The organism is Secundilactobacillus sp. MJ173, assembly GCF_059704265.1.
On the sequence record NZ_BAAKGN010000059.1, the window covers coordinates 1 to 49,243 of the forward strand.

The 49,243-nt window shown below is 45.0% G+C and carries 45 protein-coding genes and 1 riboswitch; of the genes, 40 read left to right on the plus strand and 5 right to left on the minus strand.

Going from position 1 to position 49,243, the window contains the following annotated elements:
• The 6 genes from AC6H04_RS08795 to clpB all read left to right on the plus strand — a co-directional run.
• Nucleotides 1-1,182, plus strand: a 1,182-nt coding sequence (locus AC6H04_RS08795; protein WP_497571309.1) for a mucin-binding protein, incomplete at its 5' end; no start/stop codon positions are given.
• Between the two features lie 361 nt (nucleotides 1,183-1,543).
• The gene (locus tag AC6H04_RS08800; protein WP_497571310.1) at nucleotides 1,544-2,248 is read left to right on the plus strand and encodes a tRNA (adenine(22)-N(1))-methyltransferase; all 705 of its coding nucleotides are present in this window, start codon (nucleotides 1,544-1,546) and stop codon (nucleotides 2,246-2,248) included.
• Nucleotides 2,238-3,350 carry a Nif3-like dinuclear metal center hexameric protein gene (locus AC6H04_RS08805; protein WP_497571311.1) on the plus strand — a complete coding sequence of 371 codons (1,113 nt, stop codon included), beginning with the start codon at nucleotides 2,238-2,240 and terminating at the stop codon, nucleotides 3,348-3,350. The genes AC6H04_RS08800 and AC6H04_RS08805 overlap by 11 nt, the downstream gene beginning before the upstream one ends.
• A gap of 13 nt (nucleotides 3,351-3,363) precedes the next feature.
• The gene (pepT, locus tag AC6H04_RS08810) at nucleotides 3,364-4,602 is read left to right on the plus strand and encodes a peptidase T (RefSeq protein WP_497571312.1); all 1,239 of its coding nucleotides are present in this window, start codon (nucleotides 3,364-3,366) and stop codon (nucleotides 4,600-4,602) included.
• Nucleotides 4,603-4,681: 79 nt separating this feature from the next.
• Entirely contained in the window at nucleotides 4,682-6,802 is a 2,121-nt protein-coding gene (locus tag AC6H04_RS08815; protein WP_497571313.1) for a DNA topoisomerase, read from the plus strand.
• A gap of 111 nt (nucleotides 6,803-6,913) precedes the next feature.
• Nucleotides 6,914-9,547 carry an ATP-dependent chaperone ClpB gene (gene clpB, locus AC6H04_RS08820; RefSeq protein WP_497571314.1) on the plus strand — a complete coding sequence of 878 codons (2,634 nt, stop codon included), beginning with the start codon at nucleotides 6,914-6,916 and terminating at the stop codon, nucleotides 9,545-9,547.
• Between the two features lie 56 nt (nucleotides 9,548-9,603).
• Here the strand turns inward: clpB and AC6H04_RS08825 are convergent, their stop codons facing one another.
• The gene (locus tag AC6H04_RS08825) at nucleotides 9,604-9,801 is read right to left on the minus strand and encodes a YjzD family protein (protein ID WP_497571315.1); all 198 of its coding nucleotides are present in this window, start codon (nucleotides 9,799-9,801) and stop codon (nucleotides 9,604-9,606) included.
• A gap of 121 nt (nucleotides 9,802-9,922) precedes the next feature.
• Between AC6H04_RS08825 and dnaE the strand changes: the two genes are divergently transcribed.
• The 17 genes from dnaE (at nucleotide 9,923) to AC6H04_RS08910 (ending at nucleotide 29,389) form a co-directional block, all read left to right on the plus strand.
• Entirely contained in the window at nucleotides 9,923-13,300 is a 3,378-nt protein-coding gene (gene dnaE / locus AC6H04_RS08830) for a DNA polymerase III subunit alpha (protein ID WP_497571316.1), read from the plus strand.
• Nucleotides 13,301-13,508: 208 nt separating this feature from the next.
• Nucleotides 13,509-15,266, plus strand: a complete 1,758-nt coding sequence (pyk, locus tag AC6H04_RS08835) for a pyruvate kinase (RefSeq protein ID WP_497571317.1) — start codon at nucleotides 13,509-13,511, stop codon at nucleotides 15,264-15,266.
• 157 nt (nucleotides 15,267-15,423) lie between these two features.
• Entirely contained in the window at nucleotides 15,424-16,332 is a 909-nt protein-coding gene (locus AC6H04_RS08840) for a CvfB family protein (protein ID WP_497571318.1), read from the plus strand.
• Complete coding sequence (gene xerD / locus AC6H04_RS08845) at nucleotides 16,316-17,203, plus strand: site-specific tyrosine recombinase XerD (protein ID WP_497571319.1); 888 nt, start codon at nucleotides 16,316-16,318, stop codon at nucleotides 17,201-17,203. The genes AC6H04_RS08840 and xerD overlap by 17 nt, the downstream gene beginning before the upstream one ends.
• Before the next feature lie 18 nt (nucleotides 17,204-17,221).
• A complete protein-coding gene (locus AC6H04_RS08850; protein WP_497571320.1) occupies nucleotides 17,222-17,578 on the plus strand; it encodes an N-acetyltransferase in 357 nt (118 codons plus the stop codon).
• Complete coding sequence (locus AC6H04_RS08855) at nucleotides 17,571-18,323, plus strand: segregation and condensation protein A (RefSeq protein WP_497571321.1); 753 nt, start codon at nucleotides 17,571-17,573, stop codon at nucleotides 18,321-18,323. Before AC6H04_RS08850 ends, AC6H04_RS08855 begins: the two co-directional genes overlap by 8 nt.
• Nucleotides 18,323-18,910, plus strand: coding sequence for an SMC-Scp complex subunit ScpB (scpB, locus tag AC6H04_RS08860; protein WP_497571322.1), 588 nt, complete (start codon nucleotides 18,323-18,325; stop codon nucleotides 18,908-18,910). The genes AC6H04_RS08855 and scpB overlap by 1 nt, the downstream gene beginning before the upstream one ends.
• A 4-nt stretch (nucleotides 18,911-18,914) precedes the next feature.
• On the plus strand, nucleotides 18,915-19,643 hold the full coding sequence (locus tag AC6H04_RS08865; RefSeq protein WP_497571323.1) for a pseudouridine synthase: 729 nt from the start codon (nucleotides 18,915-18,917) through the stop codon (nucleotides 19,641-19,643).
• 54 nt (nucleotides 19,644-19,697) lie between these two features.
• Nucleotides 19,698-19,820, plus strand: a riboswitch (FMN riboswitch).
• Between the two features lie 108 nt (nucleotides 19,821-19,928).
• Complete coding sequence (locus AC6H04_RS08870; RefSeq protein ID WP_497571324.1) at nucleotides 19,929-20,516, plus strand: ECF transporter S component; 588 nt, start codon at nucleotides 19,929-19,931, stop codon at nucleotides 20,514-20,516.
• A 130-nt stretch (nucleotides 20,517-20,646) separates the two neighbouring features.
• Nucleotides 20,647-21,687, plus strand: a complete 1,041-nt coding sequence (locus tag AC6H04_RS08875; protein ID WP_497571325.1) for a helix-turn-helix domain-containing protein — start codon at nucleotides 20,647-20,649, stop codon at nucleotides 21,685-21,687.
• Nucleotides 21,674-23,155, plus strand: coding sequence for a RecQ family ATP-dependent DNA helicase (locus AC6H04_RS08880; RefSeq protein ID WP_497571326.1), 1,482 nt, complete (start codon nucleotides 21,674-21,676; stop codon nucleotides 23,153-23,155). Before AC6H04_RS08875 ends, AC6H04_RS08880 begins: the two co-directional genes overlap by 14 nt.
• Nucleotides 23,156-23,222: 67 nt before the next feature.
• Nucleotides 23,223-23,882, plus strand: coding sequence for a LysM peptidoglycan-binding domain-containing protein (locus AC6H04_RS08885; protein ID WP_497571327.1), 660 nt, complete (start codon nucleotides 23,223-23,225; stop codon nucleotides 23,880-23,882).
• 19 nt (nucleotides 23,883-23,901) lie between these two features.
• A complete protein-coding gene (gene cmk, locus AC6H04_RS08890; RefSeq protein ID WP_497571328.1) occupies nucleotides 23,902-24,588 on the plus strand; it encodes a (d)CMP kinase in 687 nt (228 codons plus the stop codon).
• A gap of 79 nt (nucleotides 24,589-24,667) precedes the next feature.
• The gene (rpsA, locus tag AC6H04_RS08895; protein WP_497571329.1) at nucleotides 24,668-25,930 is read left to right on the plus strand and encodes a 30S ribosomal protein S1; all 1,263 of its coding nucleotides are present in this window, start codon (nucleotides 24,668-24,670) and stop codon (nucleotides 25,928-25,930) included.
• 132 nt (nucleotides 25,931-26,062) lie between these two features.
• Nucleotides 26,063-27,370, plus strand: coding sequence for a ribosome biogenesis GTPase Der (gene der, locus AC6H04_RS08900; protein ID WP_497571330.1), 1,308 nt, complete (start codon nucleotides 26,063-26,065; stop codon nucleotides 27,368-27,370).
• A 245-nt stretch (nucleotides 27,371-27,615) separates the two neighbouring features.
• Nucleotides 27,616-27,891 carry an HU family DNA-binding protein gene (locus AC6H04_RS08905; RefSeq protein ID WP_054655222.1) on the plus strand — a complete coding sequence of 92 codons (276 nt, stop codon included), beginning with the start codon at nucleotides 27,616-27,618 and terminating at the stop codon, nucleotides 27,889-27,891.
• Between the two features lie 226 nt (nucleotides 27,892-28,117).
• Nucleotides 28,118-29,389: a tetratricopeptide repeat protein gene (locus AC6H04_RS08910; protein ID WP_497571331.1), complete on the plus strand. Its 1,272-nt coding sequence runs from the start codon at nucleotides 28,118-28,120 to the stop codon at nucleotides 29,387-29,389.
• A 93-nt stretch (nucleotides 29,390-29,482) separates the two neighbouring features.
• On the opposite strand, the gene AC6H04_RS08915 is transcribed toward AC6H04_RS08910, so the two are convergent.
• Nucleotides 29,483-30,373: a YitT family protein gene (locus tag AC6H04_RS08915; RefSeq protein WP_497571332.1), complete on the minus strand. Its 891-nt coding sequence runs from the start codon at nucleotides 30,371-30,373 to the stop codon at nucleotides 29,483-29,485.
• A gap of 150 nt (nucleotides 30,374-30,523) precedes the next feature.
• On the opposite strand from AC6H04_RS08915, the gene AC6H04_RS08920 reads away from it, so the two are divergent.
• The 10 genes from AC6H04_RS08920 to AC6H04_RS08965 all read left to right on the plus strand — a co-directional run bounded on the left by AC6H04_RS08920 (nucleotide 30,524) and on the right by AC6H04_RS08965 (nucleotide 41,174).
• Complete coding sequence (locus tag AC6H04_RS08920; RefSeq protein WP_497571333.1) at nucleotides 30,524-31,738, plus strand: CCA tRNA nucleotidyltransferase; 1,215 nt, start codon at nucleotides 30,524-30,526, stop codon at nucleotides 31,736-31,738.
• A 4-nt stretch (nucleotides 31,739-31,742) separates the two neighbouring features.
• Nucleotides 31,743-33,626 (plus strand): ABC-F family ATP-binding cassette domain-containing protein, encoded by a 1,884-nt coding sequence (locus AC6H04_RS08925; protein ID WP_497571334.1) that lies wholly within the window; start codon nucleotides 31,743-31,745, stop codon nucleotides 33,624-33,626.
• 20 nt (nucleotides 33,627-33,646) lie between these two features.
• Nucleotides 33,647-34,597: a thymidylate synthase gene (locus AC6H04_RS08930; RefSeq protein WP_497571335.1), complete on the plus strand. Its 951-nt coding sequence runs from the start codon at nucleotides 33,647-33,649 to the stop codon at nucleotides 34,595-34,597.
• A 10-nt stretch (nucleotides 34,598-34,607) separates the two neighbouring features.
• Nucleotides 34,608-35,096 carry a dihydrofolate reductase gene (locus tag AC6H04_RS08935; protein WP_497571336.1) on the plus strand — a complete coding sequence of 163 codons (489 nt, stop codon included), beginning with the start codon at nucleotides 34,608-34,610 and terminating at the stop codon, nucleotides 35,094-35,096.
• A gap of 788 nt (nucleotides 35,097-35,884) precedes the next feature.
• Nucleotides 35,885-37,081: an ABC transporter substrate-binding protein gene (locus tag AC6H04_RS08940; protein ID WP_497571337.1), complete on the plus strand. Its 1,197-nt coding sequence runs from the start codon at nucleotides 35,885-35,887 to the stop codon at nucleotides 37,079-37,081.
• Nucleotides 37,082-37,186: 105 nt separating this feature from the next.
• On the plus strand, nucleotides 37,187-38,065 hold the full coding sequence (locus tag AC6H04_RS08945) for a branched-chain amino acid ABC transporter permease (protein WP_497571338.1): 879 nt from the start codon (nucleotides 37,187-37,189) through the stop codon (nucleotides 38,063-38,065).
• 9 nt (nucleotides 38,066-38,074) lie between these two features.
• A complete protein-coding gene (locus tag AC6H04_RS08950) occupies nucleotides 38,075-39,034 on the plus strand; it encodes a branched-chain amino acid ABC transporter permease (RefSeq protein WP_497571351.1) in 960 nt (319 codons plus the stop codon).
• Nucleotides 39,031-39,810 (plus strand): ABC transporter ATP-binding protein, encoded by a 780-nt coding sequence (locus tag AC6H04_RS08955; protein WP_497571339.1) that lies wholly within the window; start codon nucleotides 39,031-39,033, stop codon nucleotides 39,808-39,810. Before AC6H04_RS08950 ends, AC6H04_RS08955 begins: the two co-directional genes overlap by 4 nt.
• Before the next feature lie 2 nt (nucleotides 39,811-39,812).
• On the plus strand, nucleotides 39,813-40,523 hold the full coding sequence (locus tag AC6H04_RS08960) for an ABC transporter ATP-binding protein (protein ID WP_497571340.1): 711 nt from the start codon (nucleotides 39,813-39,815) through the stop codon (nucleotides 40,521-40,523).
• A gap of 3 nt (nucleotides 40,524-40,526) precedes the next feature.
• Nucleotides 40,527-41,174, plus strand: a complete 648-nt coding sequence (locus tag AC6H04_RS08965) for a CBS and ACT domain-containing protein (RefSeq protein ID WP_497571341.1) — start codon at nucleotides 40,527-40,529, stop codon at nucleotides 41,172-41,174.
• Between the two features lie 63 nt (nucleotides 41,175-41,237).
• Here the strand turns inward: AC6H04_RS08965 and trhA are convergent, their stop codons facing one another.
• Nucleotides 41,238-41,903: a PAQR family membrane homeostasis protein TrhA gene (gene trhA / locus AC6H04_RS08970; RefSeq protein WP_497571342.1), complete on the minus strand. Its 666-nt coding sequence runs from the start codon at nucleotides 41,901-41,903 to the stop codon at nucleotides 41,238-41,240.
• A gap of 205 nt (nucleotides 41,904-42,108) precedes the next feature.
• On the opposite strand from trhA, the gene AC6H04_RS08975 reads away from it, so the two are divergent.
• The 4 genes from AC6H04_RS08975 to AC6H04_RS08990 all read left to right on the plus strand — a co-directional run bounded on the left by AC6H04_RS08975 (nucleotide 42,109) and on the right by AC6H04_RS08990 (nucleotide 44,896).
• Entirely contained in the window at nucleotides 42,109-42,954 is an 846-nt protein-coding gene (locus tag AC6H04_RS08975; protein ID WP_497571343.1) for a DegV family protein, read from the plus strand.
• Between the two features lie 155 nt (nucleotides 42,955-43,109).
• Complete coding sequence (locus tag AC6H04_RS08980; RefSeq protein WP_497571344.1) at nucleotides 43,110-44,021, plus strand: DUF459 domain-containing protein; 912 nt, start codon at nucleotides 43,110-43,112, stop codon at nucleotides 44,019-44,021.
• Between the two features lie 16 nt (nucleotides 44,022-44,037).
• A complete protein-coding gene (locus AC6H04_RS08985; RefSeq protein WP_497571345.1) occupies nucleotides 44,038-44,664 on the plus strand; it encodes a YpmS family protein in 627 nt (208 codons plus the stop codon).
• Between the two features lie 13 nt (nucleotides 44,665-44,677).
• Complete coding sequence (locus AC6H04_RS08990) at nucleotides 44,678-44,896, plus strand: YozE family protein (protein WP_168924421.1); 219 nt, start codon at nucleotides 44,678-44,680, stop codon at nucleotides 44,894-44,896.
• A 394-nt stretch (nucleotides 44,897-45,290) separates the two neighbouring features.
• Here AC6H04_RS08990 and AC6H04_RS08995 read toward each other — a convergent pair whose 3' ends face one another.
• Nucleotides 45,291-45,623, minus strand: a complete 333-nt coding sequence (locus AC6H04_RS08995) for an AzlD domain-containing protein (protein WP_497571346.1) — start codon at nucleotides 45,621-45,623, stop codon at nucleotides 45,291-45,293.
• The gene (locus AC6H04_RS09000; protein WP_497571347.1) at nucleotides 45,610-46,317 is read right to left on the minus strand and encodes an AzlC family ABC transporter permease; all 708 of its coding nucleotides are present in this window, start codon (nucleotides 46,315-46,317) and stop codon (nucleotides 45,610-45,612) included. Before AC6H04_RS09000 ends, AC6H04_RS08995 begins: the two co-directional genes overlap by 14 nt.
• A gap of 168 nt (nucleotides 46,318-46,485) precedes the next feature.
• On the opposite strand from AC6H04_RS09000, the gene AC6H04_RS09005 reads away from it, so the two are divergent.
• The 3 genes from AC6H04_RS09005 to AC6H04_RS09015 all read left to right on the plus strand — a co-directional run bounded on the left by AC6H04_RS09005 (nucleotide 46,486) and on the right by AC6H04_RS09015 (nucleotide 49,025).
• The gene (locus AC6H04_RS09005) at nucleotides 46,486-47,052 is read left to right on the plus strand and encodes a helix-turn-helix domain-containing protein (RefSeq protein ID WP_497571348.1); all 567 of its coding nucleotides are present in this window, start codon (nucleotides 46,486-46,488) and stop codon (nucleotides 47,050-47,052) included.
• Nucleotides 47,053-47,226: 174 nt separating this feature from the next.
• Nucleotides 47,227-47,646, plus strand: coding sequence for a MarR family winged helix-turn-helix transcriptional regulator (locus AC6H04_RS09010; protein WP_497571349.1), 420 nt, complete (start codon nucleotides 47,227-47,229; stop codon nucleotides 47,644-47,646).
• Nucleotides 47,643-49,025 (plus strand): DHA2 family efflux MFS transporter permease subunit, encoded by a 1,383-nt coding sequence (locus tag AC6H04_RS09015; RefSeq protein ID WP_497571350.1) that lies wholly within the window; start codon nucleotides 47,643-47,645, stop codon nucleotides 49,023-49,025. Before AC6H04_RS09010 ends, AC6H04_RS09015 begins: the two co-directional genes overlap by 4 nt.
• The last annotated feature ends 218 nt before the right edge of the window (nucleotides 49,026-49,243 follow it).

A 49,243-nucleotide genomic window follows, 5' to 3' on the forward strand; every position in this document is an offset into this window, starting at 1 on the left:
TCAGTTAAAGTTCAGCCAATTACTTGGACGACAAATACCGATGAAGTGACTGGTGACACGACGTACACGCCATCCGGTAACTATTACGAAGTTGATACGCCACGGGTAGCTGGCTATACTCCAGATAAGACTACGGTTCCAGCTGGTGTCAATGCAGTTACTACTATAAAGCCTGCAGATGCCAACGTTACTGTCACCTTTAAGGCTGACCCGCAAAGCACCACGGTGGAATACGTGGATGATGCTAACAACGGTGCTGTTGTCGGCACACCAACCAAGCTTGAAGGTGTTACTGATGGTACAGCAAGTTGGAACACCGATAATAAGCCAGCTAAATACACGTTGGCTACCGGTCAAGCGGCCAACGGAACGTATACGTTCAAGGCTGGCGATAACGCACCCGTTCAGATTCATTTGACGCACACGATCGCTTATACTACAACCACTTCAACGCGGACAATTCACTACGTTGTGAATGATCCAAACTATACTGGTGAAGTTCCAGCACCAACGGTTCAAAAGGTAACTTGGAATGTTGTGACGGATGAAGTCACTGGTACGAGTGTTGCTACGCCAACGGCAGCTTATTTCGAGAAAACTGCGCCTAATTTGACAGGTTATACTGCAAAACCAGGTAAAGTTGCTCAGCAGGCTTTAGGCAGTGTCGTTGCGCAAGATGTGCCAATGTATAACGAAGACGTTGTGGTTACTTACACGCCTACGTCACAACCAACAAAACCGGGTCTACCAACAACGGAGCCATCCGTTCCATCTGATGGTACTGGTGTTCCTGAAAACCAGCTAGGTGGTAATCCGACAGGTACACCAACGGAGCCCACCACGCCTGGGACGCCCGCTCCAGGAACAGCGACATCCGGAAAAACGACGAAGGGTCATGATTCACAGTCATCAACCGAAAATGGTAGTAGCGCAGGAACTGCAGAAGAATTGAAGACTTCTACAGCAGCTGGTGCAGGTTCAACCACGGTAACAACATCGAAGACTGAGAGTCAGCCTGGTTCAGTTTCAGCAACACAAAGTAACGCTTCGGTCGCTAACCAGCAAAAGTTGCCTCAAACCAATGAGCAAGATCATTCCGAAGTTGGTTTAGGTTTGCTTGGCTTGCTGACTAGTATGCTAGGCTTATCTGGGTTGAAACGTCGTAAACGAGATGGTGAGTAATTCAGTCATTACAAAATAATTTGTCATTAAACAGTGTGTGACAAAACTCGGTAGATTCCAGAATTTAACGTAAATAATGCCTATTCCGCGATTTGTGCGGAGTAGGCATTATTTGCGTTAAGTGGCGGGAATCTGAGTTTTGGCGCATGATTAGGCTATATTGACGCATTGAACCAAAGGACAGGCATCACTAATTTTTGCTGAAAAATTGATTGGAATGCTTGCCAATATAGACTTATGGCACAATCTTTTTTGTACAGAGAGATTCACATCAACAGCCCACAAAAACAGTATCTAATGTTGTGCTAGGTTCGGGCTCTAGCCTATAATGGAATTACGAGATTGAAGTGGAGGAAATTGTATGAACGGGACACATTTATCCAACCGGCTGCAAACTGTTGCCGATTTTGTTTCACCAGGGGCGCGGTTAGCTGACATTGGGTCAGATCATGCTTATCTGCCAGTACATTTAGCCAAACAGGGCGTCATTACTGCAGCGATTGCTGGCGAAGTGGTGAAGGGACCCTATCATAATGCGTTAACTGAGATTGAAAATGAGCAGCTGACGGATACGATTACGGCACGGTTGGCGGACGGACTTGCGGCGATTCAGCCAGCCGATAAGATTGATACGGTAACCATTGCTGGCATGGGCGGTACGCTGATCACGACTATTTTAGAAAATGGCAAGTCACATTTAACCCACCATGAACGGTTGATTTTACAGCCTAACGTGGGTGAAGATAACGTGCGGCGCTGGCTGCAGGATAACCGCTATCAAATCGTGGCAGAAAGGATCCTAGCCGAAGACGGTCACATCTACGAAATCATTGTGGCTGATCCGGTGGAAAAGCCAGTGACGTATACGGCGACTGAACTTAAATTTGGCCCCTATTTATTACGGGAAAAGAGCCTGGTCCTTCAACAGAAGTGGCGTCAAGAACAAGCCCGGCTCGATGAAGTGATTGCCACCATGAAGCAGGCCAAAAACGCGCCGCAAGCAAAAATTACGGCTTTTAAACAAGAACGCAATCAAATTCAGGAGGTCGTTTTAGATGAAGGTTAAAACGTTAATTAAACGGTTCGAACAGTTTGCGCCAAAGACGATTGCTGAACCGAAAGATCCCATCGGGCTACAGTTGGGGTCGCTGGAAGCTGATTTTCACAAAGTACTTGTGACTCTTGATGTGCGGCCAGAAGTGGTGGACGAAGCCATTGCGGTGGGAGCAGATTTAATCTTTGCCCACCATCCGGTAATGTTTCATCCAGCACGTAATTTAGACTTAGATGACCCGCAAAACCAGATGTATGCTACCTTGTTACAGCACCACATCACGGTGTATGCAGCTCACACTAATCTTGACAGTGCTGAAGGCGGGATGAACGACTGGTTGGCAGAAGCATTAGGCTTAACCAACACGGTTGGCTTGGTGGACGGTGTGACGGAAACTAATTATCTCCTGACCGTTCATGTGCAACCCGTCTATGCGGATGCGGTGCGGTTAGCCATGGTGGGCGCCGGTGCCGGTGATATGGCCCGGTATGCTGGTGCCAGCTATGAGTGGAACGGTACCACTTGGTTTACGCCGATGCAGGGCGCTGACCCCGAGTTAGGTCCCGTTGGCGAACGGAACAGTACCGATGAACTGGCGATTCAGATGCGAGTGCCGAATGCGAAATTGCAGGCGGTGGTAGCTGCTGTCAACGAGGTTTACCCAGGTGGTCATCCAGCTTTAGAGCTGACTAAATTAGACCACGAAGGGCATCAATTCAGCATGGGTCGCATCGGCGATTTATCTGAGGCAATGACGGTACGGGCGTTTGCTGAACACTGTAAGCAGGTTTTCAACGTTGACGGTTTACGGGTCATTGCTGAAGATTTGGACAAGCCGGTGCAACGGATTGCGGTACTTGGTGGCGATGGTGGGAAATTCTTTAAAATCGCTCAACGAAAGGGCGCCGATGCCTATGTGACCGGAGACGTTTATTACCATACTGGCCACGATATGATTGCGGCACATTTCCCAGTGATTGATCCTGGTCACCACATTGAAAGTATTTGCAAGCCCCACTTAACGGCACTATTCAAACAGTGGGCACAGCAAAACCAGTGGCAAATTGAAATTGTCCCATCAACATTAAATACTGATCCATTTACGTTTATTTGAAAGGGTGACGACTATGCAATATGACGATCTTATTCCCCGCTTTTTGAGATATGTAAAAGTTGAAACGCGCTCGAACGAAGACAGTGATACCGTTCCGTCAACTCAAAGCCAAGTTGACTTTTTGAAAACTTTGGCTGAAGAACTGACGGAGATTGGCTTGACGGATGTGCACGTGAGCCCTTCTAGTGGTTATGTTTTCGCCACTTTGTCCAGTAATATGAGTGAACCAGTGCCCACCATCGGCTTTATTTCCCACGTGGACACGGCGGACTTTAACGGTAAGGATATCAAACCGCAGATCGTTGAAAGCTATGATGGTCATTCGGTGATCAAACTAGATTCAGCTGGGAAATATACGTTGGATCCTAAGGTATTTCCCAACCTGTTAAATTACGCGGGGCAAACCTTGATCACCACTGATGGCTCAACGCTGTTAGGCTCAGATGACAAGTCTGGGGTGGCAGAAATCGTTACCGCTATGGCTTACTTAGTCGCCCATCCAGAGATCAAGCACGGCACGGTCAAAGTGGGCTTGGGACCAGATGAAGAAATCGGGACTGGTGCTGATCATTTTGACGTCAAGGATTTTGGTGCCGACTTTGCCTATACCGTTGATGGCGGGCCGCTGGGTCAGTTGGAATACGAAACTTTCAACGCCGCGGATGGGCGGGTTCACATTACTGGGACTAACGTGCACCCCGGTTCGGCTAAGGACACCATGGTAAATGCTAATCAACTCGCTATTGATTTCCATAATGCCTTACCAGAACACGACCGGCCCGAAAAAACGGCTGGCAGAGAAGGGTTCTTTCACCTCTACAAAATTAGCGGTGACGTGGATACGGCCGACCTGGGTTACATTATCCGTGATCACGACCGTCAGCAGTTTGAAGACCGCAAAAAACTGTTTGCGGGGATTGCAGACCAGCTAAACGCCAAATACGGTGCTGGTACGGTGCAAGTGACCTTGAAGGACCAGTATTACAACATGCGCGAAGTTATCGAAAAAGACATGAGCGTGGTGGCGCTGGCTAAACAAGCGATGATCGATCTGGACATTAAACCGGATATCGCACCAGTGCGGGGCGGTACGGATGGGTCCAAGATTTCGTTTTTAGGCATGCCTACACCCAATCTTTTCGCTGGCGGCGAGAACATGCACGGCCGGTTCGAATTTGTGTCAGAGCAGACCATGGCAAAGGCCACGGATGTCATTTTAAAGATCATCAGTTTAAACGCGAAAGAAGCATAGTACAGTCCAAAAGAGCTTTAACAGTTAAATCGGCTGCTAAAACTCTTTTACATTATGGTGATAAGGGGGAAACAGGGTCATGACGGAGTACGCCATTTTATGTGAAAAAGCCAGTGCGGCCAAGAACTTTGCCAGTGCCCTAGGCGGTACCAGTGGCGAGTTTGAAGGGCACACCTACCGCATCGTTCATTCTCATGGGCATTTGATGGAATTTGTTGACCCAAAGGAGCAGGTGCCAGCGGAAAAAGCGGCGCAGTATCGCTCTTGGAAAATCGAGCATTTACCTTGGCAAATTAACGATTTTAGTTGGGAGAAGCAACCCATCATGGCAAAAAATCCACGGACGGGACGAAAAAAATCCACGAAGTCAGATTTAGCCGAGATAAAAAAGTCAGTGGCCGACTGTGAATCACTGGTGATTGCGACCGATGTGGATCCTTCCGGTGAAGGTGAACTGTTAGCCTGGGAGATCATTAACGCGATTAAGTGGCAAAAACCAGTCAGGCGGCTGTATTTCGCGGATGAAGAAGCCCGTTCGATTCAAAGCGGCTTTCGTGAGATCAAGCCTATTACTAGTCAGCTGCAGGACGGTGACTACTTAAAGTCGGATGCCCGCAGCAAATGGGATTTTCTGTCCATGCAGCTAACGCGAATCGCCACCACGGTAACTAAACAAGCGGGCTATCCCGTTAAGGTGGTGCGCGAAGGCCGGTTAAAGTCTCTGATGGTGCGCCACGTGTACGAACAACTCATGGCCATTAAGAATTACAAGCGTAAGCCGTTTTACGAAGTGAAGTTTCAGGATAACGCGGAACACGTTTTCGCCCGGCGGTTTAAAGACGAAGAGGAAGCGGCCAAGTGGCGCCACGAGAAGCAAGTCGACGCCAAACAGGAGCTGGAACAGTATCATGAAAGTGAAATCACCAACGTCAAAAAGGTGCGGCGTCATTCAGCGCCACCAAAGCTGCTGGATCTTTCAAACCTGGCGTCCATCTTAGCGCCTAAAGGCTATAGCGCCAAAGAAGTATTAAGTACGTATCAGAAAATGTATGAAGCTAAAATCGTCAGTTATCCCCGGACGGATGATTCTAAGATCTCCATGGCGCAGTTTTATCAATTATTGCCGCTGGTGTCTAGGATTGCCGCAGTGGTGGACGTGGATCAACAATTGCTGACTCACCGTAAGCCGCGGTTTACTCACGTCACTAACGGCAGTGTGGATCACGGGGCTAACCGTCCCGGTGAAAAAGTGCCTAGTTCACTGAGCAGTTTAGCAAAGTACGGCAAGTCTGGTCCTGCCATTTATTCAGTGGTCGCCAAGAACTACCTGGCCATGTTGGGGGAGGACTATGAATTTGACCACACCACTGCGGAGTTGAAGGATTATCCGGCCTTTAAGACCGCTTTTAACGTTCCGGTGGCTTTGAATTACAAGCTGATTTTTGATAGTTCACGGCAAATTAGTGACACGGATGATGAATCAGGGACCGCTAAGCAGCAGTTGGGTAAAACCGCGGCACCTTTCATCTTCGAAGGGGCTAATAAGAAGCCGGTGAAGCCAACCATGAAGTGGCTAATGAACTATCTGCAGCACCATAACATCGGTACTGGGGCTACCCGAGTGTCCACGTTGTCGCAGATTACTGCGGGGACCACCGCGTTGATGAAGGAACGGCGGGGCGCTTTATCCATGACGGACACCGGCACCATTTCCGCCATTCTCACGGAAGGCACTATCATCAGCAGTACCAACGCCACTAAACGGCTGATGGACTTAATGGATCAAGTTGGGGCTTTTAAGCTGCAGCCGGAAGAACTGCTGACCACAGCGACTCAAACAGTGAACCATGATTTGCCCATCATGGTGGCGAATGCTGAGAAACTGAAGACCAATTTAGGCGATCCGGAAAAATTGGTGAAACACTACCCTAAGAAGGCGAAAACGGGCGGTCAAACAGCCAGTGGTCAAGAAGTTAACTTCAACCAAGTCTGGGGCGGTCACCATTTTTCTGAGCAAGAAGTGGCCGATTTACTGGCAGGTAAGGAGATTCAGTTCCAGATTAAGACCAAGCGGGGCAAGGATATGGCCGTTCACGGCAAACTGGCCCAGCAAACTTACCGTGGTCACAAATTTTGGGGCTTCAAACCAGCTGACGACGTCTTTCAAAAACGGCCGAAAACCCGGCGAAAAGCCCATTAATATCGTTTGGTCAAAAAAGGTCAAATTATTTTTATTTTCACGGAGACCTATGATAGAATGAACCAAGAAATGAATGATTCAGCATAATCAGTAAAGGATGATGATCATTTAATGAACCCAGACATTTTAACGCAATCCGTCACTGACGCCATTGCGGAGGCCCAACAGATCGCCGTTAATCGTAAACAGCAGTCGATTGGGGTCTCACATCTATTTAAATTTTTGATCCAACCGGGTCAGCTTGACCGGCAGATTTTTAGCGAGCTTGGTCTGAACATGGACAAGCTGAATACCGAATTAGATCACGAAATCGATTCAATCAGTGAAGTTGAAGGCAGCAACGTGGCTTATGGTCAAAACCTGTCACCGGACCTGTACCGTCTGTTGCAGAAGGCCGATGAAGTGCGCAAGGATCTGGGCGATGAGTACGTTGCTAGTGACACTTTGGTACTGGCTGTCGTTCAGATGAGCGGTAGTCGTTTTGGTGACTATCTCAATGAGCAGGGGTTGACCTTGCAGCAAGTAAAAAACAAAGTCACTGAAATTCGTGGAGGTGAAAAAATCACGTCAAAAAATCAAGAAGAAGGCTTTCAAGCCTTAGAAAAGTACGGCACCGATTTAGTTAAAGCCATGCGCAGCGGCAAGCGTGATCCCATTATCGGCCGGGATGAAGAAATCTTGACGGTCACCCGGATCTTGTCACGAAAAACTAAAAACAATCCCGTTTTGATTGGCGAACCCGGTGTGGGTAAAACCGCCATCGTGGAAGGCCTTGCCCAACGGATCGCGCGTGGTGACGTACCGGAGAACCTGAAGAACAAGTCGATCTTTTCACTGGACATGGGGTCGCTGATTGCTGGCGCCAAGTACCGTGGTGAATTTGAGGAACGGCTGAAGGCAGTTTTGAACGAAGTCAAGAAGTCTAACGGCGATATCATCATGTTCATCGATGAAATCCACAACATTGTGGGTGCCGGTAAGACGGAAGGCAGTATGGATGCTGGTAATTTGCTGAAACCCATGCTGGCTCGTGGCGAACTGCATTTGATCGGGGCTACCACGACGGATGAATACCGGCAGTATATGGAAAAGGACCGGGCTCTTGAACGCCGATTCCAAAAAGTGCCGGTAGCTGAACCTTCTGTTGCTGATACCATCACCATTTTGCGGGGATTACGTGAACGCTACGAAATTCATCATGGCGTGCGGATTCACGACAATGCCTTAGTGGCCGCGGCGAAATTATCGGACCGCTACATTACGGATCGCTACTTACCGGATAAGGCGTTGGACTTGGTGGATGAAGCCTCAGCGTCCATTCGGGTGGAAATGAACTCGGCACCTACCGAACTGGATCAGGCTCGGCGTCAGCAGATGCGGCTGCAGGTGGAAGAGGCAGCCTTAAAGCAGGAAACGGATGAAGCGTCCCAAGACCGCTTGAAAGAAGTCCAGAAGACTCTAGCTGACGTGAAGGAAACGGTAACTAGTTTAAACGCCCGTTGGGAAGACGAAAAGCAGTCTTTGGATGCCTTGAGCCAGAAAAAGACCGAGTTGGACAAAGCCAACCGCGATCTCAGTGATGCTGAAGCACAGTATGATTTGGATAAAGCAGCGGTCTTACAGCATGGCACCATTCCCCAATTGAAAAAGGAACTGGCGGCCATGGAAGATAAGGATCACTCTGGCGACTGGCTGGTTGAAGAATCGGTAACTGAAAAAGAAATCGCGGCGGTGGTCGCTAAGATGACGGGCATTCCCGTTAACCGCTTAGTGGCCACGGAACGCGAAAAGCTGCTGCATCTGGCAGATAATCTGCATAAACGGGTCATTGGCCAGGATGAAGCTGTCCAAGCGGTCTCAGATGCTGTTTTACGGTCACGTGCGGGCCTTCAGGACCCAAGCAAACCACTGGGGTCATTCCTATTCTTAGGACCGACTGGTGTGGGTAAAACTGAGTTGGCCAAGGCTTTGGCAGAAAACTTGTTTGATTCAGAAAGTGAAATGATCCGTATCGACATGTCTGAGTACATGGAAAAAGAATCCGTTTCCCGGTTAGTGGGGGCAGCTCCTGGCTACATTGGTTACGAAGAAGGTGGTCAGCTGACTGAAGCGGTTCGGCGGCACCCATACTCTATCGTCTTATTTGATGAAATTGAAAAGGCCCACCCAGACGTCTTTAACCTGTTATTGCAGGTATTGGATGATGGCCGTTTGACAGATAGTCAAGGACGCACGGTTAACTTCAAGAATACCCTGCTGATCATGACGTCAAATCTAGGATCGGATATTTTGCTGGAGGGCACGGATGCTCAGGGTCAAATTTCGGATGAGGCCAAAAAGCAGGTGGCTAGTTTATTGCAACGGTCATTTAAGCCGGAATTCTTGAACCGAATCGACGATACCATCATGTTTAAACCGTTGACTATAGCGGATGTTGAGCAGATCGTCGGTAAGTTAATCAAGCGGTTGTCTGACCGATTAGCTGAACAGCAGATCACCCTGACCATTACGCCAGAAGCCACCAACTGGTTAGCTAAGCGCGGTTATCTACCAGCTTATGGTGCTCGGCCGTTGGAAAGAACCATTACCAGCGTGGTTGAGACACCACTAGCTAGATTGATTATTGGCGGTAAAGTCAGTGCACAATCAACTGTTGAACTGACGCTGAACAGTGAAGGTAACGGAATTGCTTTTCAGACCCATTCAACTGCCGGTGAAGTACACACGGATAGTGAAGCGAATTAATTAAAACGACAAAAAAGCGGTAGCGCCCTGATTGGGAACTACCGCTTTTTATCTGGTTAATTGTTTGCTTTTGTATCTGAATTTGACACTAATTTGACGCCATTGGTGAAGATCAAGGCAGCAAGGGTGGCTACGACACCAATCTGTGCAGGTACGTAGGTCATAACTTCCAACTGGCCACCGATGTAGCCGATGACTTCACCAAAAATGACTGCCCAAAAAATAACAACCAAGTTTGCTTCTAATGCTTTCATTGTAGACACCTCGCAATCAAAAGAAATTTTAGCATAATGTCAGCCAAAATGAAAGCTTTAAAATGAGCCACTCTGTTATAATGGAGTTCGGAAGTTTAACGAGAAAGGAAGCCGATGAATCATGGCGTTTGTTCCATTACAAGTCATCAGCAGCTACAGTCTGCTGCAAAGTACCAACCAGTTGGAAGAACTGGTGAAAACCGCGGCTGAGCGGGGATATCAGGCACTGGCACTGACTGACCGCAACGTCATGTACGGCACGGTTGAGTTTTACCAGCTCTGTCAGAAGTACAGCGTTCAGCCCGTGATTGGCTTGACGGCTGACTTAGCGGGAATTTTTGCTAGTGAGCAGACGTTTCCAATGGTTTTGCTGGCTAAGAACCAGACTGGCTACCAACATTTAATGGCCATATCGTCTTATTTGCAAACCCGACCTGATCAAGAACCGGTGACTGTAGCGCAAATTCAACAGTGGTTCCATGATTTGATGGTGATTTTACCCAGTGAAAGCGAGCTGCAGTACTGGCTTGATCAGGGGGAACAGGGAAACGTTCATCAGTTACTGAGCCGCTTAAGCCAAATTGTTGATGAAGACAGTTTGTTGATCGGCATTGCGCCCACTCAGTCGGCCGCTGTCCGTCAGTTGTTGACCAAATTAGCTGCGGAGGCCCGGGTACGAGTCGTGGCCTTACCAGAAGTTCGTTATTTGAATGCTGACGACCGGTTTGCTGTTGGGGTCTTAAACGCGATTAAGGACGGCACCACCATCAGTAACCTTGCTGACGCGCAGAAGAAGACGGGTCAGTACTGGTTACGACCAGCCGCTGAGTATACCAGTATATACGAAGAGCTGGGGTTAAAAGCAGCGGCGGCGTTAACGGAAACTGTGGCTCAGACTTGTCAGGTGCAGTTAAAGTTTCAGCACCCACAGCTACCCCGATTTCAAACGCCTGATCAACAGCCAGTCAAAACATACTTACTGGCGCAATGTCAGACAGGGTTAACGCGACGTTTACAGGAAAATCACATTACGGATGCCGAACCGTATGACAAGCGACTAGCCCACGAGTTAGACGTCATTGACCGTATGGGGTTCAACGATTATTTCTTGATTGTCTGGGATGTGATGCAGTTTACCAAACGGGCACAGATCACCACTGGCCCCGGTCGTGGGTCGGCGGCGGGTTCTCTGGTGGCGTATGTTCTGGGGATTACGGATGTGGATCCGTTGCAATACCACTTACTCTTCGAACGTTTCTTAAACGAAGAACGGGCGCAGATGCCTGATATTGATTTGGATATTCCCGATAACCGCCGTGAGGAAGTTTTGGAATACGTTCATCAAAAATACGGCCATGAGCGGGTGGGGCAAATCATCACGTTTGGGACCCTAGCTACTAAGCAGGCCATTCGCGACGTGGGTCGGGTGTTTGGCCTACGTTCGTATGAACTCAGTGAATGGAGCAAAACGGTCCCAAGCGTCTTTCATATTTCCTTAAAAGACGCCTATCAGCAATCTCAGCCATTACAAAACTTAGTGGCGGATTCTGCTACGAATAAATTGTTGTTTGAAACGGCTTCTAAATTAGAGGGGCTACCGCGGCACTACTCCACCCACGCGGCGGGGATCGTGTTAAGTGATCAGCCACTGACTGAGATCGTGCCGGTTCAAAACGGGTCAGAAACCATGTTAATGACGCAGTATACCAAGGACTATGTTGAACAGGTCGGCTTGTTGAAGATGGATTTTCTAGGGCTGCGTAACCTAAGTTTGTTAGCTGCGGCGTTGAAATACGTCAAAGTACAGACGGGGCGCGATTTAAATATTAGTCAAATTAATTTGAATGACGCTGATACGTTGGCTTTATTTCAAAGAGGCGATACCAATGGGGTGTTCCAATTTGAATCCAGCGGCATTAAAAACGTCTTGAGACGGCTGCACCCAGATAATTTTGAACTGGTAGCTGCGGTCAATGCGCTGTATCGGCCGGGACCAATGGAAAATATTGACCACTTTATTAAGCGGCGGTTCGGCCAAGAACCTGTGACTTACCCAGATGATTCATTGAAGGGGATTCTAGCACCAACCTATGGCATCATCGTTTATCAAGAACAAGTTATGCAGGCTGCCTCCGCCATGGCTGGATTCACCTTGGGTCAGGCCGATTTACTCCGGCGGGCCATGAGTAAGAAGAAAAAGGCCACTATGGAAGCCATGCGCAAACGGTTTATTGATGGTGCCGTTTCCGGTGGGCACAGGGTTGAAGCCGCTGAGGCTACCTTTGATTATATTGACCGGTTTGCCAACTACGGCTTTAACCGCTCACATGCGGTTGCTTACAGTAAAATGGCCTTTGAGCTGGCTTATTTAAAAGCTCATTACCCAGCGGCCTTTTTCACCGCCTTATTGAATTCCGTTTTAAATAACAGTGCCAAGACGAAACTGTATTTAATGGAAGCTAAACGGCATCAGGTAACTATTTTGCCACCTGATATTAACCACAGCGGTGCGTATTTCCGCTTGGAAAACAACCAAATTCGCTTTGGCTTAGCTTCGATTAAAGGCATGCGCCGGGATCTGTTACAAAGCATCATGACTGAGCGGCAGACTAACGGCGGCTTTAAGTCGCTGCACCAGTTTTTACTGCGCTTGGATCCTAAGTGGTTGAAGGCCGACCTCATCGAGGGATTGATATACTCTGGGGCCTTTGACGATTTTGGTTATAACCGGGCTGAACTGATTGCCAGTCTGCCAGAATTCTTAAGCAGCGTGGAACTCAGCGGTAGCAGTATGGATCTGTTTGAAGCTTTAGCACCAAAAATCAAGCACCAGCCGGATCTGCCGTTGAATGAACGGCTGGAGAAGGAAAACGAATATTTGGGCGCTTACCTGTCAGGTCACCCAGTTGAGCAGTATGCTGATTTAGCTCAGCGGCGCAACGCGGTCTCCATTGGTGATCTCAGTGTTGACCAGCACGTGACGCTGGTGGTTTACGTGACCCGTATCCGGACCATTCGAACCAAGCGAGGGGATCAGATGGCGTTTTTGACGGCCAGTGATCTGACCGGGGAGACCAGTATCACCGTCTTTCCGAATACGTATCGGCGAATTGCCACCTGGCTGGCAAAAGAACAGGTGATCGTGGTTAGCGGGAAAGTCGAAACTAACCGGGGCAGCCTGCAGGTCGTGGCTGATTCAGCAATGCAAGCTACTGAGGAACAACCTTTGAAACCAGAACAGTCCACGCCTAAAGCGTTGCGAGGGAGTCGGTGGTTCTTGCGGCTGACTGGGGCAACGGATGAAACGGCAACGATGACGAAACTGACTCAGTTTTTAAAGGCGCATGATGGTCAGACACCCGTGATTATTTACCGGGTAGCTGACGATAGCAAACGAATTTTAAATCAGCAATATTGGTTGCCAGCCAGTGAGCAATTAGTGACACCATTAGAGCAAATTTTGGGTGACCATAACGTGGTCTTGCAGGTGAAAAATTAAAATTTAGCGTTAAGTTTATCTTAAGAAAAGGCATGAAAACGCTTTTATGACGGAAATGTTCAGTTTTTGAGAAAACACCGCAGACATTAAATTTGAAAAGTGCTAAAATAACAAACGGATTCCAAATTGGATTGGTTTAGCTGTGATAATCATCACAAGATGATATGGCAAGCAAATCAGTCTTAAACTCAAAGGAGAGATTTTTCTTATGAAGAAAACCAAGATCGTAAGTACACTTGGTCCCGCTAGTACCGATGTCGACACAATCGTAAAGCTGATTGAGGCTGGCGCTAACATTTTCCGGTTTAACTTTTCTCATGGTGATCATGAAGAACATTTAGGCCGTTTGAACAACGTCCACGAAGCTGAAAAGATTACTGGTAAGACTGTTGGTATCATGCTTGATACTAAGGGTGCTGAAATTCGGACTACCGTTCAAAAAGACGGTAAAATCCAATATCAGACTGGTGACAAGCTCCGAATTTCTATGGATGAATCCTTAGAAGGTGTTAAGGATAAGATCGCGGTCACATATCCTGGTTTATTCGATGACGTTAGTGTTGGCGGTCACGTCTTATTCGACGATGGTCTGCTTGACATGGTCGTTGATGAAAAGGACGACGCTAACAAAGAATTAGTTGGTACCATGCAAAACGATGGTGTGCTTGGTTCACGTAAAGGTGTTAACGCACCTGGCGTTTCAATCAATTTACCAGGTATCACTGAAAAGGATGCTTCTGATATTCGTTTTGGTTTGGATCACGAAATTAACTTTATCGCCGCATCATTTGTTCGTAAGCCACAAGACGTTATGGACATTCGTGAATTATTGGAAGAAAAGCACATGGAACACGTCCAAATCTTCCCTAAGATCGAATCACAAGAAGGTATCGACAACTTTGACGATATTATCAAAGTTTCTGATGGTTTGATGGTCGCTCGTGGTGACATGGGTGTTGAAATTCCAACTGAAAACGTGCCATTGGTACAAAAGCGCTTGATCCGTAAGTGCAACGTTTTGGGCAAGCCAGTTATTACTGCTACTCAAATGTTGGATTCAATGCAAGAAAACCCACGTCCTACTCGTGCCGAAGCATCTGACGTTGCTAACGCCGTCTTTGATGGTACTGACGCAACCATGCTTTCTGGTGAAAGTGCTAACGGCGAATACCCAGTAGAAGCCGTTTCAACGATGAACCGGATCGATATCAAGGCTGAAAATGCTTTGAAGGACTTTGGTACTGACCACATGGACTTAGCTAACGCTGACGTTACTGAATCAATTGGTGCTTCAGTTGCTCGTGTTGCTAAGAGCTTGGGCGTTAAGACCATCGTTGCTGCTACTGAATCAGGCTACACTGCTCGTATGATCAGCAAGTACCGTCCAGATGCTAACATCTTGGCCGTTACCTTCGATGACCGTACTCGTCGTGGTTTGATGGTTAACTGGGGCGTATACCCAATCGTTGCTGAAAAGCCAGCTAACACCGACGCTATGTTTGATTTAGCAGCTGCTAAGGCTGTTGAAACTGGCTTAGCTAAGGAAGGCGACTTGATCTTGATTACTGCCGGTGTTCCCGTTGGCGAACGCGGTACGACTAACCTGATGAAGGTTCAATTGATCGGTTCAAAGTTAGTACGTGGCCAAGGTGTCGGCGATGACACTGTTATTGGTAAAGCCGTATTAGCATCAAACGCCGAAGAAGCTAACAGCAAGACGACTGAAGGCAGCATTCTGGTTACTAAGAATACTGACAAAGACTACTTGCCAGCTATCGAAAAGGCTAGCGCCGTTATCGTTGAAAACGGTGGCTTAACTTCACACGCAGCCGTAGTTGGTATCTCAATGGGAATCCCAGTTATCGTTGGCGCTGAAGGTGCCTCAGAAAAGATTTCTGATGGTGAATTGATCACTGTTGACTCACGTCGCGGTGTTGTTTACCACGGTGCTTCAAACGCACTTTAATCAACTTAATTAGCTGATATTGAAAAGCCTAGCCCTTGCGGCTGGGCTTTTTTAGTTGCCCTGAGATTCTGAGGTGAGAATAAACTACCTTCCCAGGTCAATATGTGCGATAATATCAAAAGATGTGTAATATAAGAGAACGAACGGGGATACTAAAATGAATGATGAATTAACCCAGTTGCTCGGCCGAATTATTAGCGGCGAAGTAACTGATGAAAATGACAAGCAATATTTTGTCCAAACTAATGGTCTGACATTTCGCCTTGATAAAGGTGAAATTAAAAAGCCGTTAAAATTGGGCAGTCAGTTTAAGGGTTTTGCTTACGAAAACGAACAGCATCAATTACAGATCACACGGGACGCACCAAAAGTCCAAGTGGATCACTATGGTTTTGGTGAAGTGGTTCGTGTACAACGGGGACTGGGTGTGTTCGTAAATATCGGTCTACCTAATAAAGACATTGTGGTGTCGTTAGATAATTTACCTGAGATTGCAGGATTGTGGCCTCAACGCGGTGACCGTTTAATGCTGGCCATCACCCTTGATAAGAAGGGTCGGATGTGGGGCGATTTAGGCGATGAAGCACTCTATCGAGTAATTTCACAACCAGTAGCAACTAAGTCTAAGTTAACGAATAAAGACGTTGTCGCAACGGCCTATCGTTTGAAGCTTACCGGTACGATGGTGCTGACTAGTGATTATAACCTGGGATTCATTCCACCAGAAGAACGTGATGAAGAACCTCGTTTAGGACAGCAGTTGAACGCTCGAGTGGTCAGCCAATTTCCTGATGGGACGTTAAAACTGTCGTTACGGCCACGGGCTTATCAAGCAATTCCAGAGGATGCGCTGATGTTACTGGCAACCCTGCAACACGCACCGGAAGGCAAAGTTGGGTTCACGGATAAGAGTGATCCGGATGATATCAAAGATTACTTCGGGATTAGCAAAGGACAGTTCAAGCGGGCAGTCGGCCATCTGATGAAGCAGCGGTTTGCTGAACAGCATGATGGTTACCTGTGGTTAACTGAAGCAGGACGTGATCAAAATGGACGAGCAGATTGAGGATTTTCTGCACGATTTACGAATTGAGCGGGGTCTAGCAGCAAATACCATCAGTTCGTATCGGTTGGATTTAAAAGAGTTTCACCAGTTTTTGGTCCAACAGCACATCGCCAACTTGGCTAAGGTGGATCAGCTGACGATCCTTAATTTTTTGAAGCAGCAGCAAAACAGCGGTAAAGCACGTAACAGTGTCACCCGAATGGTGTCTACGTTGCGCCACTTTTTCCAGTACTTGGTTCAAAACGAGCAGCTAACCGTTGATCCAATGGCAGAAATTAAGGCACCTAAAAAAGGCCGACCACTGCCTCAAGTGTTGACTGTGCCGGAAGTTGATGCACTATTGGCTGCACCGGATACCACTAATAAGTACGGTATTCGTGATCGCGCCATTTTAGAAGTGATGTATGCCACTGGTTTGCGGGTCAGTGAACTGGTCCATCTTAAAATGGGTGAACTGCACCTTGAAATGGGACTGATTCAGACCATTGGTAAAGGAAATAAGGAACGCATCATTCCCATTGGTGACGTGGCTATCGACTGGATCGACCGTTACTTAAATCAGAGTCGACCGCTATTGCTAAAACAGCGGACATCACCCTATTTATTCCTCAACGCACATGGCAGCGGGCTGAGTCGGCAAAGTATCTGGCAAAAGATTCAGCACTATGTCAGTGTGGCTGGTATTCGTAAACATGTGACGCCGCATACGCTACGGCATTCATTTGCCACCCATATTCTGGAAAATGGCGCCGATTTACGGATCGTTCAGGAGTTGTTAGGCCATTCGGATATTTCTACGACCCAAATTTACACGCATATCTCAAAGAAACACTTAACGGAAGTTTATCGTAAAGCTCATCCAAGAGCGTAACGTTACGGGGGGATCAATTTGTTACTTAAATATCGTAATGATTATGAAAAAGTGGCAATGGGGTTGCTCTCTTTTGCGCCCGCATTAAAAAAAATTGACCGACTGCAAGCAGAACTGCAGTGGTATCAAAATAGTGAGGCCAGACAGTTGCTACTGTGGAAGGATGTTAATCAGGATTTCTCTGGCATTGTGGGGGTTGAATTGCGCCCGCATTTTGTGGTGATGCGATTGATTGCCTTAACGCCCGCGGCTCGTGAAGAGGATCAAACCAACACCATTTTAGACGAACTCCAGGACATGTATCCGGATCAGCGCATCATGGGCACATTGGAAACAACGCGGATCATTGCTAAGTGGGAGGCCAGCCATGAGTGAACAACCAGTACTGATTCACGTGCAGAATTTTGACGGCCCTTTAGACTTGCTGTTACATTTGATCAAATCAGCCTCCATTGATATCTATGACATTCCTATTGTGGCGATTACGGATCAGTATATGACGGCTTTACGGCAGATGCAGGATCACCAGCTTGACGTAGCGGGCGATTACTTTGTCATGGCTGCGACACTGATGAAGATGAAGGCCAAGTTACTTTTGCCGGTGGAAGAAACACCAGTAGCGGAAGACGAAGAACCTAGCCTCGAAGAAATGCAGGAAGACCTGGTCAACCGACTGGTGAAATATCAGCGATACAAACAAGCGGCTGGCTGGTTTAAACAGCAAGCCGCTGCCCGGCAAAAGTTTTACACTCGGCCTGAAATGGCGGTACCGGTGGGAGTTAAGTTGGGCAAGTTAGCGCCGGGATTGACCGCAGCTGATTTGCAACGGGTTTTGGCTGAGTTAACGGAGCGCCGCCGACAGCCCGAATTACCAATGCGGTTGATTCATGATGAGCAGTACACGGTTAAGGGGCAGATTCATACCCTGCGTTTTAAGCTCAGTAAGGTTCGTGCAGCTGTTCCGTTTGGTCAGCTGTTTGACAAAAAACCTGATCGAGAAGAATTGGTGACGACTTTTCTGGCGCTACTGGAAATGACCAAACAGCATGAAATTGCTGTGGATCAGCCCAGTCGTGTGATGCCAATCACCGTTAAACCGGCAAAATTGGGAGAAGAATGATGAGTAAGATACAACAATTAGAAGCGTTACTGTTTATTAGCGGCGAGTCGGGACTAACGGTTCAAGAACTAGCTGATCTAACGGATTCAATGGTGCCAGCAGTGAACCAATCATTGTCAAAATTAAACCAAAAGTACGCCAGCGACCCAGATTCAGCACTGGTGATTTTAAAGAGTAACGACACGGTCCGGCTGGCAACCAAGGAAACCTTAGCTAACGTTGTGAGCCAATATTTCGAAGCACCAAGTTCCACCGGTTTGTCACAGGCGTCACTAGAAGTGTTAGCCATTATTGCGTATAATCAACCCATTACCCGAATTGAAATCGATGAGATTCGTGGGGTGCAAAGTTCAGGGACACTCAACAAGCTGATGCTACGGCAGCTGATTACTGAATCGGGACGTAAGAAGGGACCGGGGAGACCGAAGCTTTACAAAACCACGGATTATTTTATGGACTATTTTGGACTCAAGCAGTTGGCGGATCTGCCACCGCTGCCTGAAGCGCAAACGGTCCCAGATGATGAACAGAACAGCGATTTATTTTTGAAACAATTTAACGAACAGATAAACTCGGAGGATAATTAATTACATGGAACGATTGCAAAAAGTTATGGCACATGCGGGCGTTGCTTCACGGCGCAGCTCAGAAAAACTGATCACTTCTGGTCACGTTAAGGTGAACGGTGAAACGGTGACTGAATTGGGTGTTAAGGTTAGCAAGCACGACCGGATTTTGGTGGATGAAGTTCCTATTCAAACCGAAATGCCAATCTACATTTTAATGAACAAACCCCGTCAAGTGGTCTCAACAGTTTCCGATGACAAGCACCGGAAGACGGTGATTGATTTATTGGATGACGAAATCAAAGAACGGGTCTATCCCGTTGGCCGACTGGACTATGACACCACGGGTTTAATTTTATTGACTAATGACGGCGAATTGGCTAATCAGCTGACCCATCCAAAGTACGAAGTGGATAAGACTTACGTGGCGAAGGTTCAAGGTATTCCAACCAATGAAGAACTGAAGAACTTGCGTAAAGGGGTCAGTCTTGAAGGCAAGCGAACAGCTCCAGCAAGGTCAAAACTGCTTTCCAGTGACGATAAGCGGAAAACGGCTATCGTTTCTTTAACAATCCATGAAGGCAAGAATCACCAAGTGAAGAAAATGCTTCAAGCCATTGGTCATCCAGTGATGAAACTGAAACGTGAGACTTATGCATTCTTGACGCTGAATGGGGTTCAGCCTGGAGAATTTCGGGAACTGAATCCTGAAGAAGTCAAAGAACTCAAGCGGGTCGCAGAACTAGACAAATAACTTGCATTCTTGAAGTTTACCTTGTACAATAATCACAAGTAATTTAATAGCATGGTTCATCTTCAGGGCAGGGTGTAATTCCCGACCGGCGGTAATAGTCCGCGACCTACTTTTAGGAGTAGTTGATTCGGTGTGATTCCGAAACCGACAGTAAAGTCTGGTATAAAGAAGATTGGGTTCATACAAGCGATTGTGAGACCGAATTGATTTTCCTCTGAAGAAAATTAATTCGGCTTTTTGTTTACGTTTTCATTTGAAGATGACCAGTTTGGGAGGGTATATCCAATGGAACATAGTCAATCATTTAGCATTCGTCAAGTTGTGATTATGTCACTGTTTGCTGGTATTTCGTTTTTGCTCTACTTCATTTCGTTTCCAATTTTACCGTTCGTTTCATACATGAAAGTTGATTTTTCAGACATTCCGGTGTTGTTAGGGATGGTCATGTTTGGACCGTTAGGTGGGATATTGATTGCTGCCATCAAGGGACTGCTTTACTGGTTGATGACGGGCGTTGATATTGCTAATTTTATTGGTGTCGCAGCCAGTTTTGTGGCTTCAGTCAGTTACCTGCTGCCGGTTTATTTCATTTTGAAACACGTTAAAAAGTATAAAACAGTGACCCGTTTGATTCTTGCAATCATTGCCGGTACGGTTAGTTTATCCGTGATTATGGCGTTGCTCAACGTCACCATCCTGATTCCGGTTTACATGGCGGTACTGCACATGAAGATTACCATTCCACTGTCACAAATGGTCTTGTTTGGTGTTGTGCCATTTAACCTGATCAAGGGAGTCTTGGTGGGCGTCGTGTTCATTATTGTGGCTGATCGCATGAAGTCTTTTTTAAGACAACAATCTGACTTACTCTAAAACCGCTTTTAAGATCTTTCGTAAATAGTTTGTAATGGGATGGCTGATGGTCATCCTTTTTTAATTGGCTAGACAGTTAAATGATGGTGTGGGAGAATTAACAAAGATGAGTAAAAGGGGGGCAACAGTGATGGAGATGATGCAACTGATACGCTTTTTATCACCCACAGCCCCAAGGCGCCTGCGAGTCATTGAAAATATTTTAGTGGGCAAACGAACGGTTTCCACACTTTATTGGGGCATGAGATATCATCAATTATCCTGGTTAGGTTACGACAAAAAACTCAGTCGGGAAGCTATGGATCAATCAGTGCGCGAATTAAAAGCCAAGGGCTTGGTGGCGGTGGAGCAGACCAACGCGCAACTAACGCAACAGGGGGCAGTTCAACAGCAAGAATTACTGCAAACTAGTTATCAGCCACAGCATTTAAACATCAGATTAGTCGTTGACGTCGATACTTTTTGGCAACGGCTATTATTGGCGACACAGGTCGTCTCTGAGCAAAGTTATCAGAATCATCAGTATTATCCGCTCCAAACATCCTGGCAGGTCAAACAAGCTGTCAAGCGTTGGTTCCGTCAATTTCACGAGGCTGATTTACAGGCGGACTTTTACAACATTTGGCAGGATGTTTTCACAACCTTACCCAGTGAGCGAGCTTCGTTCATGAGCCGCTTACTGGTTGGCCACCAACGCCCAGGAGATACATTGCAACAACTTTCTCGAGATTTCCAGATGAGCGAGGCCGAAGCTAGGCTGATGGAAATCGATTTGATTTGCTTGGTGGCCAAAGTCGTTTCTCAAACTACCACAGCAAGCATTAACGCGTTGCTGGCTGGTTTGACCCACTCACTGGTGAGTGCCAGTGCGGATCAAACCTTGCGTAGTTTCATGGCGGGTGAGTCGTTGGCGACCATCAGCCAAAAACGGTCGCTGAAGCTGAGCACCGTGCGGGAACACTTATTAGAGGCGGCTATCATGCTGCCTGTGGAACAGTTTGATTACCAGCGGATTTTAACGCCAGAAATAGTTGCTCAAATGGGCGGCCGGTTAAACGGGACGCCACTGGACGAATGGCAATTTAAACAAGTTGAAGATCTACCGATAGATTTTTGGCAGTTTCGACTTTTAGAAATTTTAAGGAGCAAGCACGAAGATGATAAGCACTGAACAACTACATCAGGCACTTCAAGAACGGTTCGGGTTCAATCATTTTCGACCGGGACAGTTAGAGTCACTTACGGCGTTAACCACCGAACATGATACGCTGGCTGTTTTGCCTACTGGAGCTGGAAAAACACTTATTTATGAACTGTATGGTGTGATTACACAACAGTTGGTACTCATCGTTTCACCGTTAATTTCACTGATGCAAGACCAAGTGACGACTTTGAATGTTAAGGGTGAAAAGCGTGCGGCGGCACTGACTTCGATGATGAGTTATTCGGAGAAAAACTGGGTTCTACGGCATTTGAATGGGTATCATTTTATATTCATTTCACCGGAAATGCTCAGCCAAGATCAGGTGCTCAGTGCGTTTCAGTCCACGCAGATTGGATTGTTAGTGGTGGATGAGGCCCATTGTATTTCTACCTGGGGGCCAGATTTTCGACCGGAATACCTGTTACTGGGACAGATCCGGCACCAGCTTCATGATCCATTAACGCTGATGGCCACTGCCACGGCAACTGAGCGGGTTAGAAGTGATATTAAACAAAAGTTACAACTGCCTCAAGCCACTGAAGTCGTCCAACCAGTTGATCGGCAAAATATTTTTTTGAGTGTTGAGCGGTTTGAAGCTCAGACGGATAAAGAAGAGCGTTTGGTTGAGCTTGTGGCTAAGCTAAAGAAGCCGGGAGTGGTGTACTTTTCCAGTAAAAAGAAGGCCAATGAAATGGCCGAACTGCTTGCTACCAAAACGGATTGCAGAGTAGCGGCTTACCATGCTGACTTGGATTCAGAAACCCGGTTTAAGGTGCAACAGCAGTTTATGCAAGATCAACTGGACGTGATTTGCGCCACCAGTGCGTTTGGCATGGGAATTGATAAGAATAACGTGCGCTTTGTGATTCACTACCACGTTCCCAGTGACATTGAATCTTATTGGCAGGAGATTGGTCGTGCTGGTCGGGATGGTCAGCAGAGCGTTGCCATTCTACTGTATCAATCCGGCGATGAGCAGATTGCGTCTTTTTTGAGTGAGGCAACGGTGCCCCAGGAAAATGAAATTCATTACTACTTTCAGCAAAATGCCCCCCAAGTGGCTGGTGATGAAAAAGCCAACTTAATTTGGTTTTATAAACAGCACGGTTACAGTGAGACACAGGTCCAGGACAGCTTTAGGAAGCGACGTGAACAACGGGTGATGGCCTTAAGAAAGATGATGGGTTACGTCCGTACGCCAGCATGCAAGCGTCAGTATATTCAGCAATACTTTGATCAGATCCAAGACGCCACCACAGTACCTGAGCACTGCTGCAGCAGTGACGAGCCGCAAATCGATTTTGGGGTCTTAGGGCTGTTAGCAGTTAAGGCTGAGTCTGCAGTTTTCGATCAGAGTCATCACTCATCAACGCAATGGCCAGCTATTTTACAGCAAGTCTTTAATCTGGAGAGTCTTGAGCCTAGGAACCATTGAAAAAAGTTCCCACTCTAGTGCTAGCTATGGTACAATTCGTAATGAAAGTTTTTGAGGAGGTTAGAGGATGGATCCAAAAAAGGACGATCAATCATCTGAAACAAAGCCTTGGGATCAGTCTTTTGGGGACGATCGAGACGACCAAGGTAATTTGTCCCGGACTAAGCGTCATCGACAAAGCCATAACAATCGATTGATCACGATTATTTTAGTTGCTATTATTATTATCATTGCAGTAGGGTCTTTGATTTACGGCCTAGCACGTCAGAGTGCGATGAATAAACCCGATAATTCAATGAGTGTTTCCAGTGAACAGACTAGTTCTGTTAGCCAAACACACCGAAAAAAAGCTGCCAAGTCCGCGTCAGAAAAGGCAGCTTCGTCTGTTTCTGCAAAAAAAGCGGCGTCTGAGGCCAGTTCTAAGGCACGTAAAACCAGTGAAACAGCTGAGTCAAATGCGACTTCAACGTCACAGACACAACAGTCTAGCCAAAAATCGTCGGTTGCTAAGCAGTCGTCTGCAAGTACGGCATCGACTAAGTCTGCTTCGGCCAAATCTTCAACTACCAGTTCCACTTCTGGTTCGAAGTACGCCACTGTTGGCCAAGGACAAGGAATTTATCGGGTAGCCGTTAACAACGGCATCTCCGTTGAACGGCTGAAAGAACTCAATGGTTTATCTGGGAACCCGACGCTGACCCCAGGACAAAAGTTACGCGTCAAATAAGTTGATATGGGTGAACAAAATGTCAAAAAAAGAGTTACAGGTTGCAATAGATGGACCAGCCTCTGCTGGTAAAAGTACGGTGGCTAAGAAAATTGCGAACCGTTTTCAGTATATTTATTGTGATACGGGTGCGATGTATCGAACAGTCACATTAAAAGCCATGCAGCAAAAAGTTGCCCTGGATGATCCAGTCGCCTTAGCTGCGATGCTCAAAACGACGAAGATTGAATTTAAACCAGGAAATCCCGAACAATTAGTTTTTCTTGATGGTCAAGAAGTTACCATGGCCATTCGCCAACCGGACGTGACCAATAACGTGTCTACGGTTGCGGCTCAAGGGACTGTGCGCGAGGATTTAACGCAACGGCAACGAAGCATTGCTGAAGCTGGTGGTATCGTGATGGATGGCCGTGATATTGGGACGTCAGTTTTACCAAAAGCCGAAGTTAAAATTTTTCTGGTTGCCAGCGTTGAAGAACGGGCACAACGACGGTTTAAGGATAACGCTGAAAAGGGCATCCATACGCCAATGGACGTGCTGCGAGATGAGATTCAGACTCGGGATCATAAGGATTCAACGCGGGCAATTTCACCGTTGACACAGGCGAAGGATGCGGTGCGTTTGGACACCACTTCACTATCGATTGACGAAGTTGTGGACAAAATCAGTGAGATAATTGTCCAAAAACAAAAAGAATTCGCATAAAGTTCGTCATGCTACTGGTAATATTGTTAATTTTCGGATAAAATATAAGTTAGAGTTGTCGCAAGGAGGAAAAGTTCGTATGAGTGAAAACAATAACAATGAGAACAACGATTTATTAAATGCTTTAAATAGCATTGAAACGGTGAATGTTGGTGACGTCGTTAAGGGTGAAGTATTAGCCATTGATGACGACAAACAAGCTATCGTTGGTATCGAAGGCACCGGTATTGAGGGTGTGGTACCACAAAAGGAACTTTCAACAAAACCAGTTTCAGACATCAATGATGTCATCAAGGTTGGTGACACCCTTGATTTAGTTGTTATCTCAAAGATTGGTAACGACAAGGAAGGCGGCAGTTACTTATTATCTGTTCGTCGTCTTGAAGCCCGTAAAGTTTGGGACGAAATTCAAACGAAGTATGAAGCTGGCGAAACTATTGAAGCCCCAGTTACCCAAGTGGTTAAGGGTGGTTTAGTTGTTGATGCAGGTGTTCGTGGATTCGTACCTGCTTCTATGATCAGTGATCACTTCGTTGAAGATTTGAACCAGTTTAAGGGTCAGACGTTAACCTTTAAGATTATTGAAATCGAACCTAGTGAAAACCGCTTAATCTTGTCACACCGTGCTTTGGTTGAACAAGAAAAGGCTGCTAAGCGCGAAGAAATCATGAGCACTATTAAGGCTGGCGAAACCGTTGAAGGTAAAGTTGCTCGTTTGACTAACTTCGGTGCTTTTGTTGACCTCGGCGGTGTTGATGGGTTGGTTCACGTTTCTGAAATTGCTTACGAACGTGTTGAAAAACCTTCAGATGTTTTGAAGGTCGGCCAAGAAGTCAAAGTTAAAGTCTTGTCAGTTGATCCAGATCGTAACCGGATCTCACTTTCAATCAAGCAGACTTTACCAGAACCATGGGATGGTATTGAAGAAAAAGCACCAGAGGGCGCAGTTCTTGAAGGAACGGTTAAGCGTTTGACTAGTTTTGGTGCCTTTGTTGAAGTCTTCCCTGGTGTTGAAGGCTTAGTTCACATTTCACAGATTGCTCATGAACACATTGCAACACCAAATGATGTTCTATCAACTGGTGAAAAGGTTCAAGTCAAGGTTCTGGAAGTTCATCCAGAAGCTCACCGTTTAGCACTTTCAATCAAAGCTTTGAAGGAAAAGCCTGCTGGCAGTGAAGACCATGAACAACAGCAACAACCAAAGCAACGCGCACCTAGAAAGCAAGCTGCACCTACTCAGATGTCAACTGACGATGACGATGCTGGCTTTACTTTAGGTGATTTGATTGGTGATCAACTGAAGAACGCCCAAACGGACTCAGATTCAGATAACAACTAATCTAATCAATGTTTCAAAACCGAAATTTTCATTAAATTAAAATGTCATTTTGAAACGGAATGCCAGTTTCAAAATGACATTTTTGCTGTTATTTAACCGTTATGATTTAAGAACAGAAAAGAGGGATGTTGTATGAGTATGCCAACAATTGCTATTGTCGGCCGACCTAACGTTGGAAAATCAACCATTTTCAACCGAATCGCTGGTGACCGAATCTCCATTGTTGAAGATACCCCTGGTGTGACACGTGATCGAATCTACGCTCACGGTGAATGGCTTGGAAACACATTCAGTATGATTGATACTGGTGGTATTGACATGGGTGATGAACCATTCTTAAAACAGATTACGCAACAAGCTGAGGTGGCCATTGATGAAGCTGACGTGATTGTTTTTGTCGTCAGTGTTCGCGAGGGAATTACCGATGCCGATGATAAAGTTGCTCAAATTCTTTATCGTGCTGATAAGCCGGTCGTTTTAGCAGTCAATAAGGCCGATAATCCGGAACTACGGCAAGACATTTATGACTTCTATTCACTAGGATTCGGCGATCCATATCCAATTTCAGGTGCTCACGGTTTGGGTCTTGGTGACTTATTGGATGCTGTGATTAAAGCTTTTCCTGATAAAGAAGGTGAAGTTGAAGATGACAGTATCCGCTTCAGTCTGATTGGTCGTCCAAACGTTGGTAAGTCTTCCCTGGTCAATGCATTGTTAGGAGAGGACCGGGTAATTGTTTCTGAAATTGCTGGGACAACTCGAGATGCTATTGATACGAAGTTCGTTGCTGATGGTAGCGAGTTTACGATGGTTGATACTGCTGGGATTCGAAAACGTGGTAAAGTTTACGAAAACACTGAACGTTACAGTGTGATGCGCGCCATGAAGGCCATCGATAATTCTGATGTGGTCCTGTTCGTGCTGAACGCTGAAGAAGGGATTCGTGAGCAAGATAAGCGAGTTGCTGGATACGCCCATGAAGCCGGTCGCGGGATTATCATCGTGGTCAATAAGTGGGATACACTGAAGAAGAATAACCAGACGCTACATGATTTTGAAGTTCACGTTCGCGAAGAATTTCAATATTTAGCTTATGCGCCAATGGTGTTCGTTTCAGCTAAGACGCATCAGCGATTGAACGAACTGCCAGCCATGATTAAGACCGTTGCTAGCAACCATGCTAAGCGGATTAAGTCTTCTACGCTGAACGAAGTGATTATGGATGCCATTGCGATGAATCCAACGCCAAACGATAATGGTCGGCGTTTACGTGTTTATTACGCGACGCAGGTGGCCATCCAGCCACCGACTTTTGTCCTGTTTGTGAATGATCCAGATTTGATGCATTTTTCATACGAACGCTATATTGAAAATCAAATCCGGGAACACTTTGATTTTACCGGGACACCAGTTCATCTGATCGAACGTCATCGAAAGTAGAGTTAAACACTGATTTAGCTTGATTTCCGCTCATTTTTCAGACTTGTACGTAAAAAAAGGCCTTTTTGGAATATTTATTGGCCAGAAACCGCAAAAAACCTTGCTATGATAGGCTTTGTGTGCTATCTTGGAAACAGAAATGATACGGAATGCCGTTATTATTTCAGTGGCCTGATTGACTTGTTGATCGGCTAGATGAGATGATTATGTACTCATCATATATTATCCAAGGAGGCGAATCATTCATGGCAAATAAAGCACAACTTGTTAACGATGTCGCAGCTGCAACCGGCTTAACTAAGAAGGATGCAACTGCAGCAGTAGATGCAGTATTTGACTCAGTTCAAGCAACTTTGGCTAAGGGCGAAAAGGTACAATTAATCGGCTTTGGTAACTTCGAAGTTCGCGAACGTGCAGCTCGTAAGGGCCGTAACCCACAAACGGGTGCCGAAATTCAAATTCCTGCAAGTAAAGTACCAGCATTCAAGCCTGGTAAAGCTTTGAAGGACGCTGTTAAATAATTATTTATTGACGGCAAAAGCCAATCCCGTGTGGATTGGCTTTTTTTGATTGTTCCTAGGCGATATTTGCTATATTGACGCGTCGAATCAATGTACAGTTGAAAAAAAGCAATTGAAATACTTACCAATTAGTTTCATACGTAGTCATAGTGCTTGTTAGGCAGTAGCGAAAGTGCTAACATATAATTTCATGAACGAATGAACGAAACGGAGGACCGAAATCAAAATGAGTAGTTACTCACAGCAAGCGCTTGACCAGTTGGAGCGCGGTCAACTTGATCAATTTAAAAAAGCCTATGCCAGTGCGTTGCGGCATGATGATGACGATACGCTTTACAGCCTCGCTGAGGAACTGTATTCACTGGGGTTCTTGAATCAGTCAAAACGGATTTATGAAAAACTATTGAAGCAGTATCCGGACGAAGATGATCTCCGGGTTAACCTAGCTGATGTTCTAATCGACGATGATAAAAACGACGAAGCATTAACACTCTTGAATGAAGTTTCGCCGGATTCGCCAGCTTACGTGCGTTCACTAATGGTGGCTGCTGATCTGTATCAGACTCAGAAACTATTTGAAGTCAGTGAACAAAAGTTACTGAAGGCAATGCATTTAGCGCCTGATGAACCCGCCATTCAATTTGCGTTAGCAGAACTTTACTTTGTGATGCGTGAGTTTAAAAAGGCCATTCCGCTGTATCTTGATTTGATTAAACAGGGGATTCCAGAATTTAGCTCGGTTAATTTGGTAGAACGAATCGGTGTAGCGTATGCTAATGCCGGTAAGTTCGAGCAGGCAATCGGCTATTTAAAACAGATTCACTCGGGTGATATGACCCCTGACGTGAAGTTTGAAACGGCCTTTACGTACTTGCAGTTGAAGGATTATAAACCGGCGATTACGCTGTTTGAAGAGTTGAAAGACACTGATGCTCAATACACCAGTCTCTATCCATATTTGGGACAGGCATTAGTGGCTGAAAACCGGTTAGATGACGCTTTGAAGGTGTTGCAGGAAGGTCTGGGTGTTGACCAGTATAATGAAAAACTCTGGTCATATGCGGCTGATATCGCGGCTAGGGTAGAGGATGAGTCATTGACCGAAACATATCTGAAAAAGGGTCATGACTTGGAACCTGACGACCTAGATATCGTGATCAAATTATCCAATCTTTACGTCAAGCAAGGCCGTTTTCAGGAGACAGTGGACTTTCTGGCTGATTACGTGGGCCAGGATAACGTGGATCCGCAACTGTACTGGAATTTGGCAACGTCATACGCTCGGTTGGAAGATTACGACCAGGCGAACAGATACTATCAGGCAGCAGCGCCATACTTTATGGATCAGGCAGATTTCTTGAAACCGGCCGTTTACTTCTTCCGTGAAATGGGGGAACGTGAGCAGATGCTCAAACTGCTGCACGCATACGTGAAAGTAGTTCCTGATGACGCTGAAATGGCTGAAATATTGGAAAACGAAGAAGAAAATTTTGATTAAGTCATGTGAGGTCGTCGAGATGGCGATCTTTTTTTAACAAGTAATTAATAATAAGTTACTTTAACTTACAAATAAAAATAAAAAAACACACCCCTAATGAGCGTGTTTAAACAGACCGTGAGTCGGTCGCGAATAGGTGAAACCTTCACCGATGGCTTCATTCACGTCAAAAATCGTCATAAAGGCATTTTCATCGAGTTCGCCGACGATAGTTTGTAATTCATGCAACTCGCTGGGACTGACAACGATGTAGAGCATCGGACGATCCTTGTGAGAATAACCGCCTTCACCATGCAGGATACTAACACCACGCTCCATGACCGTCATGACTTGATCAACAATTTCGCGTGATTTTGTGCTGACAATCAACACACCCTTCGCCGCATAAGTCCCACTCAAGATGAAGTTTACCAGACGAGAGAAGACATACGAATAGAGTAAGGTATATGCCATGTGTCGAATATCAATGTAAACGAGTGAAATGAACAAGACCAAAATATCTAGCCATAGTAAGGTTTGACCCATTGGAATACCCCGGAAGCGCTCAAAGATTCGCGCGATGATATCCGTACCGCCAGTAGTACCGCCAAAACGATAGACTAGACCGCTACCAGCACCACCCGTAATACCGGCAGCCATGGCCGCTAAAAACAAATCATGGTGCAAAGCGATGTTGATTGGAACTCGTTGCCAGATCCATAAGAATACGGACAGCATTAAAGTCCCGTAAAGCGTATAAATGATGGCTCGGCGACCTAAAAAACGATAGCCGATCATAATTAAAGGAATGTTGATTAAAATCGTTGAGTAAGCGGGATTAAAGTTAAAGATACCCTTTAAAATCAGTGTTACACCACTGATGCCGCCATCTGCCAGCTGATTGGCAATGTTAAACGCTACCAGTGCGAAGGCGTATGCAGCGCAGCCAATGGTGATCATTAATAAATCAACGAGATGAATCCTTTCTTCAATTTTATTTGACAAACTGATCCCCCCTAACATGAGTACTTTGCGTTTGTACGTCAAGTAAGTTTCCTCAATCATCATAGCATATTCAGATGATGTACAGTTGGTTATGCTAGGGATATCTGGTAAAATTGAATAGACTGAAATCAAACAAAAGGGCCGATCAAAATGAGAATTGAAACATTACCAGAAGAATTTATTAAAGCACAGCCAATCATTGATACGATTGAAGCTGCTGGATATGAAGCCTACTATGTTGGCGGTTCCGTTCGTGACACCCTGCTAGGGCTGCCAATCCATGACGTAGACATTGCCACCAGTGCTTACCCAGAAGAAGTTAAAGCGTTATTTAAACGGACGGTTGACACTGGTATTGAACATGGCACCGTGATGATCTTGGACCATGGTACTGGATACGAGACTACCACTTTTAGGACTGAATCAGGTTATCAGGACTATCGTCGGCCAGATTCAGTGAAGTTTGTGAGATCGTTAAAAGAAGATTTGAATCGGCGCGATTTCACCATCAATGCTTTAGCGTTAAAGACTGACGGGACAATCATCGATTATTTTGACGGTTTAACTGATTTAAAGAATCACCGAATTCGTGCAGTGGGTGATCCAGAAAAACGGTTTAACGAAGATGCTTTGCGCATGATGCGAGCGGTTCGTTTTGCTAGTCAGTTGAACTTTGAGATTGATCCTGAAACAATTGCGGGTATCGAACATCATGGCAGTTTGTTGACCAAAATAGCGGTGGAACGAATTCATGTGGAGTTCGTTAAAATGCTGTTAGGTCAGTGGCCGGCCGTGGGACTTGACGTCTTTATGGACACGGGGTTATACCAGTATTGCCCAGATTTTGAGCCGTACAAAGAGCAACTTGAACAGCTGCGCTTGCAGTTAAAGAGCGGATTAAGCGGTGAAACTGCGGTTTGGACATTACTATGCGCTGCTTTTAGTTTGTCTAGTAAACAAGTCAATCGACTACTCAAGGACTGGAAGTCGGCTAACCAGTTAATTGAAGATGTTCAAGTTGCTGTTAAAGCGGTCAAAGCCATTTCGGAACATTCGGTCGATGCTTGGATGCTTTACCAGACCGGTAGTGAATTATTGCCAATTGCCAATGAAGTGGCCAATCAACTGGGTGAGTCAACCTATGCGACAACGACTTTGTTAGCACGGTATGATGAGCTGCAGATCCATTCTAAAAAAGCGTTAGCCATTACTGGTCAAGATTTGATGTCAGCTGGTATTAAGCCAGGACCTCAGTTAGGTCAGGCGTTGAACTATTTGGAGCGCCAAGTGGTGGAAGGACAGTTGAATAATCAAAATAACGTGCTGCTCAGTGCAGCAATTAAATATCTAAACAAGAAAGCGTGACCAAATGCAAACATTAAGAGCAGAAGGATTGACCCGAACTTACGGTGAAAAGACACTATTTGATAAGGTCGACTTCATTATTAACGAAAATGATCGAATTGGTTTAATTGGTACTAATGGGAGTGGAAAAACCAGCTTGCTAGATACTTTAGCTGGGCTGGCGCAATATTCAGGTGACATTATTACGCCTAACGACTACTCCATTGCGTATTTAAAGCAAGAACCAGAATTCAATGATGAACAGACGATTATGGACGCGATTTTTTCGGGTTCACAAAAGGTCTTTAAGATTATTCGACGTTACGAGGATACCTTAGCAGCTTACAGTGAGGATCCTGAAGATCAGAAGAAACAGCAGCAGTATATGGACGCAGAAGCGCAAATGAACGAGGCTGATGCCTGGAACGCTGAAAGTGACGTTAAAACTATTTTGACACAGCTGCACATCATGGATTTGAATCAGCAGATGGGAACACTATCCGGTGGTCAACGCAAACGGGTTGGTTTAGCCCAAGTATTAATTCAGGCACCGGATCTTTTGCTACTGGACGAACCGACCAACCATCTGGACTTTGATTCTATTGACTGGCTGGAGAACTATCTGGCTAACTACAAGGGCGCTCTATTGGTTGTTACCCATGATCGCTACTTCTTGGATCAAGTGGCTAACCATATTTGGGAGTTGTCCTTTGGTCGGCTATTTCACTACGACGGTAATTACCAAGATTACGTGGGTCAAAAAGCTGAACGGGTGGAGCAAGAAGCCAATGCTGATCATAAGCAGCAGCAGCTCTACAAGCAGGAACTAGCTTGGATGAAGGCTGGCGCACATGCTCGTTCAACCAAGCAGCAGGCGCGTATCAACCGGTTTAATAAAATCAAAGAAAACCTTGGTACGACACCGGTCGAACAAGATGTTGCGATTGATTTAGGACAGTCACGGCTAGGTAAACAAGTGATTGAACTTAAGGATGCTAATTTAACATTAGATGATCATCTGATTTTACAAGATTTTAACCTGCTGATTCAGGCTGGTGACCGAATTGGTATTTCTGGTGAAAATGGGGCGGGAAAATCCTCGCTCTTAAACGTTATGGCACAACGCTTACCACTTGACTCCGGTACGGTAACGATTGGTGAGACGGTCAAAATGGCCTATTATACGCAACGTACTGAGCCTATTCCAGACGATAAGCGAATTATTAACTACCTCAGTGAAGTTGGGAATAATGTAACTGACAAGGACGGCCGTTCCGTTTCGGTGTCAGAATTATTGGAACAATTTCTGTTTCCACGGTTTATGCATGGGACACTAATTCGTAAGTTATCTGGTGGTGAGAAACGCCGGTTGTACTTGTTGAAGCTTTTAATGGAACAGCCAAACGTGCTCTTTTTGGATGAACCAACCAACGATTTGGATATTTCCACGTTGACAGTGCTGGAAGATTATATTAAGCATTTTAACGGGACTGTGATTACTGTTTCCCATGACCGTTATTTCCTGGATAAGGTTGCGGATAAACTGCTGATTTTTGATGGTAACGGAAAAATTGAACGTTATAGCGGGCAATTTACCGAATATTTAGCTAATCAAAAGAAGCCGCAGTCAAGTGGTAAAAAGGCCACTCCTAAGCCCAAAGCTGCTTCGGAGACACCTGTTAAACAAGCTAAAACCAAACTTACGTATAAGGAACAGCTCGAGTGGGATGGCATTGAAGACGAAATTGATGCCTTAGAGACAAAAAAAGCAGACTTACAGGCAAAAATGAACCAAAATGGCGATAATTATGATAAATTAGCTACATTACAAGCAGACTTTGAGGCCACGGACAAGGAATTGGACGAAAAAATGGCGCGGTGGGATTATTTAAGTCAGTTTGCTGAATAAGGAAATGGGAGTGTTTTTCAATGCTTGAAGACGCGTATTTAAATTTGGAGCGCTACGTTCTGGAAAACGGACATCGTAAATCTGATCGGACGGGAACGGGGACCTTCAGCGTGTTTGGCTATCAGATGCGTTTTGACCTTAGTCAGGGATTCCCGTTACTGACCACAAAGAAGGTGCCTTTTGGTTTAATCAAAAGTGAATTGCTTTGGTTTTTGCATGGCGATACCAATATTCAATTCTTGCTTAAACATCACAACCATATTTGGGATGAGTGGGCCTTCCAAAAGTTTGTTGAGTCCAGTGATTACCACGGCCCAGATATGACCGATTTTGGACGCCGTTCACTGGTTGATGAGGCGTTTAATGAGACCTATAAACAAGAAAAACAGGCCTTTTGCAAGCGAATTGTTGAAGACAATGCATTTGCTGCCAGATATGGCTCATTAGGCAACGTATACGGTGCGCAGTGGCGTGCGTGGAAAACCAGTAAGGGTGAAACTATCGATCAACTAGGGAACGTTATCGAGACGCTAAGAACCCATCCGGATTCACGGCGCATGATCGTCTCGGCTTGGAATCCTGAAGACGTGCCTAGCATGGCACTGCCGCCTTGCCACACCATGTTCCAGTTTTATGTCAATGATGGCAAGCTGAGCTGTCAACTGTACCAGCGATCGGCCGACATTTTTCTTGGCGTGCCCTTTAACATTGCTAGCTATGCGTTGCTGACCAATTTGATCGCGAAAGAAGTTGGCTTGGAGCCTGGCGATTTCATCCATACCTTTGGCGACGCTCACATTTACAGCAATCACATCGAACAAGTGAAGACGCAGCTTTCAAGAACACCAGTTGAAGCACCCAAATTAGTTTTGAATCCCGATAAAACTAGCATTTTTGATTACGATATGGACGATATCAGCGTCACTAATTACCATCCAGCACCAGCAATTAAGGCACCAGTGGCCGTTTAGGGGTGATCTCATGATATTTATTTGGGCGGAAGATCAGCACCATGCCATCGGATACAAGGGACAGTTACCATGGCACTTACCGGCTGATATGGCATTTTTTAAACAACATACCATGGGGAACACACTTATCTCAGGCAGCCGGACCTTTGCCAGTTATCGAAAACCATTGCCGCACCGAAAAAACATTGTGCTAACCGCGCGTACGGCTACTGATTACCCTAGTGATGTTGAGGTGCTGCACAGTGCGTCAGAAGTGGTAGCATACGAAAAAGCACATCCTGACGAAACGGTGATCATCAGCGGAGGGGCTCGGGTCTTTAAAAGCCTGCTATCTGACGTTGATACCCTGTTGCGAACACGGGTCTTGCACACGTTTAAGGCTGATACTTACATGCCTGAAATTGACTACCGTCAGTTTGAATTAGTTGAGTCATCTTCTCACGAACCCGATGAAAAGAATCCATACGGACTGATTTTTGAACGCTGGGAACGGCGATAGGAATATTAAATCGCTCGAAGGTGTGATACATCTCGGTAGATTCCAGAATATAATACCCAAAAACGGTATTCCGATGCTTCTTGTCGGGATGCCGTTTTTTGGGTGTTATATGGCCGGATTCTGAGTTGTGGAACCAAGCAGCAGACTAAAGTAAATTTTAGAATGTGTTTTGGTCAAGAAACTAGCTAAATGCTTACAATATAGATTTATGACACAACCTCGAGCGATTTTTATATCACATTGACCGAGCGCTAAAATGAGTTAGCTCTCATAATGTGATATTTAAAATGAGAGACAAACATTGGAGAAAAAGTTTCAGAAAAATGGCATCCCCTAAAACGCTGATATCAAGCGGTTTTTAGAAGATACGCTTAAGAAAACAGGCTCATTAATCATTAAAATTTAGAAATAGTTGTTGACGGATTATGAGTTTTCGATTATAGTTACATCATTCACCAAGTACAAAAATTCTGACAGGAGGTTACATCACATGAAAAATTCAAACGTTCAAAAACTTAATGTAACTTCTGCTCGTCAGAATTTAGTCTTATTATTAAAAACCAAGGACGCAACTATTAGCTAGTAGCCAAGCTACTGCTTAAACTAAGTTGGGCCCTTATTAATGCGTTTTTAATGATGAGGGCTTGATGATTAAATTCTGACTTCAAACCTCATTCATTAAACTGAATGAGGTTTTTTTATTGCTTTGGCACGAGGAGGGAAGCTAGTCAGGCAAATCGCATCACACATATTACACATAAATTATATAGGGAAAGTGGGAAATACTTATGAATAACAAAATGATCAAACGAGTCACAGGAATTGCAGCAATTGCCATGTCAGCCGTCATCTTTGCGGGGTGTTCAACCGCTAAGACAACTAGTCAGGGAAATGATCAAACAGGAAGTACCGTTAAGATTGGGGTCAACTTGGAACTTTCAGGAGCTGCCGCAGGTTATGGGAACCAAATGAAGCAAGGGGTTCAAATGGCTACCAACGAAATTAACAGCAAGGGTGGCGTGAACGTTGACGGTAAAAAGAAGAAGATCAAGCTGATTATTAAGGATAACAAGACTTCTACGAGTACTTCAGCTTCAGTTGCAGCACAGCTGGTTAATAACGATAAAGTAAATGCCATTATTGGAACAGCAACCACCAACGCCGGTACTGCAGCAATCCCTAACGAAACAAAAGCCAAAGTACCTGCTTTGAGTCCATCCGCAACTGATCCAAACTTCACGCTTCAAAAGAATGGTAAAGCTCAGCCATACGTTTTCCGGGCCTGTTACCAAAACAACTTCCAAGGTGGCACTGGTGCCAAGTTCATCTACAACAATTTGAAGGGTAAGCGCGTTGCCGTCCTTGGCGATAACTCAACTGATTATGGGACTGGCCTTGCAAAAGCCTTTAAGAAACAGTTCAAAGGCAAGGTTGTTGATACGCAATACTTCTCTGCTGGTGACAAAGATTTCAACGCTATCTTGACTTCATTCAAGAACAAAAAAGTTGACGCTATTTACGCACCAGGTTACTACTCAGAAATTGGTTTGATCATCAAGCAAGCACGTCAAATCGGCTTGAACGTTCCAATCGTTGGTTCTGATGGTATGGCTGACGCTAAACTGGTTCAAATCGCTGGTGCCAAGAACGCTTCAAACATTTACTACACCACACCATTCTCAAAGACAGTTGCAGAAAAGAATCCAACCGCTGTTAAATTCATGAATGCTTATAAAGCACGTTACCATACTGATGCACCAACCTTCTCAGCATTGGCTTACGATTCAACATACATGATCAAACAAGCTATTGAAAGTCAAAAATCAGCTAACTCCGTTAAGATCACTAAGGGTCTTGCAAACATCAAAGACTTTAACGGTGTTACAGGTAAAATCACGATTGATAGCAAGCACGATGCCAGCAAACCAATCGCCGTTGAACATCTGAATAACGGTAAAGTTGTTGGTTCGACTCAAATTCAGTAATTGATCACTGAGCTTCCCTTTAGGGGGCTCTCGTGAACAGGCTAGAATGCCTGCTGACGAGAGCTTCCAAGCTGGAACTCTAACTACATAAAGGAGGGTGACATCTTGACAACACTCTTTCAACAACTTATAAACGGCCTTTCGCTTGGAAGTATTTACGCTTTGCTGGCACTGGGCTACACCATGGTTTATGGCATCATTAAATTAATTAATTTCGCACATGGTGACATCTACATGTTAGGGGCCTTCTGGGGCTACTACACCATTAACTTTTGGCATTTTAACTTCATTTTCGCGCTATTATCAGCCATGGTTGTCTGTGCGGCAGCCGGTGTGATCATCGAATACTTTGCTTACCGGCCACTGAGACACGCACCACGGATTACGGCCTTGATTACCGCGATCGGTGTTTCTTATTTTCTGGAAAATGGCATGTCGTACTTGTACGGCGCCGACACTCGGAATTTTCCTCAGGTTATCAAACAAGTGAACTACAATCTTTGGGGAGTTCGGGTCTCAAACATCCAGATCTTGATTTTGGGCACTGCTTGTTTGTTGATGATCTTGCTGCAACTGATCATTAAGAAGACGAAAATGGGGCGCGCCATGCGTGCTGTTTCAGTTGACCCTGATGCAGCAGAACTGGTTGGTATCAACATCAACCGTACAATTTCATTCACCTTTGCCTTAGGTTCGTCTATGGCTGGTGCAGCCGGTGTTTTGATTGGGCTTTACTACAACTCAATTGATCCACTGATGGGGATGACACCAGGGATCAAAGCCTTTGTTGCTGCCGTTGTTGGTGGGATTGGTTCAGTTCCAGGTGCTTCCCTTGGTGGGTTCTTGATTGGCATACTGGAAACAGCCGTCCAATCTGTTGGCCTGTCAGCATACAAGGATGCCGCAGTTTATCTGGTATTGATTATCATCCTATTGGTATTGCCAGCAGGTATCTTCGGCAAAAACGTCAAAGAAAAGGTTTAGGTGATGACTTTGAAAGTAAACTTTAAATATAATATTTGCTGGTTGATTTTGATGGTCGCTGGCTTTTACTTGATGAATACCTTGATCTTAGCAGGGGTGATTGATTCATTCCTGGAAAACATGGTGGTCACTATTGGGATTAACATTATGCTGGCCGTTGGATTGAACCTCATCATTGGTTTTGCGGGTCAGTTCTCCCTTGGTCACGCTGGCTTCATGGCAGTTGGTGCTTACGCCACTGCAATCATGATTAGTAAAACACCAACTGCAGGGGCCTTTTACCTCTCAATTATCGTTGGCGTGATCATCGCTATTGTTGCTGCTTTGATCGTGGGTATCCCAACACTGCGTTTGCGCGGTGACTACTTGGCTATTGCCACTATGGGTGCTGCTGAGATTATTCGAATCATCATTAATAATATGAAAATTACTAACGGACCTTCAGGGATGTTTAACATTCCGCAATTTGCGACCTGGCCTGTGGTTTATATCATGGTTTGTGTGACCACCATCGTCATCGTGAACTTTATCCATAGTCGTGGTGGCCGGGCAGCCTTGGCTGTTAGAGAAGATGAGATTGCTGCAGAATCTATGGGCATTAACATTTTTAAATGGAAATTAGCCGCTTTCGTTTTAGGTGCAGCAACCGCTGCTGTAGCGGGTTCAATGCAGGCGTCATATCTCCAGACCATTGCCCCAAATAACTTCAACATCATGGAATCAATTGCTATTTTGATCATCGTTGTGCTTGGTGGTGTTGGTAGTATCACAGGTAGCTTCGTAGCCGCCATCATTCTAGGGGTTGTGGATACCGCACTGCAAAACTTCGGTGCGCTACGTATGGTGATTTATGCCGTTGTATTGATCCTGATCATGATTTTCAAGCCATCAGGGATCATGGGTTCCACAGAGCTTTCATTTAAACGGCTCTTTAATCGTAAGAAAAAGAAGGTGGGTGCAAAATCATGACAACACTTTTGAATGTTGAAAATCTAGTCAAAAACTTTGGTGGCTTGACGGCCGTTTCTGATGTGAATATGCACCTCAACGACGATGAATTGGTTGCCTTGATAGGGCCTAACGGTGCTGGTAAAACGACTCTGTTCAACTTACTTACTGGGGTGATCGTGCCAAGTACGGGTTCCATTACTTTTCGAGGAACTGACGGTGTGATTCCACTAAACGGCATGAAAACTTACAAAATCGCCAATCTTGGGATGGGTAGAACCTTCCAAAACATCCGTTTATTCAAAGAACTATCCGTCTTAGATAACGTGCTTATTGCGATGACCGCGCATTACAAAGAAAACTTTATCCAGTCGATTTTCCGTTCACCAAAGTTCTATAAGACAGAAGCTCAGATCCGTGAAGAGGCTATCAAACTACTAAAAATCTTTGATTTGCAAGACGATTTGGATAAACAAGCGAAAAACTTGCCTTACGGGATTCAACGGCGGCTAGAAATCGTTCGTAGCTTAGCAACTAAACCGAAGATTCTGTTTTTGGATGAACCGGCAGCGGGCATGAACCCCGAAGAAACAGCTGATCTAACCCGTTTGATTCGCCAGGTTCAGCGTGATTTTCACATTACCGTACTGCTGATCGAACACGACATGTCGCTGGTTATGAACTTGGCTTCAAGGATTTATGTGCTGGACCACGGTTCATTATTGGCAGAAGGTACACCAACTGAAATTCAGCAAAATGATGCTGTGATCAAAGCATACTTGGGAGAGGAGGAATAGCCATGGCCATGCTTGAAGTTAAGGATCTCGCCGTAAACTACGGTGTGATCAACGCGGTAAAAGGCGTCAGTTTCAAGATCAATCAGGGTGAAATTGTTTCGTTAATCGGCGCTAATGGTGCCGGCAAAACCACCATCCTAAAGACGATTTCGGGTCTGCTAAAATCGGTGGGCGGCAGTATCACTTACGAAGGTAAAAATTTGCAAAAGCAAAAGGCACCCAAAATCGTGGCTGCGGGTATTTCGCAGGTACCAGAAGGCCGGCATATTTTTCCTGGGATGTCTGTGCGAGAAAACCTACAGATGGGGGCTTTTCTTCAAAATAATCGCGCAGAAATTGAAGACAGCTTTGAAACCGTCTATTCACGCTTTCCGGTGTTGAAAGAACGTCTCAATCAGGATGCTGCCACGCTTTCAGGTGGTGAACAGCAGATGTTAGCCATGGGTCGGGCGCTAATGTCTAAGCCGAAGCTACTCCTGCTGGACGAACCGTCAATGGGACTTGCTCCGATTTTTATTAACGAAATTTTTGATATTGTAAAAGCGATTAAGGAGCAAGGCACCACGGTACTGCTCATTGAGCAAAACGCCAAAAAAGCACTGTCGATTGCTGACCGCGGCTATGTACTGGCTAGTGGCGAAGTCAAGATGACGGGAACTGGTCAGGAATTATTGGCCAATGAAGACGTACAAAAAGCATATCTAGGAGGTTAGACGATGAGTGTTGCAGATTATATGACAGACAGGGTGATCACGGTATCACCAGATACGAAAATCAATGTGGCGGTAAACGTGATGAAGGATAATCACATTCACCGGTTACCGGTGATTGACGGCAATAAATTAGTCGGTATCGTAACGGAAGGCACGATTCAGGCAGCCTCGCCTTCCAAAGCCACCAGCTTATCGATCTACGAGGTCAACTATCTTTTAAACAAGATGACTGTGGGCGAGATTATGGAAAAAGAAGTTAAAACGATTTCTAAAGACGCCCAATTAGAGGATGCCATTTCAACCATGCGGCACCATGACGTAGGGGTATTACCCGTGATGGATGGTGAGCAAGTTGTGGGGATCATCACCACTAATGACGTGTTAGACGGTTTCCTAGACATCACCGATTACTTTGTGGACGCTACCGTGGTACAAGTGATGATCGAACATGACCGTAAAGGCGTTATTTATGAAATGGGCAAAATTATGGCAGATAACGGGTTTAACATTCAAACGTTAATCGTTACCCGTAATCTTGGACCAATCATGATTGAAATGCACGTGGATAAAACCGATGGTGTTGCCGTTAAAAAGGCATTGGAAGATGCTGGCTATTCAGTGCGGTTAGTGGTCAGTCAGAAGGTAAAGTAAGCGACTAAAAAAGCGATAAATCCCTGAACAAGGGGGGTTATCGCTTTTGTTAACTATTTTTACTTAAGCATATAGTAAAATTGAGAAGTACATTAAAATCGTTCCTAAAAGCACAAATAAGTGCCAGATAACATGACCGAATTTAATACTCTTAAAGCTATAAATCACTGCGCCTAAGGTAAAGGCAACGCCACCCAACACTAATAGGGTGAAGCCATGAACCCCGAGACCATAGAAAAGCTGCTTGAAACCGAGGACGCAAAACCAGCCCATGACCACGTAAATCACCGTGGACAGCTTCTGAAATTTACCCAACCAGAGACATTTGTAAACCACACCGAGGATCGCCATGGCCCAGATAACACCGAAGATCACCCAGCCCAGCGTGCCCTTGATGACCACCAAGCAATACGGAGTGTACGTACCAGCAATTAAGAGGTAAATGGCGCAGTGGTCAAAGATTTGAAACAGGTGGCTGGCACGGGTGAAATAGAGACTGTGAAAAAGGGTCGAGGCGAGGTAAAAGATGACCAGCAGTGCACCGTAGATACTATACGCGGTGATGCGCATTGCGCCACCTTCATGAACACCGCGAATGATCAACAGAACCAGTCCGGCGATGCTCAGCCCGACCCCAATACCGTGGGTAACAGAATTGAGCACTTCATTAATAATCTGATACCTTCTAGAATATTCCGGCTTCGTTTTTAGGTGTTTGGATTGAATCATGGGGCATCCTCCTTGATGAAAATTTTAAGTGAATCCGCATGAACGGCTCTCTAATATCTTTTAAATATGCTATTAGCAAGCGCCTTAACGCCTTGTTACACGCTGGTTCATCTGCTATACTATTATCGAATCGTTTTCATGCACTAAAATTAATTGTAGCATGAAAACACCTACAATGGGGAAGAAAGCGTGGTTATAATCAATCATGGCAACTGTCAAAATAGTCACTGATTCATCTGCGGGTTTAACAGACGAAGAAGTTGAAAAATATCATATTACAATCGTGCCGTTAACGGTTATGATCGATGATGTGGTTTACGTTGAACGCCACACCATCACTAATGAAGAATTTATTAATAAAATGGAACATTCAAAGGTGTTCCCAAAGACCAGCCAGCCGCCACTAGGTGATTTCATCAAAGTTTTCGATGATCTTGGTGCTGATGGTAGTCCAGTGGTCTGCTTGAACATGCTAGAAGCAATCAGTGGTACGGTGCATACAGCTGAACAAGCTGCTAAGATTTCGAAGTCTGATGTTACCGTTGTTGATAGCGGCACTACCGATCGGGCACTGGCCTTCCAATGCATTGAAGCTGCCAAGGCCGCTGAAAAGGGTGCCTCCGTTGAAGAAGTCGTGGCCGTTACCAAGAAGGTTCAGAAAAACACCCGTTTATACATGGGCGTCATGACGTTGGATAACCTGGTTAAGGGTGGCCGAATCAACCGCATGACCGGAGCAATTTCATCATTGCTGAACATTAAGATCGTCCTTCAGGTGGGGGATGGTCAGTTAAACATCCGTACCAAGGGCCGCGGCATGAAGACCATTGACCGATTCTATGACAAGGTTTATGAACAGATGAAAAATACGCCGAACATCAAAGCCATTGGCATTTCTCACGTGCACGCTGAGGGCATGGTTGACGACATTTTAAAGCATCTTAAACCCATGTTTCCTAACCTTGATATCTTGGTTCGTGAGACGGTGCCGATTATTGCCACTCATGGTGGTCCAGGCGCCTTTGCACTGGTTTACTATTTTGATGACTAGTGTCTTGGAAACAAAAATTTAATTAAAACTTAGCCTGATAACGGCGGTAGGTCGTATAGAATGAATGAGATGGTCATCAGGCCATCTCATTTGTCATTTTAACTGGTTGTATGCTTATGGAATAATGCGTATACGCTTAATAAAGGGGTTTTGACATGCGTCGATTTTTAAAATGGTTTTTGCTTTTAGTAATCTTAATCGTGATCATCGGTGGTGGCTGGTTCTGGCTTCAGCATCAGTCGGGTTCCAAGAGTATTCAACAGAAGAAACCAATCGTGCTCAAAACGGTCAGGATCGTGGGTGTGGGTGATTCCCTTACACAAGGAATCGGTTATGACCATGATCATTCGGGATATTTACCGCTCTTAAAAAAGCAGCTCAGTCAGACTTACTACGTGAAACCTCAAACCGCAAATTACGGAATTGGTGGTGAACGCAGTGATCAAATCGATCACCGTGTTCAAACGAATCAGAAGTTACGACGTTCGTTGCGAAAAGCGGACGTGATCGCACTGACGGCTGGTGGTAATGATCTGCTGCAGTCCTTAGAAAAGAACATTATGGTGAACAGTGACACTGAGATGACTAAAAAGATGGCACCACTGAAGACGGAATACCAGCAAAAGCTCACACAACTGGTCGCTGATGTGCATGAAGTGAACCCCCATGCTCAAGTTTATTTATTCGGCATTTATAATCCAGTGTACGTTTACTTTACCAATGCCACGATGATCAGCTCATCTGTTGATCAGTGGAATCAAGTGAATCAAAAAGTGGCGGAAAGTCAGTCACGGACGCATTTTGTCAACGTTAACGCAACCCTTTCGCATGGTCAGTATCAGTCGGCCAGTGCGCAAGCCAAGCTGAAAACGGAAAATCGGCAAAACGATCAGGCCTTCGTAGATCCAGAAAAAGTCGAACAGCTGCTAAAGACCCAGGATAGTAAGGAAAAGAACGCTTACTTATCCACTGAAGATCATTTTCATCCCAACAAAAAGGGTTATAATGTGATGGCGACTAAGTTAAGTCAAGCCATTCAAAATAATGTTAATTGGCGTCAACGATAGATTTTGAGGTGATGTTTTGAACACAGGAAGTCGACAAGCACAAACAGCAGCAAAGAAAACAGTTAATCCATGGAAATGGGCGTTTATTGCATTGGTGGCTGTGATCGTTCTAGGGATTGGTACCATGGGCGTTAAAATGTTTTCAGCGCCAAAAGAAAGTGCCGTCTCAACCAGCGCACCCGCAACAGCGGCTAGTTTCAACGTCAATCTGAATAAAAAACAGTTAAACGCTATGGCTGCTTACTATTTAAACCAGTTTCAGGATCAAAGCCGACAAAAGGTTGATTATCAGTTTGAAGTGCACCAAGATGCCGTTCTTACTGGTCAAACAAAGTTACTGGGTCTGCCAGTAAACTTTGGGTTAACCTTGAAACCAACCGTTTTGGCGAATGGTAATGTTCAACTTAAGGCTGGTAAATTGGCGGTGGGACAGTTAAACGTCCCCGTCAGTGCGGTACTCAGTTACATTAAGGCACAGTATAATTTACCGAAATGGGTGGAATTAAACGTCCATCAGAAGACGATTACGATGGATCTGCAACGTTTTAGGACGAATGGGGTTCAGTACCGTGCCGAAAAAATCGATATGAACGGTGCTGGCAAATTTGAGTTTAAAGTGTTGATTCCAAAGTCCAAATCCTAAAGGAGGGGTCATCGTGAGACAAAGTTTTTACCAGTTTTTAATGACGCAGCGCAATCCCGAAGATTACGAACCCGTGGCTGAATTTGCGAATAATGCGTTTTATGATCAGGCCTTTCCAAAGCAAGAGACACAATTTGACGTGTTATCCAAGTATCTTGAAGAAAACGCCAGTTATTTGCCGTCCATGACGGTGTTTGATCAGGCATGGCAAATGTATTTAGAGCAAGATTAGAAACTGGCTGCCCTTTCAACTAAGTATTATGGTAATATCAGTATAAGTGAACTATAAATCAGAACAGAGGCGCGCATTAACAATGCAAGATGAAACAAACGAAGAACTTTACAGACACTTATTTGGTCGTGGCTGGGCATGGTTTATGTTGAAAACAGCCGCACTTAGGGAACTAAACCAGCGGTCTGACGATGGTGACATTGAGGCTACCAATTATTTGCAACTCTATGAAGATGGAGTGGATATACACAAGCGACCGAGATTGGTCATTAAATACAAGTTTACCTTTTAAACTAATAGGGGTAAGTCAAAACAGCCATTCATTAAGTATGTATTTGCTTAATGAATGGCTGTTTTTTAGTGAGCTACGTTTTCAAAGCATTGCTAAGGTGACTTACATTCCCAAAACGAGTCTTAAAAAGCCTAGTGAGATAACGCCAACAACTACAGTGACCAATAAATTTTTGGAAATGATTGCACTTAACACTGTTGGCAAAGATGCCAGCAGGTTGGGAACGTCTAACGAGGGCAGGTGACCTAGATGCTGGATAAACAAATTTTCAAACCATAAAGCTGACATAATTGAAACGGGGACGAAGCTTAAAAATTCTACGACTCCTTTGGATAATCTAAATTTTTTTAAAATAACGAATGGCATGATTCTAGATAACCAAGTTGCCAATCCGGATCCTAAGATTGTTAATAAAATAAAGTTAGAAGAAGGCATGTTTTATCACCACCCCAAATTCACAAGCTAATAATGTGATCACCAGTGTTAATAGATTTGCAGGAATAAAAATAATGCCGATGAAAGTTGCAATTAAAACAAAGCCAACCACCAGTAGTTGTAGACTAAATTTAATGGATTTATCACTGACCAATTGCAGGTAAAGCAAGCCAATAAACATGGCGACTAAGGCAAAATTCAAACCGAATTTATCGGGGTTAGTAATGAAGTTACCTAATAAAGCGCCCATTAGAGAAGCAAGTGCCCACACACCATAAGCAATGAAGTTTACTGTATTGAACCAAGTAAAATTCAGTTTTCGATTGGTGTAGTTAACCTTATTCATACTGAGTGCAAAACTTTCATCCGTAACCAGCCCACCTAAAATAATATTTTTAAGCAGATTTTCTTTTTGAAAATAAGGTGCTAAAGTAGTACTCATCAGGATCATACGAGAGTTAACTAAAAAAGCTGATAAAATAATTGATAGCATTGGACTGTGTGCTGCAAGCATGCTAATGATAATGAATTGCGAAGCACCGCCATATGTAATTAATGACATCAAAGTGATCATAAATGGGTTCAATCCTGAAGCTTTTCCCACGATGCCATAAGCTAAGCCGATTCCGATGTATCCAAATACTGTTGGAAGTATTTCTTTTGCTGCGCTTGAAACGGTTAACTTATTATCCACAAAGTATTACCTCCATTCTTTAATTATTTTTAAACGGCGAAGTGGCTATAATTGATTTTCACCGTAGTTGATGTTTAATATATTATTTAAATGTTCAATATACTAAACACAAATAGAACTTTAATGCATTTTTAATTCTATGTCAATAACAATTAAGGAGTTTTTACCATGAATATTGGAATGATTGTTAGTAAAAATCTCAAAAGAATCCGAAGTGAAAGAGGATTAAGTCTAACAGAACTTGCAGCACTTTCTGGTGTGAGTAAAGGAATGCTTTCTCAAATTGAAAATAACGGGACTAGTCCCACAATCAATACCATTTGGAAAATTTGTATTGGGTTAAATATTCCGTACACGACTTTGTTGGAGGGACCTAAATCGACTAGTAAAATCATTAAAAAAGACGAAATTAACCAACAGCGATCACCCGATGGTCATTACCGAATTTATGGTTATTATTCTGATTCGCCACATCATAACTTCGAGCTTTTCCAAATAGAACTGGATGAGGGTACTAGCTATACTTCTGTTGGTCATGCCAAGACTAATCAAAACCTGGATTCGGAAGAGTATGTGATGGTTTTGACTGGCCAATTGACGTTGGTAATTGGTGGTAAAAAAATCGTTTTAAATCAAGATGATGCCACTCGCTTTGATCCAACCAATCAACATATCTACCAAAATTCTGGTAGTGGTCTTTTAAAGGCAATCGTCATTAACTTCTACCCGATTTAATAATCCCTTGGAATAGCGGACAATATTGTGTATCGTCTTCGGCTAATTGAGGTTTGATATCAGGCTCGATTTGTTAAATAGCTTATAGTCGATACCCTTAATCTTTTTGTATTGTTTGCGATTAGATATCGTGCTAAGATAATCGTTAGTCGGCTAACGAAAGGATTTGATTAAGTGGAAACAAATTACGGTCGATTGATTAAGTTAGCAGATAATCAATTGATTAGACAAATGGACGATTACGCGCGTCAATACAATTTAACGGGGACTCAAATGTCGATACTGGATTTTCTTGGCAACGTGGGAGGTGTCTGTCTTCAGCGTGATATTGAGAACGAATTTAGTATCCGCCGGTCCACTGCTACGGTGCTGCTGCAACGTATGCAGGCTCGTGACCTAGTGAAACAAGCACGCTACGTAGAAGATGGTCGGCAAAAACAAGTCACGTTGACCACTAAGGGCAAGCAACTCCAACAAATTACTCAAGCTTATATGGATCGCATTCAGGCGGGATTTGTTGAACAGTTTACCGCTTCTGAGCGCGCTGATTTCGAACGTATGCTGCAATATTGGATCAAGGGGGTGGCAAAATGAGCGAGACGCGAATTGAACGTCGCGTAATTGGGGCAATTTTTGCCACCGGATTACTGTCATTTAGCGGTGTCATCGTAGAAACTGCCATGAACATTACTTTTCCCACGATCATGCACGAATTTGATGTCAATACCAGTACAGTACAGTGGCTAACGACGCTGTATCTGTTGATCGTCGCAGCAGTCATTCCGCTATCCGCGTACCTTAAGCGGACATTTAAGATGCGACAGCTCTTTATTGTCGCTAATCTACTGTTTATGCTGGGTCTGATTTTAGATGGCAGCGCGCCGACTTTTTGGGTATTACTGTTGGGACGTGCCGTACAGGGCCTGGGTACGGGGATTGCCTTACCGTTAATGTTTAACATCATTTTAGAGCAGGTTCCCCGTTCGAGAATTGGTGCCATGATGGGGGTAGGGACGCTGATCACAGGGATCGCTCCCGCAATTGGGCCAACTTTTGGCGGCATAGTGACCACGTATTTAAGCTGGCGGTACATTTTCGTTTTCTTACTACCAGTTCTCGTGATTTCATTGGTATTAGGTATTAGCTGCATCCGACAGAAACAAGCTCTGAAGCCAAGTCATTTAGATGTTTTGAGTGTCCTGTTACTTATTCTGGCTTTCAGTGGCCTTATTTTTGGTGTGAGTGAATTTAATTCGAATACGATTTCGCATCTTCTCGCCTGGACTGCTTTCATAGTAGGCGTCATTGCGTTGGTCGTATTTGTTCTAAGAGAGCGGCGACAAACACAGCCCATTTTGGATTTAACACCCTTTAGTCGCGCCAGCTTTTCTCAACACGCCTTCGCTTTCTTGATGTTCCAGATGATGGCGTTAGGATTGTCGTTCATCTTGCCGAATTATTTACAGCTGGTTAATAAAGCCACCGCGTTACAAGCCGGTTTGATAGTGCTTCCCGGCGCGGCGCTTGGCGCAGTGCTGGCACCCATTAGTGGGCGTCTATATGATCATTTTGGTCCGCGGCGACCAATCTTGATTGGTGCAACCATTGTGTTCGTTTCGATGATTGCGTTTGGATTGTTCCGCATGCCGTTGAGTGATGGTCAAGTTATTGGCTTGTACGCGGGCTTTATGTTGGGAATTGGACTGGCCTTTGGTAATGTGTTGACTGATACACTGAACCAATTGTCCCAACGCCAACAAGCGGACGGCAACGCCATTATGAATACCCTGCAACAGTTCGCGGCGGCCCTAGGAACTGCGGTTGCTTCAGCCATTGTCGCTAGTGGTCAAAAGGGACGGTCACAGGCAGTGGGTACCATGTTAGGTAGCCAGTGGGCCCTTTGGTTGTTACTGATTTTTAGTGTGGTTGCATTGATCGTGCTAGGGTGGACGTTGAGAAAACGGCGAGAATAGAGCCAGTGTTTAGTAACTGGTGTTAAAAAATAGGCGAAGTTAAGGATTGAATGGTAAAATAGAGTCTGCTTATATGGGCTTTGTTTTACCATTTTTGGTAATGAGGGAAAACAAGATCTGTAAGGACATGAAGAGATCCCTTTCAAATTGGCATATTGGGTCAAAATACAATTAAATCAAGCAATGTGCCCATAACTGCAAAGACACATGACATATTT

What these genes read in the sequence shown, in the direction of transcription:
- AC6H04_RS08800 (WP_497571310.1), top strand. Translation starts at nt 1,544, where the DNA reads ATGAACGGGACACATTTATCCAACCGGCTGCAAACTGTTGCCGATTTT.
- AC6H04_RS08805 (WP_497571311.1), top strand. Translation starts at nt 2,238, where the DNA reads ATGAAGGTTAAAACGTTAATTAAACGGTTCGAACAGTTTGCGCCAAAG.
- pepT (WP_497571312.1), top strand. Translation starts at nt 3,364, where the DNA reads ATGCAATATGACGATCTTATTCCCCGCTTTTTGAGATATGTAAAAGTT.
- AC6H04_RS08815 (WP_497571313.1), top strand. Translation starts at nt 4,682, where the DNA reads ATGACGGAGTACGCCATTTTATGTGAAAAAGCCAGTGCGGCCAAGAAC.
- clpB (WP_497571314.1), top strand. Translation starts at nt 6,914, where the DNA reads ATGAACCCAGACATTTTAACGCAATCCGTCACTGACGCCATTGCGGAG.
- AC6H04_RS08825 (WP_497571315.1), bottom strand. Translation starts at nt 9,801, where the DNA reads ATGAAAGCATTAGAAGCAAACTTGGTTGTTATTTTTTGGGCAGTCATT.
- dnaE (WP_497571316.1), top strand. Translation starts at nt 9,923, where the DNA reads ATGGCGTTTGTTCCATTACAAGTCATCAGCAGCTACAGTCTGCTGCAA.
- pyk (WP_497571317.1), top strand. Translation starts at nt 13,509, where the DNA reads ATGAAGAAAACCAAGATCGTAAGTACACTTGGTCCCGCTAGTACCGAT.
- AC6H04_RS08840 (WP_497571318.1), top strand. Translation starts at nt 15,424, where the DNA reads ATGAATGATGAATTAACCCAGTTGCTCGGCCGAATTATTAGCGGCGAA.
- xerD (WP_497571319.1), top strand. Translation starts at nt 16,316, where the DNA reads ATGGACGAGCAGATTGAGGATTTTCTGCACGATTTACGAATTGAGCGG.
- AC6H04_RS08855 (WP_497571321.1), top strand. Translation starts at nt 17,571, where the DNA reads ATGAGTGAACAACCAGTACTGATTCACGTGCAGAATTTTGACGGCCCT.
- scpB (WP_497571322.1), top strand. Translation starts at nt 18,323, where the DNA reads ATGAGTAAGATACAACAATTAGAAGCGTTACTGTTTATTAGCGGCGAG.
- AC6H04_RS08865 (WP_497571323.1), top strand. Translation starts at nt 18,915, where the DNA reads ATGGAACGATTGCAAAAAGTTATGGCACATGCGGGCGTTGCTTCACGG.
- AC6H04_RS08870 (WP_497571324.1), top strand. Translation starts at nt 19,929, where the DNA reads ATGGAACATAGTCAATCATTTAGCATTCGTCAAGTTGTGATTATGTCA.
- AC6H04_RS08875 (WP_497571325.1), top strand. Translation starts at nt 20,647, where the DNA reads ATGGAGATGATGCAACTGATACGCTTTTTATCACCCACAGCCCCAAGG.
- AC6H04_RS08880 (WP_497571326.1), top strand. Translation starts at nt 21,674, where the DNA reads ATGATAAGCACTGAACAACTACATCAGGCACTTCAAGAACGGTTCGGG.
- AC6H04_RS08885 (WP_497571327.1), top strand. Translation starts at nt 23,223, where the DNA reads ATGGATCCAAAAAAGGACGATCAATCATCTGAAACAAAGCCTTGGGAT.
- cmk (WP_497571328.1), top strand. Translation starts at nt 23,902, where the DNA reads ATGTCAAAAAAAGAGTTACAGGTTGCAATAGATGGACCAGCCTCTGCT.
- rpsA (WP_497571329.1), top strand. Translation starts at nt 24,668, where the DNA reads ATGAGTGAAAACAATAACAATGAGAACAACGATTTATTAAATGCTTTA.
- der (WP_497571330.1), top strand. Translation starts at nt 26,063, where the DNA reads ATGAGTATGCCAACAATTGCTATTGTCGGCCGACCTAACGTTGGAAAA.
- AC6H04_RS08905 (WP_054655222.1), top strand. Translation starts at nt 27,616, where the DNA reads ATGGCAAATAAAGCACAACTTGTTAACGATGTCGCAGCTGCAACCGGC.
- AC6H04_RS08910 (WP_497571331.1), top strand. Translation starts at nt 28,118, where the DNA reads ATGAGTAGTTACTCACAGCAAGCGCTTGACCAGTTGGAGCGCGGTCAA.
- AC6H04_RS08920 (WP_497571333.1), top strand. Translation starts at nt 30,524, where the DNA reads ATGAGAATTGAAACATTACCAGAAGAATTTATTAAAGCACAGCCAATC.
- AC6H04_RS08925 (WP_497571334.1), top strand. Translation starts at nt 31,743, where the DNA reads ATGCAAACATTAAGAGCAGAAGGATTGACCCGAACTTACGGTGAAAAG.
- AC6H04_RS08930 (WP_497571335.1), top strand. Translation starts at nt 33,647, where the DNA reads ATGCTTGAAGACGCGTATTTAAATTTGGAGCGCTACGTTCTGGAAAAC.
- AC6H04_RS08935 (WP_497571336.1), top strand. Translation starts at nt 34,608, where the DNA reads ATGATATTTATTTGGGCGGAAGATCAGCACCATGCCATCGGATACAAG.
- AC6H04_RS08940 (WP_497571337.1), top strand. Translation starts at nt 35,885, where the DNA reads ATGAATAACAAAATGATCAAACGAGTCACAGGAATTGCAGCAATTGCC.
- AC6H04_RS08955 (WP_497571339.1), top strand. Translation starts at nt 39,031, where the DNA reads ATGACAACACTTTTGAATGTTGAAAATCTAGTCAAAAACTTTGGTGGC.
- AC6H04_RS08960 (WP_497571340.1), top strand. Translation starts at nt 39,813, where the DNA reads ATGGCCATGCTTGAAGTTAAGGATCTCGCCGTAAACTACGGTGTGATC.
- AC6H04_RS08965 (WP_497571341.1), top strand. Translation starts at nt 40,527, where the DNA reads ATGAGTGTTGCAGATTATATGACAGACAGGGTGATCACGGTATCACCA.
- trhA (WP_497571342.1), bottom strand. Translation starts at nt 41,903, where the DNA reads ATGATTCAATCCAAACACCTAAAAACGAAGCCGGAATATTCTAGAAGG.
- AC6H04_RS08975 (WP_497571343.1), top strand. Translation starts at nt 42,109, where the DNA reads ATGGCAACTGTCAAAATAGTCACTGATTCATCTGCGGGTTTAACAGAC.
- AC6H04_RS08980 (WP_497571344.1), top strand. Translation starts at nt 43,110, where the DNA reads ATGCGTCGATTTTTAAAATGGTTTTTGCTTTTAGTAATCTTAATCGTG.
- AC6H04_RS08995 (WP_497571346.1), bottom strand. Translation starts at nt 45,623, where the DNA reads ATGCCTTCTTCTAACTTTATTTTATTAACAATCTTAGGATCCGGATTG.
- AC6H04_RS09005 (WP_497571348.1), top strand. Translation starts at nt 46,486, where the DNA reads ATGAATATTGGAATGATTGTTAGTAAAAATCTCAAAAGAATCCGAAGT.
- AC6H04_RS09015 (WP_497571350.1), top strand. Translation starts at nt 47,643, where the DNA reads ATGAGCGAGACGCGAATTGAACGTCGCGTAATTGGGGCAATTTTTGCC.